This is a genomic window from Streptomyces sp. NPDC014733, from assembly GCF_043083385.1.
In the GTDB taxonomy this organism is placed as follows: Bacteria; Actinomycetota; Actinomycetes; order Streptomycetales; family Streptomycetaceae; genus Streptomyces.
This window is the reverse complement of the sequence record NZ_JBIBYO010000008.1, coordinates 230,687-285,908: the sequence shown is the minus strand read 5'-3', so window position 1 is coordinate 285,908 and position 55,222 is coordinate 230,687. Positions and strand designations below refer to the sequence as shown.

54 protein-coding genes and 3 tRNA genes (1 of these 57 only partly in view) are annotated in these 55,222 nt (G+C 74.9%); 29 read left to right on the top strand and 28 right to left on the bottom strand.

What is annotated here, in order from left to right; all coding sequences use genetic code 11:
- Positions 1–179: 179 nt before the first annotated feature.
- The gene (locus ACF1BH_RS20525) at positions 180–644 is read left to right on the top strand and encodes a hypothetical protein (protein WP_391644051.1); all 465 of its coding nucleotides are present in this window, start codon (positions 180–182) and stop codon (positions 642–644) included.
- A 39-nt stretch (positions 645–683) separates the two neighbouring features.
- On the opposite strand, the gene ACF1BH_RS20520 is transcribed toward ACF1BH_RS20525, so the two are convergent.
- The 5 genes from ACF1BH_RS20520 to ACF1BH_RS20500 all read right to left on the bottom strand — a co-directional run bounded on the left by ACF1BH_RS20520 (position 684) and on the right by ACF1BH_RS20500 (position 4,637).
- Positions 684–1,199 carry a hypothetical protein gene (locus ACF1BH_RS20520; RefSeq protein ID WP_391644049.1) on the bottom strand — a complete coding sequence of 172 codons (516 nt, stop codon included), beginning with the start codon at positions 1,197–1,199 and terminating at the stop codon, positions 684–686.
- A gap of 74 nt (positions 1,200–1,273) precedes the next feature.
- Entirely contained in the window at positions 1,274–1,504 is a 231-nt protein-coding gene (locus tag ACF1BH_RS20515; RefSeq protein WP_391644047.1) for a DUF397 domain-containing protein, read from the bottom strand.
- 80 nt (positions 1,505–1,584) lie between these two features.
- Entirely contained in the window at positions 1,585–2,442 is an 858-nt protein-coding gene (locus ACF1BH_RS20510) for a helix-turn-helix domain-containing protein (RefSeq protein WP_391644045.1), read from the bottom strand.
- Positions 2,426–2,938 carry a DUF6879 family protein gene (locus ACF1BH_RS20505; protein ID WP_391644080.1) on the bottom strand — a complete coding sequence of 171 codons (513 nt, stop codon included), beginning with the start codon at positions 2,936–2,938 and terminating at the stop codon, positions 2,426–2,428. The genes ACF1BH_RS20510 and ACF1BH_RS20505 overlap by 17 nt, the downstream gene beginning before the upstream one ends.
- A 388-nt stretch (positions 2,939–3,326) precedes the next feature.
- The gene (locus tag ACF1BH_RS20500; protein WP_391644043.1) at positions 3,327–4,637 is read right to left on the bottom strand and encodes an SGNH/GDSL hydrolase family protein; all 1,311 of its coding nucleotides are present in this window, start codon (positions 4,635–4,637) and stop codon (positions 3,327–3,329) included.
- A gap of 344 nt (positions 4,638–4,981) precedes the next feature.
- Between ACF1BH_RS20500 and ACF1BH_RS20495 the strand changes: the two genes are divergently transcribed.
- The 8 genes from ACF1BH_RS20495 to ACF1BH_RS20460 all read left to right on the top strand — a co-directional run bounded on the left by ACF1BH_RS20495 (position 4,982) and on the right by ACF1BH_RS20460 (position 13,659).
- Positions 4,982–6,295, top strand: a complete 1,314-nt coding sequence (locus tag ACF1BH_RS20495; protein WP_391644041.1) for a DUF445 domain-containing protein — start codon at positions 4,982–4,984, stop codon at positions 6,293–6,295.
- An 83-nt stretch (positions 6,296–6,378) separates the two neighbouring features.
- Positions 6,379–7,158, top strand: coding sequence for a class E sortase (locus ACF1BH_RS20490; RefSeq protein WP_391644039.1), 780 nt, complete (start codon positions 6,379–6,381; stop codon positions 7,156–7,158).
- A gap of 45 nt (positions 7,159–7,203) precedes the next feature.
- Complete coding sequence (locus tag ACF1BH_RS20485; protein WP_391644037.1) at positions 7,204–7,437, top strand: DUF3311 domain-containing protein; 234 nt, start codon at positions 7,204–7,206, stop codon at positions 7,435–7,437.
- Positions 7,434–9,008: a sodium:solute symporter gene (locus ACF1BH_RS20480; protein ID WP_391644035.1), complete on the top strand. Its 1,575-nt coding sequence runs from the start codon at positions 7,434–7,436 to the stop codon at positions 9,006–9,008. The genes ACF1BH_RS20485 and ACF1BH_RS20480 overlap by 4 nt, the downstream gene beginning before the upstream one ends.
- A gap of 156 nt (positions 9,009–9,164) precedes the next feature.
- Positions 9,165–9,479 (top strand): DUF6412 domain-containing protein, encoded by a 315-nt coding sequence (locus tag ACF1BH_RS20475; RefSeq protein ID WP_391644033.1) that lies wholly within the window; start codon positions 9,165–9,167, stop codon positions 9,477–9,479.
- Positions 9,480–9,770: 291 nt separating this feature from the next.
- Complete coding sequence (locus ACF1BH_RS20470; RefSeq protein ID WP_391644031.1) at positions 9,771–10,550, top strand: YidC/Oxa1 family membrane protein insertase; 780 nt, start codon at positions 9,771–9,773, stop codon at positions 10,548–10,550.
- 244 nt (positions 10,551–10,794) lie between these two features.
- Positions 10,795–11,652 carry a fumarylacetoacetate hydrolase family protein gene (locus ACF1BH_RS20465; protein ID WP_391644029.1) on the top strand — a complete coding sequence of 286 codons (858 nt, stop codon included), beginning with the start codon at positions 10,795–10,797 and terminating at the stop codon, positions 11,650–11,652.
- 240 nt (positions 11,653–11,892) lie between these two features.
- Positions 11,893–13,659: a choice-of-anchor A family protein gene (locus ACF1BH_RS20460; RefSeq protein ID WP_391644027.1), complete on the top strand. Its 1,767-nt coding sequence runs from the start codon at positions 11,893–11,895 to the stop codon at positions 13,657–13,659.
- 107 nt (positions 13,660–13,766) lie between these two features.
- Here ACF1BH_RS20460 and ACF1BH_RS20455 read toward each other — a convergent pair whose 3' ends face one another.
- Entirely contained in the window at positions 13,767–14,894 is a 1,128-nt protein-coding gene (locus ACF1BH_RS20455) for a Gfo/Idh/MocA family oxidoreductase (protein WP_391644025.1), read from the bottom strand.
- A gap of 309 nt (positions 14,895–15,203) precedes the next feature.
- Between ACF1BH_RS20455 and ACF1BH_RS20450 the strand changes: the two genes are divergently transcribed.
- The 5 genes from ACF1BH_RS20450 (at position 15,204) to ACF1BH_RS20430 (ending at position 18,003) form a co-directional block, all read left to right on the top strand.
- Complete coding sequence (locus ACF1BH_RS20450; protein ID WP_391644023.1) at positions 15,204–15,782, top strand: hypothetical protein; 579 nt, start codon at positions 15,204–15,206, stop codon at positions 15,780–15,782.
- A gap of 265 nt (positions 15,783–16,047) precedes the next feature.
- Positions 16,048–16,422 (top strand): hypothetical protein, encoded by a 375-nt coding sequence (locus tag ACF1BH_RS20445; protein WP_391644084.1) that lies wholly within the window; start codon positions 16,048–16,050, stop codon positions 16,420–16,422.
- Between the two features lie 114 nt (positions 16,423–16,536).
- Positions 16,537–17,316, top strand: coding sequence for an HAD-IIA family hydrolase (locus ACF1BH_RS20440; protein WP_391644021.1), 780 nt, complete (start codon positions 16,537–16,539; stop codon positions 17,314–17,316).
- Positions 17,317–17,432: 116 nt separating this feature from the next.
- Complete coding sequence (locus ACF1BH_RS20435; RefSeq protein WP_391644019.1) at positions 17,433–17,681, top strand: hypothetical protein; 249 nt, start codon at positions 17,433–17,435, stop codon at positions 17,679–17,681.
- Positions 17,671–18,003, top strand: a complete 333-nt coding sequence (locus ACF1BH_RS20430) for a hypothetical protein (protein ID WP_391644017.1) — start codon at positions 17,671–17,673, stop codon at positions 18,001–18,003. The genes ACF1BH_RS20435 and ACF1BH_RS20430 overlap by 11 nt, the downstream gene beginning before the upstream one ends.
- A 75-nt stretch (positions 18,004–18,078) precedes the next feature.
- On the opposite strand, the gene ACF1BH_RS20425 is transcribed toward ACF1BH_RS20430, so the two are convergent.
- Positions 18,079–18,152: transfer RNA gene (locus tag ACF1BH_RS20425), tRNA-Lys, on the bottom strand.
- Between the two features lie 573 nt (positions 18,153–18,725).
- Between ACF1BH_RS20425 and ACF1BH_RS20420 the strand changes: the two genes are divergently transcribed.
- The 3 genes from ACF1BH_RS20420 (at position 18,726) to ACF1BH_RS20410 (ending at position 21,384) form a co-directional block, all read left to right on the top strand.
- On the top strand, positions 18,726–19,145 hold the full coding sequence (locus ACF1BH_RS20420) for an SsgA family sporulation/cell division regulator (protein ID WP_391644015.1): 420 nt from the start codon (positions 18,726–18,728) through the stop codon (positions 19,143–19,145).
- 34 nt (positions 19,146–19,179) lie between these two features.
- A complete protein-coding gene (locus ACF1BH_RS20415; RefSeq protein ID WP_391644013.1) occupies positions 19,180–20,403 on the top strand; it encodes a hypothetical protein in 1,224 nt (407 codons plus the stop codon).
- Between the two features lie 387 nt (positions 20,404–20,790).
- A complete protein-coding gene (locus ACF1BH_RS20410) occupies positions 20,791–21,384 on the top strand; it encodes a lytic polysaccharide monooxygenase (protein ID WP_391644011.1) in 594 nt (197 codons plus the stop codon).
- Between the two features lie 342 nt (positions 21,385–21,726).
- Here ACF1BH_RS20410 and ACF1BH_RS20405 read toward each other — a convergent pair.
- The 6 genes from ACF1BH_RS20405 to ehuB all read right to left on the bottom strand — a co-directional run bounded on the left by ACF1BH_RS20405 (position 21,727) and on the right by ehuB (position 25,984).
- A tRNA-Lys gene (locus ACF1BH_RS20405) sits at positions 21,727–21,800 on the bottom strand.
- A gap of 84 nt (positions 21,801–21,884) precedes the next feature.
- Positions 21,885–22,643: an IclR family transcriptional regulator gene (locus ACF1BH_RS20400; protein ID WP_391644009.1), complete on the bottom strand. Its 759-nt coding sequence runs from the start codon at positions 22,641–22,643 to the stop codon at positions 21,885–21,887.
- A 285-nt stretch (positions 22,644–22,928) separates the two neighbouring features.
- On the bottom strand, positions 22,929–23,735 hold the full coding sequence (ehuA, locus tag ACF1BH_RS20395; protein ID WP_391644007.1) for an ectoine/hydroxyectoine ABC transporter ATP-binding protein EhuA: 807 nt from the start codon (positions 23,733–23,735) through the stop codon (positions 22,929–22,931).
- Positions 23,725–24,378: an ectoine/hydroxyectoine ABC transporter permease subunit EhuD gene (gene ehuD, locus ACF1BH_RS20390; protein ID WP_391644005.1), complete on the bottom strand. Its 654-nt coding sequence runs from the start codon at positions 24,376–24,378 to the stop codon at positions 23,725–23,727. The genes ehuA and ehuD overlap by 11 nt, the downstream gene beginning before the upstream one ends.
- Positions 24,375–25,103, bottom strand: coding sequence for an ectoine/hydroxyectoine ABC transporter permease subunit EhuC (gene ehuC, locus ACF1BH_RS20385; protein ID WP_391644003.1), 729 nt, complete (start codon positions 25,101–25,103; stop codon positions 24,375–24,377). The genes ehuD and ehuC overlap by 4 nt, the downstream gene beginning before the upstream one ends.
- Positions 25,100–25,984 (bottom strand): ectoine/hydroxyectoine ABC transporter substrate-binding protein EhuB, encoded by an 885-nt coding sequence (gene ehuB / locus ACF1BH_RS20380; protein ID WP_391644001.1) that lies wholly within the window; start codon positions 25,982–25,984, stop codon positions 25,100–25,102. The genes ehuC and ehuB overlap by 4 nt, the downstream gene beginning before the upstream one ends.
- A gap of 429 nt (positions 25,985–26,413) precedes the next feature.
- Here ehuB and ACF1BH_RS20375 point away from each other — a divergent pair, with 429 nt between their 5' ends.
- The gene (locus tag ACF1BH_RS20375) at positions 26,414–26,914 is read left to right on the top strand and encodes a DUF3830 family protein (protein WP_391643999.1); all 501 of its coding nucleotides are present in this window, start codon (positions 26,414–26,416) and stop codon (positions 26,912–26,914) included.
- Positions 26,915–26,990: 76 nt separating this feature from the next.
- On the opposite strand, the gene ACF1BH_RS20370 is transcribed toward ACF1BH_RS20375, so the two are convergent.
- Both ACF1BH_RS20370 and ACF1BH_RS20365 read right to left on the bottom strand, forming a co-directional pair.
- Positions 26,991–28,400, bottom strand: a complete 1,410-nt coding sequence (locus ACF1BH_RS20370; RefSeq protein ID WP_391643997.1) for an amidase — start codon at positions 28,398–28,400, stop codon at positions 26,991–26,993.
- Between the two features lie 98 nt (positions 28,401–28,498).
- On the bottom strand, positions 28,499–29,473 hold the full coding sequence (locus ACF1BH_RS20365) for a D-2-hydroxyacid dehydrogenase (protein ID WP_391643995.1): 975 nt from the start codon (positions 29,471–29,473) through the stop codon (positions 28,499–28,501).
- Between the two features lie 293 nt (positions 29,474–29,766).
- Between ACF1BH_RS20365 and ACF1BH_RS20360 the strand changes: the two genes are divergently transcribed.
- The 3 genes from ACF1BH_RS20360 (at position 29,767) to ACF1BH_RS20350 (ending at position 32,893) form a co-directional block, all read left to right on the top strand.
- Positions 29,767–30,744, top strand: coding sequence for a decarboxylase (locus tag ACF1BH_RS20360; RefSeq protein WP_391643993.1), 978 nt, complete (start codon positions 29,767–29,769; stop codon positions 30,742–30,744).
- 107 nt (positions 30,745–30,851) lie between these two features.
- On the top strand, positions 30,852–31,583 hold the full coding sequence (locus ACF1BH_RS20355; RefSeq protein WP_391643991.1) for a decarboxylase: 732 nt from the start codon (positions 30,852–30,854) through the stop codon (positions 31,581–31,583).
- A 200-nt stretch (positions 31,584–31,783) separates the two neighbouring features.
- Positions 31,784–32,893: an LLM class flavin-dependent oxidoreductase gene (locus tag ACF1BH_RS20350; RefSeq protein ID WP_391643989.1), complete on the top strand. Its 1,110-nt coding sequence runs from the start codon at positions 31,784–31,786 to the stop codon at positions 32,891–32,893.
- Between the two features lie 79 nt (positions 32,894–32,972).
- Here ACF1BH_RS20350 and ACF1BH_RS20345 read toward each other — a convergent pair whose 3' ends face one another.
- Positions 32,973–34,796 (bottom strand): putative bifunctional diguanylate cyclase/phosphodiesterase, encoded by a 1,824-nt coding sequence (locus ACF1BH_RS20345; protein WP_391643987.1) that lies wholly within the window; start codon positions 34,794–34,796, stop codon positions 32,973–32,975.
- Positions 34,797–35,166: 370 nt separating this feature from the next.
- Between ACF1BH_RS20345 and ACF1BH_RS20340 the strand changes: the two genes are divergently transcribed.
- Positions 35,167–36,408 carry a M6 family metalloprotease domain-containing protein gene (locus tag ACF1BH_RS20340; protein WP_391643985.1) on the top strand — a complete coding sequence of 414 codons (1,242 nt, stop codon included), beginning with the start codon at positions 35,167–35,169 and terminating at the stop codon, positions 36,406–36,408.
- 69 nt (positions 36,409–36,477) lie between these two features.
- On the opposite strand, the gene ACF1BH_RS20335 is transcribed toward ACF1BH_RS20340, so the two are convergent.
- From ACF1BH_RS20335 to ACF1BH_RS20305, 7 genes are all read right to left on the bottom strand, one after another.
- Positions 36,478–36,551, bottom strand: a tRNA-Lys gene (locus ACF1BH_RS20335).
- Between the two features lie 69 nt (positions 36,552–36,620).
- The gene (locus tag ACF1BH_RS20330) at positions 36,621–37,262 is read right to left on the bottom strand and encodes a bifunctional DNA primase/polymerase (protein WP_391643983.1); all 642 of its coding nucleotides are present in this window, start codon (positions 37,260–37,262) and stop codon (positions 36,621–36,623) included.
- Positions 37,263–37,530: 268 nt separating this feature from the next.
- Positions 37,531–37,908, bottom strand: coding sequence for a hypothetical protein (locus ACF1BH_RS20325; protein ID WP_391643981.1), 378 nt, complete (start codon positions 37,906–37,908; stop codon positions 37,531–37,533).
- Between the two features lie 115 nt (positions 37,909–38,023).
- Positions 38,024–39,403 carry an AAA domain-containing protein gene (locus ACF1BH_RS20320; RefSeq protein WP_391643979.1) on the bottom strand — a complete coding sequence of 460 codons (1,380 nt, stop codon included), beginning with the start codon at positions 39,401–39,403 and terminating at the stop codon, positions 38,024–38,026.
- Complete coding sequence (locus ACF1BH_RS20315) at positions 39,400–40,944, bottom strand: hypothetical protein (protein WP_391643977.1); 1,545 nt, start codon at positions 40,942–40,944, stop codon at positions 39,400–39,402. Before ACF1BH_RS20315 ends, ACF1BH_RS20320 begins: the two co-directional genes overlap by 4 nt.
- Positions 40,935–42,245: a hypothetical protein gene (locus tag ACF1BH_RS20310; protein WP_391643975.1), complete on the bottom strand. Its 1,311-nt coding sequence runs from the start codon at positions 42,243–42,245 to the stop codon at positions 40,935–40,937. The genes ACF1BH_RS20315 and ACF1BH_RS20310 overlap by 10 nt, the downstream gene beginning before the upstream one ends.
- Positions 42,154–43,152, bottom strand: coding sequence for a phosphatase PAP2 family protein (locus ACF1BH_RS20305; RefSeq protein WP_391643973.1), 999 nt, complete (start codon positions 43,150–43,152; stop codon positions 42,154–42,156). Before ACF1BH_RS20305 ends, ACF1BH_RS20310 begins: the two co-directional genes overlap by 92 nt.
- Positions 43,153–43,448: 296 nt before the next feature.
- On the opposite strand from ACF1BH_RS20305, the gene ACF1BH_RS20300 reads away from it, so the two are divergent.
- Positions 43,449–44,042 carry a histidine phosphatase family protein gene (locus ACF1BH_RS20300; RefSeq protein ID WP_391643971.1) on the top strand — a complete coding sequence of 198 codons (594 nt, stop codon included), beginning with the start codon at positions 43,449–43,451 and terminating at the stop codon, positions 44,040–44,042.
- 22 nt (positions 44,043–44,064) lie between these two features.
- Here the strand turns inward: ACF1BH_RS20300 and ACF1BH_RS20295 are convergent, their stop codons facing one another.
- Positions 44,065–45,465, bottom strand: coding sequence for a tetratricopeptide repeat protein (locus ACF1BH_RS20295; RefSeq protein WP_391643969.1), 1,401 nt, complete (start codon positions 45,463–45,465; stop codon positions 44,065–44,067).
- Positions 45,466–45,708: 243 nt separating this feature from the next.
- Between ACF1BH_RS20295 and ACF1BH_RS20290 the strand changes: the two genes are divergently transcribed.
- A complete protein-coding gene (locus tag ACF1BH_RS20290) occupies positions 45,709–46,128 on the top strand; it encodes a hypothetical protein (protein WP_391643967.1) in 420 nt (139 codons plus the stop codon).
- Between the two features lie 84 nt (positions 46,129–46,212).
- Here ACF1BH_RS20290 and ACF1BH_RS20285 read toward each other — a convergent pair whose 3' ends face one another.
- Complete coding sequence (locus tag ACF1BH_RS20285; protein ID WP_391643965.1) at positions 46,213–47,532, bottom strand: NAD(P)-binding domain-containing protein; 1,320 nt, start codon at positions 47,530–47,532, stop codon at positions 46,213–46,215.
- Positions 47,533–47,615: 83 nt separating this feature from the next.
- A complete protein-coding gene (locus tag ACF1BH_RS20280) occupies positions 47,616–48,794 on the bottom strand; it encodes a glycosyltransferase (protein WP_391643963.1) in 1,179 nt (392 codons plus the stop codon).
- A gap of 645 nt (positions 48,795–49,439) precedes the next feature.
- Here ACF1BH_RS20280 and ACF1BH_RS20275 point away from each other — a divergent pair.
- Both ACF1BH_RS20275 and ACF1BH_RS20270 read left to right on the top strand, forming a co-directional pair.
- Positions 49,440–49,709, top strand: a complete 270-nt coding sequence (locus ACF1BH_RS20275) for a chaplin (RefSeq protein WP_391643961.1) — start codon at positions 49,440–49,442, stop codon at positions 49,707–49,709.
- A 213-nt stretch (positions 49,710–49,922) separates the two neighbouring features.
- The gene (locus ACF1BH_RS20270) at positions 49,923–50,783 is read left to right on the top strand and encodes a spermidine synthase (protein WP_391643959.1); all 861 of its coding nucleotides are present in this window, start codon (positions 49,923–49,925) and stop codon (positions 50,781–50,783) included.
- Between the two features lie 30 nt (positions 50,784–50,813).
- Here the strand turns inward: ACF1BH_RS20270 and ACF1BH_RS20265 are convergent, their stop codons facing one another.
- Positions 50,814–51,395, bottom strand: a complete 582-nt coding sequence (locus ACF1BH_RS20265; protein WP_391644078.1) for a hypothetical protein — start codon at positions 51,393–51,395, stop codon at positions 50,814–50,816.
- A gap of 122 nt (positions 51,396–51,517) precedes the next feature.
- Here ACF1BH_RS20265 and ACF1BH_RS20260 point away from each other — a divergent pair, with 122 nt between their 5' ends.
- The 3 genes from ACF1BH_RS20260 to ACF1BH_RS20250 all read left to right on the top strand — a co-directional run bounded on the left by ACF1BH_RS20260 (position 51,518) and on the right by ACF1BH_RS20250 (position 54,941).
- The gene (locus ACF1BH_RS20260; RefSeq protein ID WP_391643957.1) at positions 51,518–52,207 is read left to right on the top strand and encodes a response regulator transcription factor; all 690 of its coding nucleotides are present in this window, start codon (positions 51,518–51,520) and stop codon (positions 52,205–52,207) included.
- Entirely contained in the window at positions 52,204–53,619 is a 1,416-nt protein-coding gene (locus ACF1BH_RS20255) for an ATP-binding protein (protein ID WP_391643955.1), read from the top strand. Before ACF1BH_RS20260 ends, ACF1BH_RS20255 begins: the two co-directional genes overlap by 4 nt.
- Before the next feature lie 203 nt (positions 53,620–53,822).
- On the top strand, positions 53,823–54,941 hold the full coding sequence (locus ACF1BH_RS20250; RefSeq protein WP_391643953.1) for a chitinase: 1,119 nt from the start codon (positions 53,823–53,825) through the stop codon (positions 54,939–54,941).
- Positions 54,942–54,959: 18 nt separating this feature from the next.
- Here ACF1BH_RS20250 and ACF1BH_RS20245 read toward each other — a convergent pair whose 3' ends face one another.
- A protein-coding gene (locus ACF1BH_RS20245) for a helix-turn-helix domain-containing protein (protein ID WP_391643951.1) crosses the window boundary here: on the bottom strand, positions 54,960–55,222 show its 3' portion. 643 nt of this gene lie beyond the right edge of the window; the window shows 263 of its 906 coding nt (coding positions 644–906); its start codon lies off the right edge, out of view — the gene reads right to left on this strand; it ends in the stop codon at positions 54,960–54,962.

The window sequence follows — 55,222 nt, the reverse complement described above, 5'->3', positions numbered from 1 at the left end:
GCGGTCCGATATCCGGAGATCCGGTGCCTGAAGGGCCGATACCTGGAGGTCCGGTGCCCGGGTATCCGGCGTCCGGAGATCCGAGGGGTGAATAGGGGTGGCGCGCCGCAACGCATCGCCGTGCAGCGGCATCTCACGGAGCGTCAGTAGACGTCAGCTCTTCGTACCAGAGGATGCTCATGAACCACCGCTATGTCTCCGGCGCCGCCGTCCTCGCCTCCGCCGCCGCCCTCGTCGCGACCGTGTCCGGCGCCGCCGTGGCCACCCCGCGCGCGGCGCCCGCCGCGCCCGCCTCCGTCCGGGCCACGGTCTGGAAGCCGTGCCACCTGCCCGCCGGCTACCAGCACTTCTTCAAGCTGAACTCCGCCCAGAACGCCCACGGCAAGCCTGTCGTGCGCGTCACCCCGGAGACCTGCAAGGTCAACACCGCCAACGACGAGGACGTCGTCTACACCCCGAGCGGGGCGGCCCGGACGCTCGGCTTCGCGCGGGGCGCCACCGTCACGGTCTTCCAGGGCAACACCCCGGTGAAGGTCACCCCGGAGTGGCTGACGAACCACAAGCTCACCAACACCCCGCACTTCGCCCTGCGCGCCGACACCCACGGCACGATCACCGCGCTCCAGGAGATCTACCACCCGTAGGCCCGTAGCGGCCTGCACCCGCCGTCCGGGCCGCGCCTGTCATGGGGCGCGGCCCGGACTGTGCGGGCCGGCCGGTGCGGGCAGGGAGGGCGAGAACGGGCACGGCAGCTCCGGCAGTGCGCGGTTCGGGGAGCAGCACACCAGGGCCAGGGAGAGGAACGCCGGGCGTTCGAGGTACAAGCCGTGGGACACGTCCCCGCCCCACCCGAGCCGTTCGGCAGCCCGGCGGGCCAGCGCCGCCGCCCGCGCCGGGACGCGGTCCGGCGCCGACGCGAAGCGGGGCGCGTACGCGGTGAGCCGGTCCCCGAGCCAGTCGGCCGCCTGCGCCGGCTCGTCCCAGGTGCCGCGCACCAGCGCATCCGGCTTGATCAGCCAGCGCGCCGTCTCCAGCGGTGGCAGATCCACGACGGGGAACTCCGCCGCCACCTCCCGGTACCGCTGGACCAGCTCCGGCCTGCCGTCCGCCGGCGGCGGCCCGGGCGGCGGTGGCCGCCGCAGCGCGTCGTCGTCGAAGCGCTGCTTGGCGCCGGTCCATACATAGCCGTGGAAGTGCAACGGATCGTCCTGTCCGGGGAGTTGGCGGCGGCCGCCGTTCCTCCGGGAGGGCGGCGGCCGCCGGGGAGCGCCGGTCAGGCCGGAACGGTGAAGCGGGCCGGGTCGATACCCGCCGCGGCCAACTCGGCGCTGGTGAACCGCAACGGCTCCGCCCCGGGCCGCTTGCTGTCGCCCAGCGCCCACGCCCCGGGCCCGATCTCCGCGAGCGTGGCGCAGGCTTCGCCGTCGGGGTGGGTGTTGCCACCGCAGGCTCTACGGAACGCGACTCCGTCGAGGGGCAGGGCGTAGAGGTCAGATGCGGGCATGGGGCGCCTCCCTTTTTCGATATCCGTGGCGTTTCTCGCCATGGATTCATCATCGGGATGCGGCTGTGGCGAATAAAGACCTAGTTACGTTGATGCCTGAAGCTCTGAGCGGTTTCCGTGAAGAATTCCGTCACGGCATCCCCGGTAAGAGAATGTGACCAGAAGAGGTCGAACAGGGGAAGGTGCTGGGATATGTCCCGGGGGTCACGCAGTACGACTTCCCCGGAGAAGAGTTCGACGGTGACGAGTCGGTCGTCGTAGATGACGAAAATGTTCATGGGTGTTCCGGGGATCTCGGCCGACTGCGGAATCACCCCCAGACGCACATTCGGCTTCTCGTTCACCTTCGCCATGTGGGCGCACTGTGCGGCCATGACCTCCGGGGCGGCACGACGCCACCGGACAGCCTGCTCGGTCATCAGGAAGAAGAACGATCGAGAGGAGTCGTCCAACACCTCCTGGCGCTCCATGCGGGCGTCAACTGCCCTGGTCACGTCACGGGCGGGAGCGCTTGCGACAGTGGGCGACAGGGTGGCGACCGCATAGTCCCGGACGTGCAGGAGACCGGTGGGGACGGCCGGGAGGAAATGCCTCATCTCCCGCGAAGAAGACTCCAGGGCCTTCAACTCTGCCTGTTTGCGGTAAAGCCCCATACGGGCGTAGGTCCGCCACGACGCATAATCGACGTTCGCCCGGCGGGCAAGCCGCAATATCTCGTCGGCCACCTCGGCAGGTACCGTCAGGGCTTTCAGGATGCGTTCGACATCCATGACGGTCGGCAGGGCCCGGCCGGTCTCGATGCGGCTGATTTTCGTCTGGCTCATGTTGCAGCGAACGGCCAGGCGTTCACCGCTCAAACCGGAAGCACGGCGGAGGCTCCGGAGAGCCCCCGCCAAGTCCTTACGCTCCCGTCCCTGCTCTTCAGGCTCGATGGACACTAAAAGGAACTGCGCTTTCGAGTGCCAGGTCCCGCCATGCGAGGTACTTGTCGATGTCCGGGTTCTGGATCAACTCCCGGTTGATCTGTGTGCCGTCGGCGCGGTAATTCAGATGCACCACGGTGGTTTCGTCGAAAAGCCAGAAATCCTGTTCGGGAAGTCCCGGGTTCGGAGTGTCCGTCAGATCAACGATCCGGTAGTCCTCCCCGGCCGCGACGTTTCCGGGAATACCCCACTCGAACAGATAGCGGCTGTAGTCGGTCAGCGGCCGCCGCACGATCTTTGCCCGTGTCATCGTGCGCCCGGCCGATGTGTGGCCCCGGATCAGGCCGTGCCACCGGGCGTTGAAACCGTCGGGTCGTGGCTCCCCGGCGAGGAACGCCCGCACCGTCTCCGCCTCGGCGGGCATCGTGTACGTCTGGTGGACCTCCATGCGGAACGCGGAACGCTTGAAGTCCCGGGAATACGCTCGCCATTCCTCGCCGTCCAGGAGGATCGGACTAGAGCCAGCCTCGGACACGGGCGGCCTCCTTCAGAATCTTCTCGGGGATCAGAACCACCGACTCGCCCTCGGGCGTCCGCCGGGCCACGTCGTATCCCTGAACTGCCAGCATCAAGGGATCCGCCGTCGTACACGGTCGGACAGTCGCCGTCACCGCACGTGTCATCGTCCCCACCGCTGCACGGCCCGCCCGCGATCATGCGTAGTACATCCACGGAACTCCCCCTCCGCTCTTGGTGATCAGCAAGGTACGGAGTGCCGCACCCCTGCCACAAGGGCGGCGGGCCGCCAGTCATGTACTCGCATAACCCGGGGGCTGCGAGGCGCGGTCACACAGGGGCTGACCTGGGACGAGGACGGCCCCCGCAACCCGCCGCCCCCCTCACAGCGAAGCCGGGGCCGCCCGCCGCAGATGGTCCAGGTTGATCGCGTCGGCCATCGCGCGGTAGCCCTCGTCGCTGGGGTGGAGGTGGTCGCCGGAGTCGTACGAGGGGCGGAGGCGTTCGGGGGACCAGGGGTCGCGGAGGGCCTTGTCGAAGTCGACGACCTCGTCGAAGACGGCGCCGGAGCGGATGGTCGCGTTCACCTCGCGGCGGACCTCGTCCAGCTTGGCGGTGTACCCGCGGTGGCCGCTGAACGGGGTGAGCGTGCCGCCGGTCACCCGCAGACCGCGGGCGTGCGCGTCGCGGACGATCTGCCGCATCCCGGCGAGGATCTTCTCCGGGTCGTACTGGCGGGGCGTCTTGAGCAGGTCGTTGATGCCGATCTCGACCACCACCGCCTTCACGCCGGTGCGCGAGAGGGCGTCGCGGTCGAGGCGGGACAGCGCGCTGGGACCGTTGTTGGGGGAGAAGCGGGAGCCGTTGACCAGCAGACGGTTGCCGCTGATGCCCTGGTTGAGGACGCCGTAGCGGGGCGCCCCCGGTTCGCTGCGCAGCCGGGTGGCGAGGAAGTCCGTCCAGCGGTGGTTGGCGCCCGCGGTGGAGGTGATGCCGTCGGTGATCGAGTCGCCGATGACCACCACCGCGCCGTGCGCCTCGGTGCTCCACACGTCGACGCCGGTCAGATACCGCCAGTACGGGCTCTGCTCGGTGTACGCCGCGCCCGTCGTGTCCTCCGTACGGTCGCCGCGCGCCAGGTACGACGTCTGGCGGGCGTACGGGTGGTACGTGGCCGGGCCGGACGGCGACGGGGAGTACGTGGTGACCAGCATGTCCGTGTCCTGCGGGACGGACAGCCGGACCGGGTCGCTGGTGACCGCGCCGCCCGCCGGGATGGTCACCGCCGCCCGGCCGCCGAACGCCAGACGGCGCATGGTGCCGGGCGCCGCCGTCGGATCGCTGGGCGCCGCGGCGAGCGCCAGGGAGGCGTGGCTGACCGGGAGCGGGCGGGTGCCGTAGAGGTTGGACAGCTGGATACGGGCGCTGGAGCCGCCGACGCTGGTGTGCACGACGTTCCGGATCGACATGCCCGCGTAGCCGTCCAGCGTGCCCGGCTCGGCGGCCGCGGCCGCCGCGGACCAGGTTCCGACCCACTGACCGGAGACGGCGGGCGCCGCCGGGTTGCGGGGCTGGTGCGCGGAGTTGTTGCCCCAGGACCCGCCGCCGCCGAAGCCGACGAAGATGGCGGTCGAGACGAGCACCACCACGGCCGCCAGACCGGCGAGCAGGGCGTAGCCCACACTTTTGTTCATGCGGGGCGGATCTCCTGGGACGGCGGAGCCGCGGGCTCCGGGCGGGCAGGGGCGGCCGGGGCGCCTCGGCTGCCGCCGCCTCCGCGGCTCGGAGGGCGGCGGACCTGGGCGTCCGGCGATCAGCGGCACCGTTGCGGTCCGATCGGTCCCGCCATGATCCCACGGCGGATCCGGGGGGCGCCCGGCGCCCTTTGCGCGCCCCCTCCTGGAGCGGACGCGTGGGACTCGTGGTTCGTTCCACCGGTGGGTCACAGTTGACCCACGCGGCCTCCCGCGGCCGGTACCCGGCGCGGCGCGGCCGGTCCGCGGTGCGCCGCACCGCGGGATTCGGGAACGGTGGAGTGATGGAACGCACGCAGACGACGTCGGCGCCGCACGCGGCCCTGCCGGGCGGCACCGGCCCGCAGGCCGCCGCCGACCGGGACAGACGCCGGGCCGTACGGCGGATGAAGACGATCGCCACCGGCCTGCTGCTGACGGTCGCGCTGATCTACGTCCTGGCCAAGTGGGCCGGGGCGTCCGGCGCCGGGGGCTGGGCCGGATATGTCGCCGCGGCGGCCGAGGCGGGCATGGTGGGCGCGCTGGCCGACTGGTTCGCGGTCACCGCGCTCTTCAAGCGGCCCATGGGGCTGCCCATCCCGCACACCGCCATCATCCCCACCAAGAAGGACCAACTGGGGCAGAGCCTCGGCGAGTTCGTCGGGGAGAACTTCCTCTCCGACGAGGTGGTCCGCCGCCGGCTGCGCTCCGTCGGCATCGGACGGCGGCTCGGAGGCTGGCTGGCGGAGCCCCGTAACGCCGACCGGGTGACCGCCGAGCTGTCCACGGCGCTGCGCGGCGCGCTGACGGTGCTGCGCGACGCCGACGTCCAGGCGGTCGTGGGAGAGGCGATCACCCGGCGGGCCGACGCGCAGGAGATCGCGCCGGGGCTCGGCTCGATGCTCGGCAAGATCGTCGCGGACGGCGGCCACCGGCGGGTGGTGGACCTGATCTGCGCCCGCGCCCACGACTGGCTGGTCACCCACGGCGACTCGGTGATGAGCGCGGTCTCCGGCGGGGCGCCCGGCTGGACACCCCGGTTCGTCGACCGGAAGGTGGGCGACCGGGTCTACAAGGAGCTGCTGCGCTTCGTCACCGAGATGCGCGACATGCCCGAGCACCCGGCGCGCGGCGCGCTGGACCGCTTCCTCACCGACTTCGCCACCGACCTGCGCACCGACCCCGACACCCGGGCCCGCGTCGAACGCCTCAAGTCCGAGGTGCTGGGCCGCGGCGAGGTACAGGACCTCATCGCCTCCGCCTGGAACGCGGTCCGCGCGATGATCGTGGCCGCGGCGGAGGACGAGCACAGCGAACTGCGGCAGCGGGCCCGCGCCGCCCTGCTCTCCCTGGGACGGCGCCTCGCCCACGACGAACGGCTCCAGGGCAAGGTCGACGGCTGGCTGGAGGGCGCCGCCGTCTACGTCGTGACGACGTATCAGCACGAGATCACCGCCCTCATCACCGACACCGTCGCCTCCTGGGACGCCGAACAGACCTCCCGGAAGATCGAGGCGCACATCGGGCGTGACCTGCAGTTCATCCGGATCAACGGCACGGTGGTCGGCGCGCTGGCCGGACTGGGCATCTACGCGGTCTCGCAGGCGTTCGGATGGTGAGGCCGCCCGGCCGCCCGGCCGCCGCCTGAGCCGGACCGGTCTCGCCCCTGGTGACCTCCACCCGCAGGGTCTACGGTGCCCGCGTGCAGGGGTCCTGGGAGCGGGCGGTTGCGGTGCGGGGGCGGCGGCGGGCGCCGGGCCGGGCGGTGCGGGCGCTCGCCGAGACGGCGGTCACCTGCGGCGCGGTCCTGCTGCTGCTCGTCGTCCACCAGCTGTGGTGGACCAACCGCCAGGCCCACGAAGCCGCACAGGACCGCGTCGGACAGCTGGAACGCCGGTGGGCCCGCCCGCAGCGCCCGCCCGCCGCACCGCCCGCGCCCGACGGCCCCGCGCCCTCCGGCCACGCGCCGACGACGGGCCCGGCCCCCCGCCCCCGCGCCCCGGCCGCCCGGCCCGCGCCGCCGCGCCCGGCCGCCGACGGGTACGCCGTCCTCCGCATCCCCCGCCTCGGGCTCGCCGTGCCGGTCGCCGAGGGCATCGGCCGGACCGCGGTCCTCGACAAGGGGTACGTGGGCCACTACCCGGGCACCGCGCAGCCCGGCGGCAGCGGGAACGCCGCGCTGGCCGGACACCGCAACACCCACGGCGAGCCGTTCCGCCACCTCGACCGGATGCGGGTCGGCGACACCGTCCGCGTCGACACCGCCGACGCCGTCCTCACCTACGTCGTCCGCGCCGTGCTGCCCCGCACCACCCCCGGCGACACCGGCGTCCTCGCGCCCGTCCCGCGCAGCACCGTCCACCCCGCGTACGGGTTCACCGCCCCGGGCGCGTATCTCACCCTGACGACCTGTACGCCGGAGTTCACCTCCACGTACCGGCTGATCGTCTGGGCGGAGCTGCGGAGCAGCGGTCCGCGCTGACCGGGGCCTGCCGCCGGGGCCTGCCAGCCCTTAAGCTCTCGCCCCGTGCGAAATCAGACACCCGGTGGCGCGCCCCCGGGCTCCCGCAAGCGCCCGGCGCTGCTGTGGCTGCTGCTGCCCTACGTCCTCTTCCTGGCCGTGTTGCCGCTGGTCAACCGGCTCACGCCGACCGTGTTCGGGCTGCCGTTCCTCTTCTTCTGGATGCTGCTGGCGACCGTGGCGACACCGGGCGCGGTGTGGCTGGCGCGCCGTGGCGACCTGCGGCAGGGGCAGCGATGAAGGCGACCGTCGCCACCTCCGTCTTCGCCGTCTTCATGGCGCTGACCCTCGCGCTGGGCCTGCTGGCGGTCCGCGCCCGGCGCGGCGGACGCCGTGAGCGCGGGCTCGCCGAGTGGTCGGTCGGCGGCCGCAGCCTGGGCACCGTCTTCATCTGGGTGCTGATGGCCGGCGAGAGCTACACCAGCTTCAGCTACCTCGGCGCCGCCGGCTGGGGCTACCGCTTCGGCGCCCCGGTCCTCTACGTCATCGCGTACATGTCCTGCGGCTACGCCCTGGGCTATGTCGTCGGCCCGATGCTCTGGGCGTACGCGCGCCGCCATGGGCTGGTCGGCATCACCGACATCGTCGCGCACCGCTACGGCCGCCCCTGGCTGGGCACCGCCGTCGCCCTCTTCGCCACCGTCTGCCTGCTGCCGTACATCCAGCTCCAGATCACCGGCATGGGCGTCGTCGTCTCGACGATCTCCTACGGCGCGATCAGCCTCAACTGGGCCTACTTCCTCGGCTTCGCCCTCACCACCACCTTCGTCGTGGTCAGCGGACTGCGCGGCAGCGCCTGGGTCTCCGTCCTCAAGGACGTCCTGGTCATCGCCACCCTCGGCTTCCTCGTCGTCTACGTGCCGCTGCACTACTTCGACGGCTACGGCGCCTTCCTCGACCGGGTGGTCGCCGAGAAGCCGCAGTGGCTGACGTTCCCCGGGCACGAGTCCGGCGGTCTGGGCCAGGGCTGGTTCATCTCCACCACCGTCGTCAACTCCCTGACCGTGGTGATCTTCCCGACGACCGTCGCCGGCTACCTCGGCGCCCGCAGCGCCGACACCCTGCGGCGCAACGCCGTCTACCTGCCCGCGTACAACGTGCTGCTGTTCGTGCCGGTGGCGCTCGGCATGGCGGCGCTGTTCGTGGTGCCGGGGCTGACCGGCACCCAGTCCGACCTGGCGCTCTTCAAACTGGTCACGGACTCCCTCCCGGCCTGGGCGGTCGGTGTGATCGGGGTGGCCGCGGCGCTCTCCTCGATCGTCCCGATGGCGGTGTTCATGCTGGTCATCGGCACGATGTGGGGCCGCAGCGTGTTCGGCGCACGGTCCGGCGGCGGGACGGGCCCGGAGACACCGGTGGACGGCCCGGCCGGGCAGCGGCAGAAGCGGTGGTCGCAGCTGGTCGTGGTCGCCGCCGGCACCCTCGCCCTGCTCCTGACCTACTTCGCCCCGCAGACCCTCGTCCGCCTCTCCCTCATCTCGTACGAGGGCATGGCGCAGCTGGTGCCGATGCTGCTGCTGGGGCTGGTCTGGCGGCGCTTCACCTGGCAGGCGGCGGTCGCCGGGGCGGCGTGCGGCATCGCCTTCGTCTGCACGGCGGTCTTCGGCGGCCACGACCCGCTGTGGGGCGTCAACGCGGGGCTGCTCGCGCTGGCGCTGAACCTCGCGGTCGCCCTCGCCGTCACCCGCTTCGGGCCGCGCGGGCGGGACGCGCGGCCGGACGGGGAGGTGCTGGCCGTGGACGACGAGTTCCCGCGCCTGACGGAGCCGGAGCGCGGCGTCACGGTGGGCGCGGCGGACGCCCGGAGCTGACCGGACCGGTGGGCGGACCAGGCGTTCCGCCCACCCGCTCCCCGAACCGCGCGCACCGTGGTTACCCTTGACGCCACGACAGGCCCCGCGCCGTACGGGCGCGGGCCGCGCCGGGTCCGCCCGGCGCACCGACCGACCGCCGTGAGGAGGCGCCCGATGTCGCGCATCGCCGAACTCTGGCGGCTCCACCCCTCGGCCCTGGCGCTCCTCCTCGTCGGCCTGCTGCTGGCGGAGAGCGGCCTGGCCACGGCGCTCACCGCCGCCGCGACCACCGGCGCCATGCTGCTGCTGTGCCGGGCGTTCCTGCTCGGGCTCCTCGCCGGGGCCGCCCGGCCGATGCCGCCGGGCCGGGTCCGCACCGCGATCCGGGACCGCGAGCGGCGCACCGCCTTCCTGCCGCAACGCGACCCCGACGCCGCCGGCCGCCCGCGGCCCCGGGCACCCGGCCGCGCCCTCCCGACGGCCGCGTAGACGCACCGCGGGCAGCCGCCCGCACCCGCCCGCCGGGCCCCGCATCCGGGAGCCCGCACCGGCGACGTACCCAGGGCCCGCCCTCCTCCGGGGAGCCCGGCCCGGCCCCGCACCGCGGGGTCCGGGCGTACGCCCACCCGTTCCGGCGCCGCCCCGACCGCACCGCCCGGCCCGTCCCCACGGGCTCCCGGGCGGCCGGTCCGGCGCTCAGGTCACGGCACCCGCGTCCCGCACGGCCCGTCACGCCGCTTCCTCATCCCGGCACGACGAGACCCCGTGGAGGGCTCACCCATGTCCGTTTTCGGTCCGCTCGGTGATCTGCTGGCGCACGGCGCGCAGACGATCGAACCGCTCTTCGGCGCCTCGGCCACGGCCGCCGCCATCGTCCTGTGCACACTGGCGGTCCGCGCCGCGCTGCACCCGCTGGCCCGCGCCGCCGCCCGCGGCGAGAAGGCCCGCGCCGCGCTCGCCCCGCAGCTCACCGCCCTCCAGCGCAAGCACAAGGGCGACCCGGAGAAGCTGCGCCGCGCCACCACCGAGCTGTACGCCACCACCGGCGCCTCCCCGCTCGCCGGCTGTCTGCCCTCGCTGCTCCAGCTGCCCGTCTTCTTCGTGATGTACCACCTCTTCTCCACCGGCGGCTCCGGGCTGCTCGGCCACACCCTCCTCGGCGCGCCGCTCGGCGGGCACTGGACGCAGGCGCTGGCCGACGGCGGCCCGTTCGGCCCGCACGGGCTGGTCTACCTGGGGCTGTTCGCGCTGGTCTGCGCCGTCGCCACCTGGAACCACCGGCGGGCGCGGGCCGCCGCGGCCCGGCGGCCGGACGGCGAGGCCCCCGCGCTGCCGGGCGGCGCGGGCCTGACCAAGGCGCTGCCGCTGCTCTCGTACGCCACGCTGATCACCGTCGCCGTGGTGCCGCTCGCCGCCGCGCTGTACGTCGTCACCACCACGGCGTGGACCGCCGCCGAACGCGCCCTGCTCCACCGCGACCGGCCCGCCGCGGCATCCGGGGCATCCGGCGCGGGCCGGGACGGCGCCGCACGGGCGGAGGCGGTACCGGTCCGGAGCTGAACCGCACGGCCGGAAGCCTCCGCCCCGGAGCCGCCGGAGCGGGGGATTTCGGCCCCCAGGGGGTGTCTTCCCGGCCTTCGCGGGGCCGCGACGCCCGGAAAGCGCCCCCTGGTCCCAGCCCGTGGACGGGGGTCTTGCGCAGTGGACGGGGTTCCTGCACGATCGCCCGACTGCCCGATGGCCGTCCCCATCGGCCGGCCCGGGAGGACCCTTCCGGGCCGACCTTCGACCACGGGAGTGACCGATGAAACTGCTGCGTGTCGGAACCACAGGGGCGGAACGCCCGGCGCTGCTCGACGCGGACGGAGCGCTGCGGGACCTGTCCGGGCTGGTGCCGGACATCGACGGAACGCTGCTCGCGGATGACGCGGCGCTCGCCCGCATCCGTACGGCCGCGGACGCGGACGAACTGCCCGTCCTCGACGCGGCGGGGCTGCGCACCGGCCCGCCCGTCGCCCGGATCGGCAAGGTCGTGTGCATCGGGCTGAACTACCACGACCACGCCCGGGAGACCGGCGCCGCCGTCCCCGAGGAACCGATCATCTTCCTCAAGGCGCCGGACACGGTCGTCGGGCCCGACGACACGGTGCTGGTGCCGCGGGGCGCCGAGAAGACGGACTGGGAGGTCGAACTCGCCGTCGTCATCGGCCGCACCGCCCGCTACCTGCCGGACGGCGAGGCGGCGCGCGCCGTCATCGCCGGGTACACGATCGCCCACGACGTCTCCGAGCGCGCCTTCCAGATCGAGCGGGGCGGCCAGTGGGACAAGGGCAAGAACTGCGAGACCTTCAACCCGCTGGGCCCCTGGCTGGTCACCGCCGACGAGGTGCCCGACCCGCAGGCGCTCGGGCTGCGGCTGTGGGTCAACGGCGAGCTGCGGCAGCGCGGCACCACCGCCGAGCAGATCTTCCCGGTGGCCGAGGTGGTCCGGTACGTCAGCCACTTCATGACGCTGTACCCGGGCGACGTCATCAACACCGGCACCCCGGCGGGCGTCGCGATGGGGCAGCCGGAGCCCAAGCCGTATCTGCGCCCGGGCGATGTGGTCGAGCTGGAGATCGACGGCCTGGGCCGCCAGCGCCAGCAGCTCAAGGACGCCTGACGATCCACCGGCTGACGTCGGATCACAGGGACGTGCGCCGGTTGACGGGGTGACACCTGCGGCCGGTGCCCGGGCGCGTCGCTACGGCAGATGGCTCTCCGAGGGCCCATCTACCGGTCGGTTTTCCGGCGGCGCGCCCGGGGGCTCCCGGGTGTGTGCAGGTGCCTTCCGCATAGTGTGCCCGGTATGCGAGGAAAGCAGAAAAGATGGTTTAGGGTGGCATTGGCCGCCTTGGTCGGTATGATGCTCGCCACTCTGGGGCTCGGTAGCGCCGTGGTGTTCGCCGATCCTCTGCCGGGCGGGCTCGGCCCGTGTCTGGGCAGCGACTGCCCCGGCTCCTTCGAGGACCCCAACAACGGCCCGATCGCGGGCCACGACGAGAACATCAACATCTACGTCGGCGGCAACTACCACGTCGGCGGTGCGGCGGCCGAGGCCGAGGGCAAGATCGTCACCCTCGGCGACTTCGCCATGAACAAGACCGGCGGATCGAGCGTCTACAACGTCGGGGTCGTCGGTGTCGGTTCGCGTGTCCCGCCGCCGAACGGCTCGGACTTCCTCACCGTCGGCAACGACGTCACCGTCGCCCCCGGTCAGCGTCTCCTCGCCGAGGAAGGCGCCACCTCCGGCGTGGTGAAGTACGGCGGGGCGCTCAGCGGCACGGTCCTGCCCTCGGCCGTCCACGACGCGGCCGCCGCCGACCCCTACCGCGGCCTGCGGGCCCAGCTGACCGAGTCCAGCTCCTGCTACGCCTACGTCGACGGGGCGTCGCGCCCCGCGACCGGCACCGCCGTCAACCAGGGCTACCAGACCCTCTTCCGCGGCGACGGCACCTCGCAACTCCAGGTCTTCAACGTCGACTTCGACATCGCGTCGGCGAACGGCGGGGACCAGGGCATCGCCTTCGAGAACATCCCCGACGGCGCGACCGTCCTGGTCAACATGCTCGGCACCAGCCGCACCATCAGCACCTACATCGGCCACGACCTCCAGCCCCGCGGGATCCGCGAGCGGCTGCTGTGGAACTTCCCGGACGCGACATCGGTCAACTTCCAGGGCAGTGCGCAGTTCCAGGGCGCCGTCCTGGTCGGCCGCCCGTCGAGCCTGACGACGGTCACCGTGCCCGGTATGAACGGCCGCTTCTTCACCGCGGGTTCCCTGGACCACCGCGGCACCAGCGGCTCGGAGTTCCACAACTACCCGTTCACCGGCGACCTGCCCAACTGTGCCGAGGTCCCGTCGCCGACCCCCTCGCCCACGGCGCCGACGCCCACGCCGACGGAGCCGACCCCGACACCCACGGAGCCGACGGTCACCCCGACCGTGCCGACCCCGACCCCGACGGTGCCGACCGCGACGCCCACGACGCCGACCGCGACGCCGACGCCGACGCCGACCCGGCCCACGGCGACCCCGACGCGCCCGACGCCGACGCCGACCCGGCCGACGGCAACGCCGACGGGCCCGACCGCGACGCCGACGGTGCCGACCCCGACGCCGACCCGGCCCACGGCAACGCCGACGCGCCCGACCGCGACGCCGACCCCGACGCCGACCCGGCCGACGGTCCGCCCCACGGAGCCGACGGGCCGTCCGACGTACCCCACCGGCCGTCCCACCGAGCCCACCGTCCATCCGACCGAGCCGACGGAGTGGCCGACCGAGCCCACCGGCGGCCCGACGGAGCCCACCTGGCACCCGACCGAGCCCACCGGCCACGCCACCGAGCCCACCTGGCACACCACGCACCACCCCACCGGACACCCGAGCGCCTCGTGGAGTGACGGGGGCTGGGGCGACGGCGGCTCCGACTGGGGCGGCCACGGCCACGGCCACGGCTCCGGCGGTGGTGACGGCGGCCACGGCCACGGGCACGGCCACGGTCATGACGAGGAACTGGCCGCCAGCGGCGCGCTCAGCAACCCCTGGCTGATCAGCTCCGCCATCGGTGCGCTGACCATCGGCGCGGCGCTCGTCCTGCTCCTCCGTAACCGCCGAACCGACTGACCCACCCGGCGGCCGGCACCCTGACGTCCGGCCGTCACCCCCCTCCGGGGCCCCGGTCACCACGGTGACCGGGGCCCCGTCCCGTCCGGGGCGCCGGGCCCGCTGTCTCAGACCTCCGGCTGCGCGATCCGGACCGTGCGGGACTCGGCCGCCGACCGCTTCGCGGCCTCCAGGACCCGCAGCGCCGCCGCGGCCTCCGCAGCCGTCACCGGCGGCCGGCCGCCCTCGCGCAGCGCCCGCGCCACCGCCGCGTAGTACGCCGGATAGTCACCGGGCAGCGTCGGCACCGGCGTACCGCCCCCGGTCAGCGGGGACTCCCCGGCGCCGAGGCGGCCCCAGGCGGACTCCGGCTCCACGCCCCACGCCGCGCCCTCCGCGCCGGGCCGCTCGCCCGCGCGCAGCGCCGCCTCCTGCGGGTCGAGGCCGTACTTCACATAACCGGCCGCGCTGCCCAGCACCCGGAATCGGGGGCCGAGTTGGGCGGCGGCGGCGCTCGCCCACAGGTGGGAGCGGACCCCGCTCGCGTGGGTGAGCGCGAAGAAGGTGTCGTCGTCGGCCTCCGCGCCCGGCCGCCGTACGTCCGACTCGGCGTAGACGGAGGTGACGGGGCCGAAGAGGGTCAGCGCCTGGTCGACGAGGTGGCTGCCGAGGTCGTAGAGGAGGCCGCCGATCTCCGCCGGGTCGCCGGACTCGCGCCAGCCGCCCTTCGGGAGCGGCCGCCACCGCTCGAAGCGCGACTCGAAGCGCCGGACCTCGCCGAACGCCCCCTCGTCCAGCAGTTGGCGCACGGTGCGGAAGTCGTTGTCCCAGCGGCGGTTCTGGAAGACGGAGAGCAGCAGACCGCGGTCGGCGGCGAGCTGGGCGAGGCGGTCGGCCTCGGCGGCGGTCGCGGCGAGCGGCTTGTCGACCACCACCGGCAGCCCTGCCTCCAACGCGGCGGTGGCCAGCGCCACATGCGTCTTGTTGGGCGTCGCCAGCACGATCAGATCCAGCTCACCGGCGCGCGCCAGGACCTCCTCGGGGCCCGCGACCGTGCGCACCCCGGGGTGCTCGGTACGGGCCTGCGCCTGCCGCTCGGCGTTGCGGGTCGCGACGGTGTCCAGCGCCAGGCCCGGGGTGGCGGCGATCAGCGGCGCGTGGAACACCGAGCCCGCCAGTCCGTAACCGATCAGTCCGACGCGGAGCGGGTCGCGGTCGAGGACCGGGGGAGCGGGGGTGCCGGGGAGAGTGCTCATGCGTCCACTTAAACAACAGCGGGGGCGGACGGGGCGGGCGGGGTGCGGTCGGCCCCGGGCGGCGGCCGGCCGGTGCCCGCCCGGGGGCCGGGGCCCGGCCCGCACACCCCCCTGAGCCCCCGGCGCCCGTCCGGGGCCGGGGCGCGGAAAGTCATCTGATCAGGCGGTATCCCGCGCCCGGTCGGGTGCACCCGTGCCCGGCCTCCCGGTGGGGGCGGTCGGCCGTGGCAGGGTCCGGCACGTGCGGTACGCGGTGGGCCGGGGGCCGCGTCGCCGCGCGCCCCGGCCAGCGAGCAGCAAAGGACCGCCATGGCGACGCACCCGCCCCACCCCCTGCCCACGGGGACGGCCCGGCCTCCCGCACCCGCCGGCGCCGCGGCCCGGCCGGTCGCTCCCGCGGGCCCGGCCGCACCCGGAGGCCCGGCCGCTCCCGCCGCCACGGCCCGCCCCGGGATCTCCCGGCTCCCCGGCGTCGCCACCGGCGCCGCCCGGTGGCCCCCCGGTCCCACCTTCCGCGTGGTCTTCGCCGGGTCCCTGCTGGCCTGCGCCTGCGTCGTCGGCCCGGGCGGCGCCACCGCGCAGGCGGCCGACGCTCCGCCCGACGGCGTACCGGCGCAGACGGCTCCGGCCGACCGGGCCCCGGCCGCCGACCACCCGGGGGAGAAGGACCCGCACACCACGTCCCGGGCCGCCGGGCACCCCGTACCGGCCGGTGCGTACCGGCCGGCCGCAGGTGCGCAGCCCGCGCCGCACCGGGCCCGGCCCGCCCGGTCGCGGGCGCTGGCCGACGCGGGTCAGGGGCCGATGCCGGCCCTCGCCACCGCCGCCGTGATCCTCCTGCTGGGCGGTGCCGGACTGCTGACGGCGGCCCGGCGGCTGCGCGGCTGAACCGCCGCCCGGCCCGGCCGCGTCCGGACGGGGAGCCGCTGCCCGCCGAGCGGGATCCGGCGCAGCGGTTCGAGGTGTCGCGGGAGACGCTGCGGCAGGCGCTGCGGGAACTGATCCTGGAGGGCCGGCTGCGGCGGCTGCGGCGCGGCACCGTCGTCGCCGGGCCCAAGCCGGCCCAGCCGCTCTTGCCGGCCAGCTACACCGAGGGCATACGCAACCAGGGGCGGCGCCCGGGGCGGCAGCTCATCGGGCCCGACCGCCTCCCGTGCCCGCCGGTGCTCGCAGCCGATCTCGGCTGGCCTCCGGGGACCGGTCCGGCACATGGAGCGGGTCTCCTCGCCGACGACGAGCGGGTCGGGCCGGAGAGCACGTACGTGGCGGTGTCCGGGTCCCGGACCCGGACACCGCGTTCGAGCCCGACCCGTCGTTCTACGCCTACCTCCACGAGCCGGCCCAGCGCGAGGTCTCCGCGGCCGGCGGCGGCTTCGCCGCCCGCCAGGACGTCAAGGCCACCGACGCCCACGCCACCGCACTGGCCGCCCTCATGAAGGGCGTCGACGTCTTCGGGCCCGGCTGGAAGGACATCGGCAAGAACCTCCCCGGCCACCTCGACGCCTGGCGCAAGGCCACCGGCAGCTGATCCCGGGCGGGACGGGGCCCGAGCCCCCGTCCCGCCCGCCCGTAGGCTGGGCGTACCGGCGCCGGCGGGATACCGTCGGCGCCCCAGGTCAACACGTACGGCAGGAGTCCGGCAGTGGCAGAGCGCAAGCCGATCGAGTCATGGCTCACCGACATGGACGGCGTCCTGATGCACGAGGGCATCCCCGTCCCGGGTGCGGACGCCTTCATCAAGAAGCTGCGCGAATCCGATCGCCCCTTCCTGGTCCTCACCAACAACTCGATCTACACGGCCCGGGACCTGCACGCACGCCTGAACCGCATCGGCCTGGACGTGCCGGAGGCGAACATCTGGACGTCCGCCCTCGCCACGGCGAAGTTCCTCGACGACCAGCATCCCGGCGGCTCTGCCTACGTCATCGGTGAAGCCGGCCTGACGACCGCCTTGCACGAGGTCGGCTACGTCCTCACCGACCACGAGCCCGACTTCGTGATCTTGGGTGAAACCCGGACTTATTCGTTCGAGGCCATGACGAAGGCGGTCCGGCTGATCAACAACGGCGCCCGCTTCATCGCCACCAACCCCGACGAGACCGGCCCGTCGGCGGAGGGGGCTCTTCCCGCCACCGGAGCCGTCGCAGCGCTGATCACCGCGGCCACCGGCAAGAAGCCCTACTTCATCGGCAAGCCGAATCCCTTGATGATGCGGACGGCCCTGAACACCATCGGCGCGCACTCGGAATCCAGCGCGATGATCGGCGACCGGATGGACACCGACATCCTCGCCGGCCTGGAGGCGGGCATGGAGACCTTCCTCGTCCTCACCGGCCTCACCCGCCCCGAAGACATCGAACGCCACCCCTTCCGCCCCTCCCGCGTCGTCGACTCCATCGCCGACCTCGTCGAACTGATCTGACGCACCGGGGCCCGGCCCGACCGCCGGCCCCGCTCACCTGAACGGGGCACCGGCGCCGCGCCCCGGATGCGGGCGCCCGCGCCCGGGCGGACCTTCGGAGTATGCGGAGGTTCACCATGCGCTCGCCACTGTTCACACTCTGTGCCCTGCTCGCGGTCCACGTGGCGGGCGGCGCCGCGCTGGCCCCGCCCGCCCGCGCCGCGGCCCCTGCCGCCGCGAGCGGCACCGCCGCCGAGATGAGCGGCGCCCAGGCGGTCGGGCTGGTCCTGGCCGGCGGCGCGATACTGATCATCGCCGGGCAGCTGCTCCGGCTCCGGCTCCGCATCCGCCGCGAGCGTCAGGGCGGCGGCACCGATGGCCACTGAGCTGCACCCCGTCCGGCCGCTCACCCGCCCCGCCGACCCGCCCCCGCACCCCGCACCCGGCGCCGGGCCCGCGCCCGGCCGCGGCCGCTGGTTCACCGGTGCCGCCTGGGCGGTGCTGCTGCTCGGCCTCTGGCTCTGGGACGGCGACGCCGCCCGCAGCGACGCCGTCGCCCAGCTCACCACCACCGGCGACATCGCCGCCGTCGGCCGCCCGCCCGGCCCGGCGGCACCCCGCGCCCGCCCGCCGCTGCCCGCCACCGCCGTGGCCCCGCGCGCCGCGCTGCTGCCGGGAGGCGTCCTCCCGCTCGCCGTGGGGCCGTGACGGCCCGCGCCGAGGCGGCCGGAGGCGGGCATACGACGAAGGCCCCCACCGAAGTGAGGGCCTTCCGCCTGTCTGTGCGCCGCCAGGGACTCGAACCCCGGACCCGCTGATTAAGAGTCAGCTGCTCTAACCAACTGAGCTAGCGGCGCCTGCTGACCTGAAGAACTTTACACGACCCTCCGGGGCGCCTTTGACCACCTGGGGCCGCCCCGGGCCTTTTCATGCCTCCTGGGCCGGTGAGGTGCGTCACAGGGGGTGCGGGGCCGGAGGGCGACGGCCCCGGCCGGGCCAAAGTCCCGCGATCTTGGGACCTTCGGCAGGTGGGGTGTCCGCCACGTTCTGTGAGGATCGCCAGTACGGCATTGCGCCATTGGCCGGACCGCCGAGGTGCGGCCCGGGGCGCCCCTTGCGAGGCTGGGACGGGAGCGGGGCGAGGCGCGAGCGGAGGAGGCGACAGCGGTGATGAGGTGTCAACGCACGCTGCGAACAGGCCCGATGAGGCCGCCGGCGCCCGCCGCGGCCCGGCACCGGGCCCGGCCGCCGTACCGCGCCGACAGCTCCGGACCGGCCGCCCGGACGGCCGCCGCCGGTCACCCGGCGCGATGGTCTCCGTCACTCGTCACCTGCATTTTGCAACCCCGCCACGCCCCCTCACGTCTGATTGGACGCGCACCCCACCCGGGTCCGCCGGGACCGTCCCTCCCTCGGAAAGGTTGATCGTCATGGTGTCGACAGCCAAGCGCACCCTCGACATGTCCCTGCTGCTCGGCCCGGACGACGAGGTGCCGGTGGCGGGCCGGTTCAGCTACCGCAGCGACCGTCCGTACGAGGTCGAGGTCGCCTTCATCAGCCGCGGCGTGACGGCCGCGACCTGGGTCTTCGCCCGGGAGCTGCTGCTGGGCGGGGTGCACGGCGAGGTGGGCGAGGGCGATGTCCGGGTGTGGCCGCAGACCGCGGCGAGTGGCCGGCGCCGGGTCCACATCGAGCTGTTCAGCGACGACAGCGTCTGCGAACTGTCGGTACGGGCCCCGGAACTGACCGCCTGGCTGGAGCAGACGGCGGCCATCGTGCCGCCCGGCGAAGAGGACCGGTACCTGGAGCTGGACACCCATCTGGCCCGGCTCCTGGCGGGGAAGTGCTGAGACGGCGATGACTGTGACGACGGTGAGGACGACGATGACGACCGGGACCACGACCGCCGAAGCCCCGGAGAAGGCCACCCCCGCGCGGCGCCGCCCGACCGTGCCGCCCGCGCAGCGCACCGGCCGGTCCGCGACCGTCCCCCGGCAGGGCGCGGGCCCCGAGCTGCGGCCGGCCGCCGGCGCCACGCCCGGCGACGCCGACACCCGCGGTGACGCACGCACCCACGACCCGCGGGTGCACGGCTTCCTGCCCGAGCGGCCGCCGGTCCGCAGCATGATCGGGACCTGGACGCTGCTGGACGCGCTGGCGCGGACGGCGGCGCTCGCGCCGGGCACCGCGGACGCCGTCGCCGCGGTCGAACGCGCCGGCCGCGCCGGGGAGCTGACCGCGCTGCGGCAGCGGGTCTCGCGGCTCTCCCCGCGCAACGCCGAGGCCGCCGCGATGCGGATCGCCGTGATCGCGGTGGCCTGCGGCTGGTCCGGGCTCGACCCGCAGGCCCCGGCCGCCCGCCGGTGCGCCGACGGCGGCTTCCTCGACCTGTGGTCCGCCATCGCGCACCGCATCGACCACGACCAGTTCGTCGCGCTGCCCGCGCTGTCGCTCCACAACTGGGCCCCGGAGCGCAAACCCCGCCGCCATCTGCCGATCGACCAACTCGCCCGCACCGAACAGCTCGTCCCGATCGTGCGCTGGGCCCCGGAGGACGAACCGCTCTGCCGCCTCGACCGGTTGATGCTCGCCGTGACCCGCCTGGAGGCGCACGGCATCTGGCTCTTCCGACTCGCCGAAACCCTCGCCGGCCGCGCGCCCGACGACTCCTCCACCCCGACGGCGCTGCGCCGCCTGGTCCGTATCCAGCACGCGCTCCGCGCCCAACTCTGCGAGGAGACAGCCGAGTTGCTGGACGCCCCGGTCACCGCCCGGCAGTCCGAGGTGATCGGTACGCTCGCCGGGCAGGGCGCCCTGGAGCCGCCCGTGCTCCAGGCGGCCGACGCGGTCCTCGGCATCGGCGGACGCCGCATGGGGGAGGGCGGCCGCCAGCTGCTCCGCCGTCATCTGCCGGCCCATCACCGCGCCTGGCTCAGCGCCATGGACCGGCACTGTGCCCCGGTCCGCACCCTCGCCCACCGCGGTGGCCCCGACGCCGCCGTCTACCGCGAGGCCCAGGAGTCCCTGATCGCCCTGCGCCGCACCTACACCGCTCTGATCCAGGCGGCCGCCGGCCCGGCCCCGGCCTTCACCGCCGCGGCGGCCTGACCGCCGCCACCCCGCGCCGTACGACGCCCCCACGGCCGTACGCCGCCCCGCTCAGGCCGCCCGCCCCGCTCCCGTACGGAATCCCGTGCGGGAGCGGCGGCCTTTCCGGCCGCCTGCCGCGCCCGCTCGCCGAGGTGGGCCGCAGGTCCGCACCGGGCCGTCTGCCCAGGTCGCACCGGGTTCCGCCGCCGTTCTCCGGCCGCGCCGCCCGCCTCTGCCGCGCCGTGCCGCTCCGGCCGTGTCCCGCCTGCCCGGCCACGGAACCAGGAATCCCGGTTGTTATTGGTCTGGACATGTCGAGCATCCGCTCGTAGCCTCGCGTTGGTCTAGACCGCACCGCACATTCCCCCTGTCGTCGGAACTCCCCACGTTCTCCAGGAGTGAACTATGCGCAAGAGGTTCAGTGCCGCCCTGATCGGCCTCGGCGTCGTCGGCGCCTCCCTGCTGTCCACCAGCAGCGCCTCCAGCCACGGCTACAGCGACGCCCCCGTCAGCCGTCAGGAGCTCTGTGCCCAGGGCACCGTCAAGGACTGCGGCGCCATCCAGTACGAGCCGCAGAGCGTCGAGGGCCCCAAGGGCTTCCCGGGCGCCGGTCCCGCCGACGGGAAGATCTGCTCCGGCGGCAAGGACGGCTTCGCCGAGCTGGACGACCCGCGCGGCGGCGCCTGGCCCGCCACCAAGCTCACCGGCGGCCAGGGCTACACGTTCCGGTGGAAGCTGACCGCACGTCACGCCACCACGGACTTCGAGTACTTCATCACCAAGGACGGCTACGACCCGAGCAAGCCGCTCACCCGCGCCGACCTGGAGCCCGAGCCGTTCATGACGGTCCCGATGGGCGGCAAGCAGCCGGACGCCACCTGGCAGCAGCAGGGCACCGTGCCCACCGGCAAGAAGGGCCACCACATCATCCTGGGCGTCTGGAACATCGCCGACACCGGCAACGCCTTCTACTCCTGCTCGGACGTCGACCTCTCCTGACCCCGTGACCGCCGTACGGCGGGCCCGTCGACGCAGGCGTCCCCACCGGCGGATGCCCGGGTGCCGTCCGCCCCGGCCGTCCGTCCGCCGCCCCGTCCGGCCCCGCCGTGCGGCCCCCGGCCCGGCTCGCGCGTCCCCGACCCGTACGTGATCCCGTACGGGTGGCGGGCCGGGCATCCATCGGAAGCCGGACGTCCGCCCGGGATGACCCCGGGCGCGCTCCCCGTACGCCCCCTGTACGCCGGGACGGAAGTGGCCACGGCGCACGTGCAGGGGCGCACGCCGGTGCCGGAACGCCGAAGTGGGCGCCTCCGGAAAAACCGGAGACGCCCACTTCACAGGTGCGCCGCCAGGGACTCGAACCCCGGACCCGCTGATTAAGAGTCAGCTGCTCTAACCAACTGAGCTAGCGGCGCGCGCTGACAAAAGAAATACTACCTGCTTCCGAGGGGTGCTTCCGACCACCCTGCCCGCCGGGCCCCGAGGTGCCCCGCCGCAGGTCAGATCGCGAGCGACAGCAGGACCGGGGTGGCCCGCCGGTTCAGCGCGTCGGCCGCCTGCCGCAGCCGGTGGGCGTTCTCCAGCGGCATCGACAGCGCCAGGCAGCCCACCGACGCACCCGCCGTGATCGGCACCGCGGCACAGACCGTGCCCACGGCGTACTCCTGGATGTCGAGCACCGGGACCGTCGGCGGCTGGCTGTCGAGCTTGTGCAGCAGGATCTTCTCGTTGGTGATCGTCCGCGAGGTGAGCCGGGCGGTCTTGTGCCGGGCCAGATGGTCCTTGCGTCCGTCGTGGTCCAGCTGCGCCAGCAGGCACTTGCCGACCGCGCTGGCGTGCGCGGTGCGGCGGAACTCCGCCCACTCGTTGACCTTGGGGGCGAGCGGGCCGTCCGCGTAGTGCAGGATCTTGACCTCGCCGTCGATGTACCGGCTGATGTAGACCGCCGCGCCCACCGAATCCCGCAGGTCGTCGAGGGTGATCTGAAGCTTGTCGCGGAGCGCCTGATCGCGGTCGCCGCCGGTGCCGAGCAGCAGCAGCGATTCGCCGACCACGTACGACCCGTCCGGCAGCTGCTCGACGTACCCCTCGCGCCGCAGCATCGTCAGCATCTGCGCGAGATGGGTGGCGGGCAGGTGGGTGTGGCGCGCGATCTCGACATCGGTCACGCCGCCGCTGTGCCGGGACACCGCTTCGAGCACGCGCAGGGCGTGCTGCACCGATGCGAACGGCGCGGTCGGATCGGGCTTCAGCGCCACGGTGGCCCCCTAGCAGGTCGGTACCGCTTGCGTCGTCTCCACCGCCGTCGGGCGCGAGCGGCGCGGCCCGCCGGCGGTTCCCGGGCGGCGGGCCGCCTATCACGATAGCCGCCAACGACCCCCGGTGGAGAGGGGCTTGACCGAAAACCACGCTCCGTGGACGACCCGTACGTACGTTCCGTGTGACGGCATATGCCATGGTCACGGGCGTGCGGCGGGCGCCGGACGGAGCGGAGCCCGGCCGCCGGGACGGGGCCGGGCTCCGCTGAGCGGGAACGATCGCGGTCACAGCACCGCGCTGAGGAACTCCCGGGTCCGCTCGTGCTCGGGGTCGGTGAAGATCTTCTCCGGCGGACCGGACTCGATGACCCGGCCCGCGTCGAACATCAGCACGTCATCGGAGATGTCCCGCGCGAAGGACATCTCGTGGGTCACGCAGAGCATGGTGATGTCCGTGGTGCGGGCGATGTCCCGGAGGACGTCGAGCACCCCGGCCACCAGCTCCGGGTCGAGCGCCGAGGTGACCTCGTCCAGCAGCAGCACCTGCGGCCGCATCGCCAGCGCGCGGGCGATGGCCACCCGCTGCTGCTGACCGCCGGAGAGCTGCGTCGGGTACTTGTCGAGGTGCGCGGTCAGCCCCACCAGGTCGAGCAGCCCGCGGGCGCGCTCCTCTGCCTCGTCCTTGCCCAGCCCCAGCACATGGACCGGCGCCTCGGTGATGTTGCGCAGCACCTTCATGTTGGGGAAGAGGTTGAACTGCTGGAACACCATGCCGATGTTCTTGCGGACCTCGCGGATGTGCTTCTCGCCGGCGGGTATCAGCCGCCCGCCCTTCTCCTCGTGGGTGAGATAGGTGTCGCCGACCTTGATGGTGCCCTCGTCCGGCGTCAGCAGCGTCATCAGCAGCCGCAGGATCGTCGTCTTGCCGGAGCCGGACGGGCCGATCAGCGTGACGTGCCTGCCCGCCGAGACCGTGAAGTCCAGCGCGTCCAGGACGGTGTGGGACCCGAACCGCTTGGTGACGCGGTCGAAGCGGATCAGCTCGGTGCCGCCGGCGGCGGCGTCCTTCGGGAGGTGCGTGTCAGCGGACAAGGCGGCGCTCCAGGGCTCGCAGGAGGAGGGAGGTCGGGTACGAGATCACGATGAACAGGACGCCGACGACGGTGATCGGCTCCATGTAGTCGAAGGTGGTCGCGCCGATGGTGTTCGCCTGGAAGAGCATGTCGCCCACGGTGATGGCGGCCAGCATCGGTGTGTCCTTGAACATCGCGATGACGTAGTTGCCGAGCGCGGGGACCACCCGGCGCAGCGCCTGCGGCAGGATCACCGCGGTCCAGGTGCGCCGGCGCGGCAGGTTCAGCGCGACGGCCGCCTCCCACTGGCCGGCGGGGACCCCGTCGATCCCGGCGCGGTAGACCTCGGCGGTGTACGTCGAGTAGTGCAGCCCGAGCCCGATCACGCCGGTGACCAGCGGGGAGAAGGTGAGCCCCCAGCTCGGCAGCACGAAGAAGAGGAAGAAGAGCTGCACCAGCAGCGGGGTGTTGCGGATGAACTCGACGACCGCGCCGACCGGCCACGTCACCCAGCGGCTCGGCGACCGCAGGGCGAGCGCCCAGACCAGGCCCAGCACGAACGAGACCAGCGACCCCAGCAGCGTCGCCTCGACGGTGACGCCGAGCCCCTTGAGCAGGTCGGGCAGGATGTCGCCCACGTACCCCCATGACCAGGTGTTCACGGCTTGCCACCTCCGGCGGCCGGTGCGGCGGTGCCCGCGACGGCGGGGGTGCGGGAGAACAGGCCGCCGGAGGGATCCGGGGCCTTCCCGACGGACGCCTTGGCCCGCCGCTCCACCAGCCGCATGATCCGGGTCACCACGAACGCGATGACGAAGTAGAGGACGAGGATGATCCCGTAGACCTGGGCGCTCTCACCGGTGGAGAGGCGGGCGAGCTTCGCCTCGAAGGTCAGCTCGCCGATGGAGAGCAGCGACGCCAGGGCGGTGCCCTTGAGCAGTTCGACCAGGAGGTTGGTGAAGGGCGGCATCATCTCGGGGAACGCCTGCGGGAGCAGGACCTTCCGCATCCGCTGCCAGGGCGTGAAGCTCAGCGCGACGGCGGCTTCCCGCTGGGCGGGCGCCACCGCGGCCAGTGCGCCGCGCACCACCTCGGAGCCGTACGCGCCGTAGGACAGGCCGAGGGCGAGGGTGCCGGCCCAGAGCCCGGCCAGCTGCCAGCCGAGCAGCGGCAGGGCGAAGAACAGCCAGAACATCAGGACCAGCGCCGAGGTGCCGCGGAAGATCTCCACGTAGGCACCGGACAGGAACCGCACCACGCGCAGCCGGGAGGTGCGGGCCATGCCGACGCCGAAGGCGACGGCGGCGGCCAGCGCGGCGCTGTAGACCATCAACTGGACGGTGATCCACACGCCTTTGAAGAAGAGTTCCCACAGTGCTCCGGTCACCGTTTGCACAGCTCCTTCGTCGTGAGATCGGTCATGAAGTCCTCGGTGAATCCGAACGGCCGCACCAGGCGCAGGAGTTCACCGCTCCGCTTCATTGCGTGCAGCTCGCGGTTGAACGCGTCGCGCAGCCGCGTCTCACCGATCCGGAAGCCGTAGCCGCCGCCGTCGCGCTGCGGGACGCCGCCCACCTCCGGGGTGAACGGTTCCGTCATCTCCACCCGCGGGTGGCGGCCGGTCTTCAGCGCCTCGATCATCGCGAGTGCGGTGCCCGCGAAGCAGTCGATGCGCCCCGCCTCCAGCGCCTCCATCCCGGCGATCGTGTCGCCGTACGTCTGCACGGTGTTCCTGCGCACGCCGTTGCCGACCGCGTAGTCCAGCTCCGCGTAGCCGACGCCGGTGCCCATCCGGAACCCGCCGCGGGCGATGTCCCGATAGGAGTGAATTTTCTTCGGATTCCCCTTCGGGACGAGAAATCCGTCCTTCGACTCGTAATCCGGATCGGAGAAGAGGACGGCCTGGCAGCGGGCCTTGTTGATGAACATTCCGGCGACGATCACGTCGAACTGGAAGGAATGCAGCCCCGGGACCAGTGCGCCGAATTCGACCGGTACGGGCTCGAAATTCCGGACACCCAGTTTCCTGAAGACGGTGCGGGCGACGGCGGGTGCCTCGCCCGTCAGCTCGCCGTTCCTGTCGATGTACGCATAGGGCGCCTCACCGGCGATCCCCATGCGTACCGTGTTGCGCTCCCGCAGATCATCGAGGAGATGCCCCCCGTCCGTGGCGCCGGTGACATCGACCCGGGCGCACCCGGTGGCCGCCGTCAACGCGCCTGCCGCACCGAAAGCCGCCGCTCCTGTCAACAGCGAGCGGCGGCTCATTCCTCTGACACTGATGCCTGAATCTTTCCCCTGTGGTGGCGCCATGGGCGCGCGGCTACCCGAACTGTTCGAATGTATGCCGATTGTTTCCGGCCCTGGACGGAACTGTCGCCCGGACGTGGCGTAATTCCCTTATCACCGCCTACGGTGAGAGTGCCGGATACGTCGTATCGAGAACTGTGCGGGTGATTGGCGGCCGTGTGCGGCGGTGTGGGCCGGTACGTCGCCGGGCCGGTCGGCGGGGGTTTTCCGCGGGCCGGGCGGAATTCACCGATTCGCCCGGCGCCGCCCTCCCGGATTCCGGGCGGTGCGGCGGATAGGCAGGCGGTAGGGCCTGCCGCGGGGCGCATCCGCGAGGCCCCGCGCGGCGAGCACCCCGCGCCGCCCCGCGGACCGCGCCCGGCATCTCACGGACCGAAGGAGGCCCTCATGGCCGACCGTTACCTCGACGTCTCGCTGGACAAGCGCGGCGTCCACTGCACCGCCCGGCTGCTCGACGACCGCGCGCCGCTCACCTGCGCCGCCGTCTGGGACGCGCTGCCGCTGGGCGGCGACGTGTACCACGCCAAGTACGCCCGCAACGAGATCTACACGCTCCTCGCGCCGTTCGCCGCGCAGGAACCCCCGCTGGAGAACCCCACGATCACCCCGATCCCCGGTGACCTGTGCTACTTCACCTTCAGCGGCACCGAGTTGGGCACCTCCTCGTACGGCTACGCCGCCGAGTCCGAGGCGCACGGCCGGCCCACCGTCGTCGATCTCGCGCTCTTCTACGAACGCAACAACCTGCTCATCAACGGTGACGCGGGCTGGGTCCCGGGCATCGTCTGGGGCACCGTCGTCGAGGGGCTCGACCGGATGGCCGACGCCTGCCAGGACCTGTGGCGGGCCGGTGCGGTGGGGGAGAGCCTGAGCTTCCGCCGGGCGTAGAGGCGGAACGGCGCGGGGCGGGCGAGCCGGGCGCGCGCAAGAGGTCCGCGCGCCCCGGTCCGCACGCCCCGCGCCCTCACCAGGCCGCCGGAATCTTCGCCACCCCCGCCTCGTACAGCGCATGTGCCGCGCGCAGCACCAGCGCGTCCTCGTGGCGGGCGGCGATCAGCTGGACGCCGATCGGCAGTCCGTCGCGGTCCACGCCGCAGGGGACCGACGCGGCGGGCTGCTGCGTCATGTTGAACGGATAGGTGAACGGCGTCCACCCCGTCCAGCGCTCCAGCCCGGAGCCGGGCGGCACCTCGGCGCCCGCCGCGAACGCCGTGATCGGCTCGGTCGGCGTCACCAGCAGGTCGTACGTGGTGTGGAAGCGGCCCATCGCGGTGCCGAGCGCCATCCGGGTGTCGACGGCGGCGAGGTAGTCCAGCGCGCCGTACCGGGCGCCGAGGGCGCAGATCTCCGCGAGCCCCGGGTCCAGCAGCTCCCGCCCGGCCGGGTCCAGATGCTCCACCACCCGCGCCGCCCCGCTGAACCACAGCACGTGGAACGCCTCCACCGGGTCCGCGATCGGCGGATCGGCCTCCTCGACGTGCGCCCCCAGCGACTCCAGCGTCTCCGCCGCCGAGCGCACCGCCGCCGCCACGTCCGGCGCGACCGGCACGTCCCAGCCGAGCGCCGGGCTGTACGCCACCCGCAGTCCGGCCACCGGCTCCGCCAGGGCCGCCTGGAACGAGCCGGCGGGCGGCCCCAGGTGCGACCAGTCGCGCGGATCGGGCGCGCTGATCACGTCCAGCATCAGCGCCGCGTCCGCCGCGTCCCGCGCCATCGGCCCGACGTGCGACAGCGTCCCGAACGGGCTCGCCGGGTACAGCGGCACCCGCCCGTACGTCCCCTTCAGTGCGAAGACGCCGCAGAACGACGCGGGGATACGGACCGAGCCGCCGCCGTCGGTGCCCAGGCTGAGCGGCCCGGCGCCCAGCGCGAGCGCCGCCGCGCTGCCGCCGCTGGAGCCGCCGCAGGTGCGCGAGGGGTCGTACGGATTGCCCGTCACGCCGCCCCGCGGGCTGTCGGTGACGCCCTTCCAGCCGAACTCCGGGGTGGCGGTCTTGCCGAGGAACACCGCGCCCGCCTCCCGCATCCGGGCCACCGACGGCGCGTCCTCGTCCCACGCCGCGCCGTCCGGGGAGAGCGTCAGCGAGCCCCGCAGGGTCGGGCTGCCCCGGGTGAGCAGCAGGTCCTTGACGGTCACGGGGACTCCGTCGACGGGCCCGGCCGGGCACCCGGCGCGCCAGCGTTCCTCGGCGGCGCGGGCCCCGGCGATGGCCCCCTCGGCGTCGATCAGGGCGAAGGCATTGGTCCGCTCCTGCGCGGCCCCAGCCCGCTCCAGCGTGGCGGTGACCGCCTCCACGGGCGAGAACGTACCGGCGGCGTACCCGTCGGTGAGCTGCCGGGCCGAGAGTGTGGCGAGCCGGTTCGGTGCGGTCATGGGGCGTCCTCCGGTCGGGCGGCCGCCCCGGTGGCGGGGCGGGGGCGGATGGCGACGGGCGCTCGGCGGGCCGGGCGCCGGGGGCGGACGGGCCCGGGTCAGCGCACCGGGACGTAGCCGAGCCGTTTGTCGACGACGTTCTCCAGTGGTTCACCGGCCGCCCAGCGGTCGAAGTTGTCCGCGAACTGCTCGGCCAGCGCCTCGCGCCAGCCCAGTGCGTCGCCGCTCATGTGCGGCGAGACGATCAGCCCCGGCGTCTCCCACAGCGGGCTGTCCGGCGGCAGCGGCTCCTGCTGGAAGACGTCGAGGGCGGCGCCGGCGAGATGCCCGGAGCGCAGCGCCGCGACGAGCGCGTCCTCGTCGACGAGGGGGCCTCGGCCGACGTTGACGAAGTGGCACCCGGGGCGCGTCGCGGCGAACGCCGCCGGGCCGAACAGGCCGCGGGTCGCGTCGGTCAGCGGCGCCGCGCAGACGACCCAGTCGGCGCCGCCCAGCAGCGGGTGCAGCGCCTCGGACGCCCGCACCGTGCCGAACTGCGGATCGCCGGTGCGCTCCCGGCGGCCCACCAGATCGACGGTGACGCCGAGCGCCTGGAGGGTGGTGCCGACGGCCCGGCCGATGGGGCCCGAGCCGACCACCACGGCGTGTGTCCCGGCGAGCCGCCGGGTGTCGCGGTGGCGCCAGCGCCGCTGCCGCTGGAGCTCCCAACTCCCGTAAAAATCCTTGGCCATGGCCAGGACGAGCCCGGCGACGTACTCCGCGATCGGCTGCTCGAAGACGCCGCGGGCGTTGGTCACCAGCGTGTCGTCGGCGACCAGCGCCGGGCACAGCAGCCGGTCCACCCCGGCGCTCGCGGTGTGCACCCACCGGGGCCGCGGCCCCTCGACCGGCCATGCCTCGCGGATCGCATCGGAGGTGAAGTCCCAGGCCAGCAGGACATCGGCGGTGCGCAGCCGGTCGGCGAGCGTGGCCGGGTCGGCCTGCACCACCCGGGCCCGGCCGGTGAGCCGGTCCAGCTTCGGCGGCGGGTCGGAACCCAGGACGAGAACGGTGCTTTCGGTGCTTTCGGACATGGGCCAGAACCGTTCTGAGACGTGTACCGGGCGGGGTCGGCGGGGCGGACGGGCCCCCACGGGCAGCGTACGGCGGCGAGCGGAGGCAGGCCGGTGGGAGGGCGGAGGCGGGCCGGGGGCGACGGAACGACAGGAGGCCGAGGAATGTCGGAGATGTGAGGATTGACCACGCTAAGAAGTCGTATCTACCGTGTCAACAACGGCACTGTTCCGACGTCCCGGCTCGTAACCGGCTGCTCCCTTCCTCTCTGGCCACCGTTTGGCCACTGCCCTTCGTTCTCCTAGGGGCTTACATGGACGTCTCCTTCCTCGGTGGCCCGCAGCCCCAGCTCGGCGTGGGCGTCGTCGCACCGTTCGACTTCGCCCTCGACCGTGAGCTGTGGCGCTGGGTACCGGACGACGTGTCCCTCCATCTCACCCGTACCCCGTTCGTCCCCGTCGAGGTGAGCCTCGACCTGGCCCGTATGGTCAGCGAACACGAAACGCTGCGCGCCGCCGTCGAGGCGCTGAGCGCGGTCTCCCCGCAGGTCATCGCCTATGCCTGTACGTCCGGAAGTTTCGTCGGCGGGCTCGCGGGCGAGCGGGCGATGACGGCGGCCATGGTCCAGGCGGGCGCGGTCCCCTCCCTCACCACCTCGGGCGCGCTCATCGAGGCGCTGCGGGAACTGGACGCCTGGCACGTCGCCGTGGTCACGCCGTACACGCGGTCGGTCACCGACTCCCTGGAGGAGTTCCTCGGCGAGGCGGGCATCACGGTCACCGGGCGCGCCTACCTCGGCCTGACCCGGCACATCTGGCAGGTTCCCTACCGCGACGTCGTCGCCATGGCCCGCACCGCGGTGGGCGAAGGCGCCGACGCCCTCTTCATCAGCTGCACCAACCTTCCGACGTACGACGCCATCCCCCAGTTGGAGGCGGAGCTGCGGATGCCGGTGGTCTCGGCCAACCAGGTCACGCTCTGGGCGGCGCTGCGGGCGATCGGCGTCCGGGCGGTCGGGTCGTACCAGGCGCTGCTGGACCCGGTGGCCCGCGCCGGCCCCGCCGGGATGACGCCGACGCCGCCCGCCCCGTCCGCACCGCCCGCCCCGGAGGTGCCCGGCACCCGGCCGGACACGCCGACGGAGACCGCCCCGGAGGTCCCGCCGGGGCCCGACCCCGCCGCCACGCCCGATGCCGCCCGTACGGCTCCGACCGGTGAGCCGCCGGGCGCCGGCCCCGCGGAGGGCCGCACGCGAAAAGCGCGGGCCCGACGGGGCGGCACCCGCCACTGAACCCTGAGCGGCCCCCGGGCGCGCGGACCACGGCCCGCGCGCCGTCCGGCCCCGCCCACGCGCCTGCCCCGCCCCCTGCCCCGAACCCCCAGCCAAGGGAGAACCGCATGACCACGGTCGGCTTCCTCTACCCCGGCCACTCCGCCGAGGACGACTACCCCCGCCTCGCCGCCCTCCTCGGTGAGGGCATCGCGCTGCCGCTGGTCCACACCGACATCGGCGAGGACGCCCACCGGGTGGACGCGCTGCTGGAGATGGGGTCGGCGGCGCGGCTCGCCGCCGGCGTCGACGAGCTGCGCGCCCTGGGCGCCGAGGCGGTCGTCTGGGCCTGTACGAGCGCCAGCTTCGTCTTCGGCTGGGAGGGCGCCCAGGAACAGGCCCGGGAGCTGTCCGCCACCGCCGGGCTGCCGGCGTCCAGCACCTCCTTCGCCTTCACCCGCGCGGTCCGGGCGCTCGGGCTGCGCCGCGTCGCGGTCGCCGCGACCTACCCCACCGATGTCGCGGAGCTGTTCCGGGCCTTCCTGAAGGCGTCCGGCACCGAGGTCGTCGCCACCCGGGGGAGCGGCATCGTCACCGCCGCCGAGGTCGGCACCTGGGGCCGCGACGAGGTGCTGGCGATGGCCCGGGCGGGCGACCATCCCGCCGCCGAGGCGGTCCTGCTGCCGGACACCGCCCTGCACACCGCGGCGTACCTCCAGGACCTCGAAACCGAGCTGGACAAGCCGGTCCTCACCGCCAATCAGGTGACGGTCTGGGAGGGCCTGCGCCTGCTGGGCCGCACCGTCGAACGCCCCGCCCTGGGCACGCTCTTCACCGCCGCCGCCCACTGGGAAGGCTGAGGCGGCGGGCGCCCACCGGGAGCGGTGCGCGGCGCCGCCGCCCGGTACGCCTCCGGTGCCCCCGGCCGCCCTCGGGCCGGGGGCACCGCCGCGTCCCCCAGGGGTGGATTCACGGGAACGGGGGAACCGGGTCCGGGAATAACCGGAGAATGCATCCGGTTGACGTGGCGGCAGACCGGCGAAGCGAGGAGGCCCCGCCCGTGAGCGGCGACAACGACCAGCAGCAGCCCGACGAGATCCGCGGCACCGCCCGAGGCGATGCGCCCGTCCCGCTGTCCGTACTCGACCTCGTGACGGTCGGCGCGGGCAGCTCCGCGACGGACGCCGTCCGCACCGCCGTCGACCTCGCCCGGCTCGCCGAGCGCCGCGGCTTCCACCGCTACTGGGTCGCCGAACACCACTCCATGCCCGGCGTCGCCTCGTCCTCCCCGGCCGTGCTGCTGGCCCATCTCGCCGCGCACACCGACCGCATCCGCCTCGGCTCCGGCGGCGTGATGCTGCCCAACCACGCGCCGCTGGTCATCGCCGAGCAGTTCGGCACCCTGGAGGCGATGGCCCCCGGCCGCGTCGACCTCGGCCTCGGCCGCGCCCCGGGCACCGACGGCGCCACCGCCGCGGCCCTGCGCCGCACGGAGCGGCTGCACGAGGGGGCGGATGAATTCCCGCAGCAGCTGTCCGAGCTGACCCGCTTCCTGGACGACACCTTCCCCGACGGCCACCCGTACGCCCGGATCCACGCGGTCCCCGGGCCCGTCCAGGCGACCTCGCCCGGCGGTGTGCAGTCCGCGCACCGGCCGCCGCTGTGGCTCCTCGGCTCCTCCGGCTTCAGCGCCCGGCTGGCCGGGACCCTGGGCCTGCCGTTCGCCTTCGCCCACCACTTCTCGGCCGCCAACACCGTGCCCGCCCTCGACCTCTACCGCGCCTCCTTCCGCCCCTCCGAGGTGCTCGCCGAGCCGTACGCGCTGATCGGCGTCGCGGCGCTCGCCGCCGAGGACGAGCGCGAGGCCCGCCGCCAGGTGATGACCGGCGCGCTCTCCATGCTCCGGCTGCGCACCGGCGCCCCCGGCCTGGTGCCGAGCCCCGAGGAGGCCGCGGCGTATCCGTACAACTCCCATGAGCGCGACTTCGTCGACAACTGGCTCGCCACCATCGTCCACGGCACCCCCGACGCCGTCCGTCAGGGCCTCGACGACCTCGCCAAGCGCACCGGCGCCGACGAGCTGATGCTCACCGCCAACGCCCACGGCGGCGCCACCCGGCTGCGCTCCTACGAGCTGATCGCCGACGCGTACGGGCTGCCGCGCGGCTGACGCGGCGCCATGGGCGTACCGCCGCCCGGCGCCCGCCCGCGTCCCCGTGGCCCCGCACACAGCCGGTACGGGGCCGCGGTCAGAGGTCGTCGGTGCGGCCGTCCGCGTCGAGCAGGGCGGTGATCCGCTCCGGGGCCAGCGGCCGGGCGTAGAGCCAGCCCTGGCCGGTGTCGCAGCCGATCCGCCGCAGCCGCGCCGCCTGCTCGGCGCTCTCCACGCACTCCGCGGTGACCGTCAGCCCGAGCCGGTGCGCCAGCGCGACCAGCGCCTCCACGATCGTTTCATCGGCCGGATTCGGATGCTCCTGTGACCGGAAACCGCTGACGAACGAGCCGTCGAGCTTCAGGACGGAGACCGGCAGCCGGCTGAGGTAGGCGAGGTTGGAGTAGCCGGTGCCGAAGTCGTCGATGGCGATCCGGACGCCCATGTCGCTCAGCGCCTGCAGCGCCTGGAGCGGCCGGCCGGCCGAACCCATCACCGCCGACTCCGTCAGCTCCAGCTGCAACAGCTCCGGCGGCAGCTCGGTCGCCGCGAGGATCCCGGCCACGTCCGCGACGAGGTCGGAGTCCCAGACCTGCCGTACGGCCACATTGACGCTGACGAAGAGCGGCCGGGCGGCGGGCCGCTCCAGCTGCCAGGCGCGGGCCTGACGGCAGGCGGTCTCCAGCACCCAGCGGCCCAGTTCGACGATGGAACCGTTCTCCTCGGCCAGGGCGATGAACCGATTCGGCGCCAGCGTGCCGAACTGCGGATGCCGCCAGCGCACCAGCGCCTCCACGCCCTCCGCCCGCCCGTCGCCCAGCCCCACCAGCGGCTGGTACTCCAACGTGAACTCGCCGCGGTCCACGGCCGGACGCAGCGTGCTGGACAGCGCCTGACGGGTCATCCGGTGCGCATTGCGCTCGGGGTCGAAGAGCGTCCAGCGCGCCTTGCCGTCCTCCTTGGCCCAGTACAGCGTGGTGTCCGCCGCCTGCATCAGACCGGTGGCCGTCGTGCCCGCCGCGGTCCGCTCGACCACGCCGATGCTGGCCGACACCGACAGCCGCTGCCCGGCCAGGTCGAACGGCTGCTGAAGGGCGTCCAGCGCGCACTGCGCCAGCTCCGCCACCTGGTCGGTGCCGGTGGAGTTCTCCACCAGCAGCGCGAACTCGTCACCGCCGAGCCGGGCCACCAGATGGCCGCGCGAGGGATCGTCGCCCCGGGCGCCGGCCCGCTCCGCGCACCGGCTCAGCCGCTGCGCCACCGCGCTCAGCAGCCGGTCGCCGACGCGGTGCCCGAGAGTGTCGTTGACGGCCTTGAAACCGTCGAGGTCGAGGTAGCACAGGCCGATACGGCCGGTCCCCGACGGCTCGAACGACGCGGCCTCCAGCGCCGATGACAGCCGCTCGAAGAAGAGCGCGCGGTTGGGCAGCCGGGTCACCGGATCGTGCATCTGCAGATGCCGCACCCGGGCCAGCAGATCGTGCCGGTCGCTGCTGTCGGCGACGGTCAGCAGGAACCGTTCGCCGTCCGGCAGCGGCTCCACGCCGACCTCCACCCAGAGGGTCTGGCCCGCCGGGTGCTTGAGGCGGCGGGTGCAGCGCAGCCGGTCGCTGCGGCCGCACAGCACCTCGCGGTAGGCGGTCCACAGCCGCGGGTCGGAGCCGAGGTCGGTGAGGTCCGCGGCGGCGGCCGAGGCGAGCCGCGCGGGGTCGGTGCCGAGCAGTTCGCCGAAGGCGGGGTTGGCCGCGATGACCAGGCCGTCGCCGTCCAGCAGGGCCATCGGCAGCCGGGCGGTGTGGAACGCGGCGCGGTAGTCGCCGAATGCCGTGGCCGGGCCCTCGTGGGCCAGCGCAGGGAGACGGCCCGTGGTGCGCTCGGCCCGTACGCCGGATTCGTTGGTCGTACCCTTACGCTCCGTCACGGAGGGAAGCGTCACTCCGGGCGTGCGGCCCGGCCTGTCGGGGTGTCCGCTCACTGCTCGCTCCCGCATGGCGCTGGTCTCGTGACGGAGGGGGAATCCGCGCTGGAAAGTGTGGCGATCATAGAGGCTGCTGCGGCGGGCGAGCCAGCGACAGCGCCGTGATCATCGGCACGGGTGACGGAAGTTCAGCCATTTCTGCCCGGCTGTGTTCGCCGGAGTCCACCGGAATCACCGCGAGGGGCGCGTGTGACGTTCCGTGACGGAGCAGCGGTGGGGCGCCGCTCACTCCTCTGGCCGCGGAAACAGGACGAACAGCTTTAAAGCATCACAGGGTGGGAGGGGTGTCCGAATCCCGCCCCCGGAGGTCGATGTGGTGCGCCCCCAGACGCCCGACAGGGCCGAACCGCGTCGGCTGCGCCGCCTCGTCGCGGTCGCGACCTCGCTGACCGCACTCATAGCGACCTCCATCGTCGCCGGTCCCGCGACCGCCTCGGAGGCCACGCTCTCCTGCGCCCTCGGCCGCACCGACGCCCATCACTCCGAGGGCCTTGACACCTGGAACTCCGCCTACCCCCGCCCGCGCGGCACCCTCGACGCGGTGATGATCTTCCTCTCGTTCCCCGACTCCACCCCCGTCGCCGGAGCGGGCGAACTCGCCCGGAACTACTTCCCGGCCACCTCCCGCTTCTTCGACCGCGCCTCGTACGGCAAGTTCCGGCTCCGCCCGCACCTCCATCGGAAGTGGGTACGGATGCCGCACCGCTCCACCGACTACGGGATACGGCGCGACTGGGCGGCCGGCAGCCGGGCGGCCTACCTCCGCGACGCGGTCGCCGCCGCCGACCCCACGATCGACTACAGCCGCTACGACATCGTCTACTTCGTCGCCGACCCGGACGCCCCCGGCGTCGACTCCGACGCCACCAAGGTCGTCAACCTCGACCAGCCGATGCACGCCGACCACACCGACCTGCGGCGCTTCGTCACGGTCTTCGAGCAGAACCCGCCCGACCGCAACGTCCTCGCCCACGAGACCAGCCACGTCTTCGACCTGCCGGACCTCTACCACCGCCCCGAGCGCGGCAAGGGCGACTGGGACACCTACGTCGGGGACTGGGACCTCATGGGCAGCCAGTTCGGACTGGCCCCCGACCCGTTCGGCTGGCACCGGTGGAAGCTCGGCTGGCTGACCGACAACCAGGTCGACTGCGCCGGACTCACCGGCGCAGGCTGGCACACCCTGCGCCCGCTGTCCGCCCCCATGGAGCCCGGCGACGAACGCCGCTCCCGGCTCCTGGTGGTCCGCACCGGGCGGGACACCGCCCTCGCCGTCGAGGCGCGCGACGCGAGCGGCAACGACCGGACGCTCTGCCGCGAGGGCGTCCTCGTCTACCGCGTCCGCTCCACCGTCGCCTCCGGCTCCGGCCCCGTCCAGGTCCTCGACGGCCACCCGGCCACCTCCGCCTGCGCCGGCACCTCCGTCCACCCGCCGCTCGCCGACGCCCCGCTCGGCGTGGGCGAGAGCCTGCGCGACGCCGCCGACGGCGTACGGGTGGAGGTCGAGGGACGCACGCCCTCGGGCGACTGGACGGTCCGGGTCACCCGCGCCTGAGCCGCCCCCGCAGGCGCGCCCCGCACGCACGACGAAGGCCCCCACCGAAGTGAGGGCCTTGTCTGTCTGTGCGCCGCCAGGGACTCGAACCCCGGACCCGCTGATTAAGAGTCAGCTGCTCTAACCAACTGAGCTAGCGGCGCCTGCTGACGTGGAAGACCTTAGCACCCGGAAGAGGGAGCGCAAAAATCGGCGGCCCGGCGGCCGGACGCTCAGCGGGAGGTCAGCGCGGTGGCGGCCCGCTCCGGGGCCCGGCCGGCGGCCGCCCGGACCGGGTAATCGGGGACCGTGGCGTACCCGGCGCCGGTCTCCGCGCGGGCGGCGCGCACACAGGCCCACAGCAGGACGTCGGGCCCCGGCAGCCAGGGGGAGCGGACGTCGGGGGCGACCAGCCACCGGGTGGCGGGCGGTGCGGCGCCGTCCGCCGGGTCGGCGCCCGGGTGCAGCGGCGGGACGGTCACCGCGTCCCCGCTGCCGTGGCACAGCAGCGGCGGCACGGCGGCCGCCCACTCCTCCCACTCCAGCAGTGCGGGCAGCCGCTGCGCGGTGCCGGGGGCGGCGAAGAGCAGGATCCGGCCCTGGTGGGCGGCGACGGGGCCGGAGCCGGGGCCGTCCGACCAGAGCCGGTCGACCATCCGGCGGCCGAAGAGCGCGGGCGCGTTGATCACGTCGAAGGCGGTGCCGCACGGCAGCACGCTCGGCGCGGCGGGCCGCTGCGCCCACAGCGTGCGCACGGCCCCCGGACGCGTGCTGGCGGAGGCCAGCCAGTCGGCGCCGGCCAGGGTGACGTACGAGGCGGTGGGGAAACCCGGGGACGCCGGGGCGGAGGAGGTGTCGGACTGCCAGTCGCTCATGGGGACAGGTCTACCGACGCGCGGGGGTCTTGGCGGTGGATTTCCGAAACCGGGACACTACGGGTCGGTAGGGAGTATCTTCCCCTCGCGCATATGCCGTGGGCTCATGGTGAGCCCCCGCCGGACGGGTCCCGCGGGGCGTTCCCGGAGCCTTGCGGGTGGCCCGTACGGGGCGGTCGCCCCCGGCCCGGCCTCGGTCCCGCCCCGGTCCCCGCCGGCCGGGCCCGGCACCGGTCCGCCCGGTGCGCCCGGCCCGCGGCCGCGCCGGTCAGTCCCCGCCGTCGGGGCGGGCGGCGCCGTCGCGCATCAGGCTCCGGCCGAACTCGACCATCTTGCGGGCGTAGTCCTCCGTCCACTCCGCGCGCTCGGCGAGCGCCGCCGGCGACAGGCGGTCGAAGCGCTTGGGGTCGGCGAGCTGCGCGGCGGCCAGCGCCTGGAACTCCGTCGCCCGGTCGGCGGCGGCGCGGAAGGCGAGCGCCAGCTCCGTGGAGCGGCCCAGCAGCTCGTGCGGATCCGCTATCGACTCCAGGTCGAAGAAGTGCTCGGGGTCCGCCGTGGCCTCGGGCGGTTCGAAGAGCAGCGGCGCGGGCCGCATGCGCCGGGGCGCCGCGCCGCGCGGGTCGGGAGCCGGTCGCGGCTCGGACATGGACATACCTCCAGGGTTCGAGTGCCGCATTCCATTCTCCCGCGCCGCGCAAGGGGGCGGGACCACCGCACACGGCGCCCGCCCGCCTCCGGACCGCCCGCCGCCCGCGGCGCCGTCACGGCCGCCACCCCACCCGGTGCTCCGCGAGCCGGGCGAGCACGGCGTGGTGCGCCTCCCCGCCGTCCGGGAACTTCACCGTGACGCCGAGCTGCACCGGATCCGTCGACGGGTGCGCGTCCAGCAGCTCGGCGACGCCCGCCCGGCAGACCACGACGCAGGCGTGGCGGTGGCGGGAGGCGAGGACGCACAGGCGGCCGGTCTCCAGGTGGAAGGCGGTGGCGTCGGGGCGTCCGGAGAGCGGGTGGAGCACCACCGTGACGTCGTACTCGCGGCCCTGGAGGCGGTTGGCGGTGTCGACCACGACGCCGCCCACCCCCAGTTCGGCCAGGGCCGCGCGGACCGCGGCGGCCTGGTCGCGGTGGGCGGTGCCGACCGCGATCCGGGCGGCCGTCACCGGCTCCGGATCCGGGCCGCGCTCGCTGGTGGCCACCGTGCCGCGGTCCAGCAGCCGCCGCACCACCAGCGCCACCGCCCGTACCGCCTCCGGATCCGTGCGCGGGGTGTGCCGGGCGGGCAGCTCCAGGAGGCCCCAGCCGGACGCGGCGGCCTCGTCCAGGACGCGGTCGACGCCCGAGCCGTCACCCGCCGTCCCGAACGCCAGGCTCCGGTCGCCGGGGCCGGTGCCGCTGCGGAAGCGGGTGAACGGGTAGAACGCGTCGGAGACCAGCGGCGCCGCCGACGCGGGCAGCCGCCAGGAGACCGGCAGCCGGTGCTGCGGCAGGTCCGGGTTGTGGGCCAGGAGCGTGGCGACGGCGCTGGACGACGGGTCGTACGCGAGACCGGCCCACTGCTCGGCGCCGACCACGCTGAACGGGTCCAGCTGCCCCGGGTCGCCGACGAACAGCGCCCGTTCGAAGAGCCCGGCGACGGCCAGCAGCGCGTCCGAGCGCATCTGGTACGCCTCGTCGACGATCGCGTGCCGCCAGCCCTCCTCGACCTTGGTGTGGGCCCACTTCGCGGCGGTGGAGACGACGACGTCCATCCCGGCGAGGTCGCCGATCTTCGCGGAGGCGCGGACCTCGGGCAGCGCGGCGAGCGCCGGGTCGACGGTGCCCGGCTCGCTGCCGTGCAGCCGCCCGACCGGCAGCTGCGGGTCCTTCTCGGCGAGGCGCAGCACCAGGTCGTCCACCTGGGCGTTGGTCTGCGCGACGATCATCAGCGGGCGCCCGGCCGCGGCCAGCTCCCGGGCCGCGCGGACCACCAGGGTGGACTTGCCGGCGCCCGGCGGGGAGTCGACGACCACGCCGGGGCGGGTGCTGTGCAGGGTGTCGTGGAGGATCGCGTCCGTCGCGGCGGTGGCCGCCGCGCCCGGGTCGAACGGCTCGGGGCCACCCGGCCCGGGGGCCGCGCGCGCCGTCCACGGGGCGCCGGTCACAGGAAGTCCTCCGGGGTCATCGGGTCGGGGGCGTCCCCCTCGGGTGCGGTGGCGGGCGGGCCGCCGTGCGTCCACGGGGTGTCCTCGGGCTCCGGCAGCTGCGGGCCGCCGCGCGGGGCGTGCTCGAACAGCGTCCAGCACACCGTCTCACCGGGCTCGGGCACCGAACCGGGCGCGGGCACCTTGCCGCGCCCCATGCCGCCGGTGAGCCGCACGGTCAGGCTGCCCGCCGCCCCGTCCGCGTACGCCACGAACACCGCGCTCTGCGCCTTGCCGCCGGGCAGCGGGCGGTGCAGCCGGGCGCCGTCGGTGAGCAGCGGGGTGTCGGTGGTGCGCAGCGTCACCAGGGGGCGCGGCATCGGGCGCGGGCCCTCGGAGAACGCCTCCTCGACGGCGGTGACCTCCCCGGCGAACGCCTCCCCGGCCAGCCGCCGCCCGGCCATCACCAGCGGGTCGTCCAGCGCCTCCTGGGCGTCCAGCTGGGCCTGGGCGGTCTCCCGGGAAGCGAGCTTGCGGGCGGCGGTGACCGCGTCGTCCCGCTTGGGCTGCGGCGGCTCGCCCGCGCGCACCCGGTCGCGGTGGGCGGTGTACGACCAGCGGTCGCGCTTCCAGCGGTCGGTGACGTGGTCGCCGGGCGGCAGGGCACGCAGCAGGTCCAAGCCGCGCCAGACCGCGTCCCAGGTGGGCCGCAGCTGACCGCCGATCAGTTCGCGCAGCTCCTCGGCGGCGCCGGGCGTGCCCGTGTCGTACCGGGCCATCGCGGGCGCCAGCAGGGTGTTGTCGAAGGCCGGGTCGGTGGCGGGGCCGGCGGGCGGGCAGTGCAGGATGCCGTCCGGGCCGCGCGCCGACTCCGCGCGCTCGGCGGCGGCCCGGCCGGAGTGGCCGGCGGGCGGGTCGATCCAGGCGAGCAGCGCGCCCAGGTGCTGGTCCTCCAGGGCGCTCTGGCCCGTCGCCCAGTGACGGGACAGCAGCTCCGTCATGGAGAGCAGCAGGCAGGAACCGGGCACCCGGGCGCGCTCGCCGAGGTGGGTCAGCCAGCGGCCCAGCAGCGGCACCCGGGGCGGCGCGGGGTACGGCGCCTCGGGGTCCTGCTCGGCCGTCCGCCGGAACCGCGTCGAACGGCCCAGCAGCCGCATGTACGCGGCGCCCGCGGCGGACGGCACGAGCAGCTGCGGGGCGTCGGCGCACAGTTCGACCTGGACGGTGACCTTCCTGCCGGTCTCCGGGTCGGTCTCCTTGCGCTCCTCGTGGCCGACGGCGTCGGCGAAGCCGTCCAGATACGGCAGGACCGCGTCGGCCAGCTCGGCGAGGAAGGCGAACCGCAGATCGCGGTCGCGGGGCTGTGCCACCGTCAGCAGGAGCGGCCGCTCGCGGTCCGTGCCGACCAGGGCGCCCAGCGGCGCGCCGGCCTCGCCCGCCGTCGTCAGCGGGACGCACACCAGGGGGCGGTCGGAGAGATGGCGGTGGCGGACGGTGGTGAGGGGGCGGGCCGCACCGGCGGCCGCCGCCTCCATCCGGGCCAGGGTCTCGATCAGCGGCATACCGGATCCTCCGCTCCGGGGGCGGTACGGGGGACGGGCACGGGCGGCGCGGCGGCGGCCAGCGCCTCGGCGCGCAACCGGGCGGCGCGGCGCAGCGCGGCGAGGGCCGGGTCGGCGTCGCCGGGGCCCTCGCCCCGCGGCCCGGGCTCCGGGGCGGCGCCGCATCCGGGGCCGTCCGCCGCGGGCGCACCGGCGGCGGCCAGCACCTCCTCGATGGTGCGCAGCGCTCCCAGCTCGCCGCGGACGCCGCGGCCCAGGGTCTCCACGGCGCCCTGCTCGCGGGAGCGGCCGCGGCAGTGGAACGCCAGCTCGCAGGCGGCCAGGCACTCGGGCGCGTACGCCGCGTCGACCGTTTCGACGGCGTCGGCCAGCTCGTCCGCGGGGCGGGTCGCCGTCCGGCCGTCGTCGGCGAGGCGCAGGTCGAAGGTGGTGTCCGGGGGCAGCGCGGCGGCGATCTCCTCGACCCGGGTGAGGCGGGCCAGCTGCCGCCGGGTGGTGGCGAGCTGCTTGCGGATGTCGACGGCGGCGGCCGTGGGGAGGTTGGAGAAGTCCTGCGGGCAGACCAGCAGCGCCCGTTCACCTACCCGGGCCGGACGCTCCCCGTGGGCGGTGACCTGCGCGGCGACGCCCTCCAGGGCGTGGACGTAGACCGCCGCCTGCCGGGCCGCCGCGCCCACCTTGGCGGCGTCCGCCGCGCCGTCGATCATCGGGAAGGACTTGATCTCCACGACCGTCCAGACGCCGTCCGGGCGGACCACCACCGCATCCGGCTCCACATAGGCGGGCGAACCGGCGACGTCGACCGCGAGCAGCGGGTGGTCCAGCAGCGTCCAGCCGCCGGCCGCCGTGGCCTCCCGCAGCGCCAGCGCCGTACGGGCGGCCCGGCCCTCGGGACCGGCGGCGGACAGGTCCGGCGCGGCGACTTCGCCCTCCTCGGGCGCGGGGGTGCCGGACGGCAGCCGGGCGTGCAGCAGCCGCAGCAGCTCGGCGCCGCCGTCCGCCTTGACCCGGGCCTCGAAGCTGTTGCCCCGGGCGAGGGCGAACCGGGACTGGCCGTGGGCCGCGGGGGAGCCGAGGGCCTGGGCGAGCGCGGCCTTGTCGACGCCCGCGCCGTCCAGCAGCGCACGGCGGCGGCAGCCCGGGTTGGCGGCCAGCGCGGCGAGCGCCCGGGCGTCGAGCGCGCGGGGGCGTATGCCCGGACCGCGCAGCTCAGTGAGGCGCTGCCGCAGGCTCGGGGACGGCGTCGGCCGGGCGCTCGGGGAGGCGTCCGCCGCGGGTCGGCTGTCGCGGAAAACGTTCACCCGGCGAAGTCTCGCATCCGCCACCGACAACGTCCCCGGCCGTCCCGCTCCGCCCGGTGGCGCCACGCCGGGTCCGGCGCCGCCGGGCCGCCGCCGGGGCCTCCCGGGCGGGGCCGTCCGTTTCCGGTGCGCCGCCCGGACGCGTACCGCGGGCGCGCGCGGCGTCGACGAGCCGGAGCAGCGGGCCGGTGAGCCAGGCGCCCAGCCCCATGACGGCCACGCCCGCCAGCACGTCCAGCAGGTAGTGGTTGGCGGTGCCCATCACCACCAGGGCGATGGCCACCGGATAGGCCACGGCGAGCGCCCGCGCCGCCCGGGAGTCGGCCAGCCGCCACACGACCACCCCGCACCACAGCGCCCAGCCGACGTGGAGGCTCGGCATCGCCGCGTACTGGTTCGTCAGCCCGCCCAGACCGCGCGGCGCGCTCGCCTCGGCGCCCCACCAGCCGTAGCCGGCGTAGTGCGCCATGCCGTCCACGAAGCCCTGCCCGGCGTCGAGCAGCCGCGGCGGCGCGGTCGGGAAGAGGGTGAAACCGATCAGCCCTATGAGGGTGGCGGTCAGCAGCCGGCTGCGGGCCACCCGGTAGTGCGCGGGGCGCCGCCGCCACAGCCACACCAGGACCGCCGGGGTGACGACGTAGTGCAGCGCCGCGTAGGCGTACGCGGCGGGGACGCCGACCACCGGGGCCCCGGTGAAGAGCCGGTTCAGCGCCGGTTCCGGGGTGAGGTGGAGGGCCCGTTCGGCCCGCAGGAGGGCGGTGCCGTGCCCGGTGGCGGCGGAGACGTCGCCCCGGGCCAGCAGGCGGCCCGCGGAGTACGCGGCGTACACCGCTGCCAGGAGCGGGAGTTCGGTCCACCACCGGGGGCGGCCGGGCCGGGCCGCCGTGCGGGGCGTTGCGCTCACCATCGCGCACCTTCTTCGTCGTGCTTCTCGGGTGCGGTGGCCACCGCACTGCCCCGCCGGTGGATCCGGCGACCGTCCACCATACGCTGTATGGCTGACTGCTCCGCGCCGGTCCCGCCCGGGGCGGCCCGGCCCCGGCGGGCCCGGTACGCGATGATGGAATTCCGCGGGGCGCGCGGGCCCGGTGCCGTGCCCGCGCCCGCCCGTACGGCGACGCCGCCGCGCACCCCGCGGTGTCATCCGCACGACCCGCACCACCGCAACGAGCAGCCGAGAGATCGGCGAGAGGTACGGCCCCCATGGCAGCGCGCATCCTCCTGGCCCGGCACGGACAGACCGAGTGGTCCCTTTCCGGCAGGCACACCGGCCGCACCGACATCCCGCTCCTGGAAGAGGGGCGCACCGGCGCGAAGCTCCTGGGTGAGCGGCTGCACCGCGCGCCCTGGGACGGCCTGCCCGGCGTCGAGGTGCGCACCAGCCCGCTGCGGCGCGCCGAGGAGACCTGCGAGCTGGCCGGTTTCGGCGACCGCGCCGAGGAGTGGGACGCCCTCATGGAGGTCGACTACGGCGCGTACGAGGGGCTGACGCCCGCACAGATCAAGGAGCGGCAGCCCGGCTGGCTGCTGTGGCGCGACGGCGTCCCCGAGGGCGAGACGCTCGCCGAGGTCGCCGCGCGGGCCGACCGCGTCATCGACTGGGCGCGCGCCGCCGACCGCGATGTGCTGGTCTTCGCGCACGGCCACATCCTGCGCTCCCTGGGCGCCCGCTGGCTCGGCCTGGACGTCTCGTTCGCCGCCCGCATCCGCCTCGACCCGACCTCCCTGTCGGTCCTGGGGTGGGCCTACGGCGAGCCCGCCATCGAGCGCTGGAACGACACCGGGCACCTGGGCTGACGGTGCCCGGCCCCGTGGCGGGTCAGCGGATCTGACGGGGCGCCCGGAGCGCCGCGTGCCGTTCCAGGAAGGCGGCGACCTCCGGGAGGGAGCGGCGCGGCCGCAGCGTGCGGGCGGTGGAGTCGAGCATCGCGCGGATCCGTGACGACTTCACCTGACCGAGCAGCCGCAGCGCCCGGCTCCCGGCGGCGCCCGCCTCCTCGGGCGACCCGTCGGCCGCCAGATCGGCCGCCAGCTCCGCCGTGAACAGCGCGATGTTCCGGGTGAAGTGCGGCTTCTGGAGCGCCACCGCACGGCGTGCGTGCGTCGCCGCGCGCCCCCCGTCGCCCAGCGCCGCCCAGCACTGCGCCTCCAGGCCCTCCAACTCGGCCTCCCCGTAGAAGCTCATCCACTCCGGGTCGTGGTCGCCGGGCCCGCTCCCGAAGAACCGCCGGGCCCGGGAGAGCGCGCGCTCGCAGCCGGAGCGGTCGGCGAGCAGCGCCAGCCCGCCCGCCTCCCGCAGCGCCAGCAGCGACCGGAGCCGGGGCGAGGCGAGGTACCGCGCGGCCCGCTGAGCGGCCTGCGCCGCGCGGACCGCCTCGCGCGGGCGTCCGGCGTCCCGGGCGAGGAAGGCGGCGTTGCAGAACGCGTGCGCCTCCAGCGCGGCGTCGGCGCAGACCCGGGCGGTGGCCAGCGCCTCGGCGTAGTGCGAGCGGGCGTCCTCGAAGCGGCCCGAGTCGTGCGCCAGCCAGCCGACGGACAGCGCCAGTTCCCCGGCGCCGCGGTGCAGCCGGTCGGCGACCGCGCTCCGCTCCGCGCCCGCGTCCAGCAGTGCGTAGGCGGAGTGCAGCGGCACCGTCGCGCGGTGGTAGATCTCGTCCGCGCCGTGCCGGTCGTCGAGCAGCCGGATCCGCCGGACCGCGTCCTCCAGGGCGGTGGCCTCGGCGGCGCCGGGACGGCCGCCGGGGGACGGCCGGGGCGCGGGGACGGCGAAGGCGGGTGGGGCGGCGATGCCCAGGGCGGCCGCCGGGCCGCCGGTGATGAACGCGCGACGCAGCACGTCGCTCTCCTCGCAGCTCTGGATACAGGTATCGCGGTGGTCGGGTTCGGGTGCCAGGGGCGCGGCGCTCACCGCCGCCGTACGCGCCCCCCGTCCGCGTACCGCCTCGCGCGCCGCGAAGCCCATGTCGGACAGCGACAGCCCGGGGAACATGTGCCGGAACACGCGCTCGTACGCGTAGTTCGGGCAGCGGATCTCCCCGGACTCGACGCGGCCCACGTAGCGGGCGTCGCACGAGACCTGCTCGCCGATTTCACGGGCGGACCGTCGGACCGCCGCCGCGAACTCGCCCGGCGACAGCTTGCCGCGCAGCTGCCGGAAGGCGGTGTTCGGACGGGCGGGGACGGTGCGGGACGACGCTGAATGCGCTGCTGGCGACGCCATGGCGGACCTCTCCGTGCCCTCTCCGTGCCATCTCTGTGGCGAGGCCGCTTCCTGGCGGAGCGGCGGGACGACCGTACCGACTGTGACGGAACCGATACGGACGGTATGGCTACAAACCGGATATCTCACCCACGATCCGCCATGAACTGCCATCCTTTGCGGCGGTCCGGCGCCGTAGCTGTTGACGGGGCGCACCGTTGGACACGGTGTCGATACCCAGCAGTTCAGGAGGAGGGGTTTTCCGTGCGGAAGTCCGGTGTGGGCGAGGGCGGCACGAGGTGCGCCGGGGCGGGGGCGCCGCCCGATCACGCCCCGTTCTGCGACCTCGTCACGGTGCCCGCCCGGCAGGGACTCGAGGCCGTCGACATCCTGCGGCTGCGCGACGGCGTCGGCCCGGTCCTGCACGACGGCCCCTGCCACACCCTCGGCTTCCTGGTGCCCGCCGGGACCGCCGAACGCTGGGACCTGCCCGGCAGCGCCTGCACCCGGACGTCCGGCCGCGGGTCCGCCGCCGGACGCGGCGCGCCGGAGCCGCCGGTGACCGGGAGCGGCTGGCTGGTGCCGCCCGGGGGCGCGTACGGCGACGCCACCGACCCGGTCGTGCTGCGCGCCGCCCTGGGCGAGGCGGCCCGCACCATCGAGGCCGTCGACCGGTGCCGCTGACACCGGGGCGGAACACCGGAAACGCCCCGGCGCCGCCCGGCGTACGGGGGCGGCACCAGGGCGCGCAGAATCGGTCGTGCGCCGTCAGCCGGCGGGCTGCGCCGCCTCGTCGGCGTACGCCGCGCCGCACGGCGTCCGCTCCCGGGGCGGTGCGGCGGGCGCGGCACGGCCCGGCGCCGGACGCGGGATCGCCAGACTGCCCGGCCCCCGGCCCAGCCGCCGCCGCACCCCGCGCAGCAGCCGCCCCGCGGTGAACGCCGTGCCGTAGACGGAGCGCATCGCCGGGCCGAACGACGCCGCGGCCAGCGGACCCGCGAAGAACAGCCCCGGCCAGGACGATTCGAAGAGCCCGCTCAGCTCGGGCGCCCGGCCGGGCCGCACGGTCCGCAGCCCCTCGCGCACCCGCGGATCGAGCAGCCGCAGCCGCCGCAGATCGGGGACGAACCCGGTCGCCGCGATCACATGCTCGGTCTCCACCACCGTGGACCGGCCGTCGGCGGCGGCCAGTTCGATCCGGACGGCGCCGTCCCCGGGGACCGCGGCGCGCACCCGGTGGCCGGTCAGCACCGGGACGGCGGTCTCGAACCGGTCCCGCAGCCACCAGGCCCCGGCCGGCCGCGGCGGCTGCGCCGCCCCCGGGCCCCGGGCCGCCGCCGGCAGCCACCGCACCGCCCAGGGCAGCTCGGCCCGCAGCCAGTGCGCCCAGCCTGCGCCCAGCCCGCTGTGCGGGGCGCGCAGCGCGGCCGGGAACGGACGGTCCAGGTGCGGCGGCGCGGCCTCCCAGCGGATCCGCCCGGCGCGCGCCACGACCCGGGCCCGCGCGCCCAGTTCGGCCAGCAGCACCGCCGTCTCCAGCGCCGACTGACCGCATCCCACGACGGTCACGTCCCGCCCGGCGAACCCGGACAGATCGCGGTGGTCGCTGCTGTGCGAGGCGAGCGCGGCGGGCAGCCCGTTCAGCGGCTCCGGGCGGCGCGCGAACGGCACCGCGCCCACCGCCAGCGCGACGGTACGGGCCCGGATCCGCTCCCCGTCCGCGCACTCCACCAGGAAGCCGCCGCCGTCCGGCCGCACCGCGGTGACCGCCCGCTCCTCCACCTCCGACGTCACCGCCCGCTCGCCGAACCACCGGCCGTACGCGGTGAACACGGTGCCCGGCAGCGGCACCCCCTCCCGCACCGGGATGCCCGCCTGTGCGCAGTACGCCGCCAGGGTGTGCGTGCCCGCCGGGTCGGACAGGTCCGACGACCAGGGCGCGGAGGTGAGGTACATGCCGCCGGGCATGTGGTCCCGCCACGCGGCCATCGGCCGGCCCAGGACCCGTGGGCGCAGCCCGGCCGCCGCCGCGTGCGCGGCGATCGAGAGTCCGTAGGGGCCGGCGCCCACCACCACGAGGTCGTCCATGGAAGATCCTGCTCCTTCTCGTCGTGCGGTTCTCGTCGGTGCGGCGCCGTACGGGCCGCGGTGCCGGGGTGGTGCCCGGTGCGTCAGCCCGTCAGCGACGGGTCCGACGCGGCCGTCTCCGGGGGCGCGGCGGGCTGCGGCACCCCGCCGCCCGCCGCCGGCGGCCGGTACCCGGCGGCCCGCTCGTGGAGCGCGGCCAGCGCCAGCGCGGCGCGGTCCGCCCCGTGGCGCGCCACCACGGGCGGCGGGGCCAGCCGCCGCGGCGCCACGAGCCGCTCCTCGCGCAGCACGGCGGCCAGCTGATGCGACCGCGCACCGGTGAGCCGGGCCCCGGGCGCCAGCTCCCCGGACAGTCCGTCGAGGGCCGGGCAGCCGGTGTGCACCACCGGCAGCCCCGCGGCCAGCGCCTCCACCGCCGCCGTCCCGAACGCCTGCGCGGGCGCCGGTGCGACGAGGACGTCGAGCGCCGAGAAGAGCGCGGGCAGCCCCGGGTCGCAGTCCGGACCGCCGCCCCCGTGCCAGGCGCCCGGCAGCAGGACGCGGTTGCCCACCCCGAACTGATCGGCGGCCCGCCGCAGCGCCGCCCGCTCCGGCCCGTCCCCGGCCAGCACCAGCCGGGCGCCGGGCACCTGTGACACCGCGCGGATCAGTACGTCGAAGCGTTTGCCGGGCACCAGCCGCCCGGCGCCCCCGACCACGAACGCGTCGTCCGCAAGGCCCAGCCGGGCGCGGACCGCCGCGCGGGCGGCCGGGTCGTACCGGAAGGCGTCCGCATCCACCCCCGGGGTGAGCGTCTCGATGCGCTCCCCGGGGACGCCCAGACGGCGCAGCCGGTCGGCGACGGGCTCCGAGACGGCCACCGTCGCCGTGCCCAGCCGCTCGGTGCGCCGGTAGCGGGCGCGGGCACGGCGGGTCAGCGGACGGCCGTCGATCTCCGTCGCGCCCAGGGTGTGGGCGGTGGCGACGACACCGCGGACACCGGCCAGCCGGGCGGCGATCCGGCCCGTGACGCAGGCGCGGTAGCGGTGGGTGTGGACCACGTCGTAGCGGCCGCGCCGGATCAGCCGGACGAGCCGGGGCAGACCGGGCGGCCCGTCCAGGGTGAGGACGGACCCGCCGTCGGCGCGGATGCCGTCGCCGACCGGTCCGTCGCCGCTCAGGCTGACGACGTCGCAGCGGTACGGCAGCCGGCGCAGCATCAGCCGCAGCTGCTGCTCGGCGCCGCCCACCTCCAGTCCGGTGACGAGGTGCAGGACTTTCACCGGTTACCTCCTTACGGGCCCGGGGGCCTCTGGGCGGGTCTCATGGGGCGGTGGGCGGTGACCACGGCGCACCGTGCTTTTCCGGTGCGCCGGCCGGGGTGCTGCTTTTCCCTTTCCCGGCATTTCCCTCGGGCCGTTCCGAGGGAATCCGGAGCCATTCGGCGGCGGGTGGCGGACCGTGCCGCCGAATGGCTCCGGCCGTGCGCTTTCCGTGTGGCGGCAGCGGTGGAAAGCGCACCGTCTCCGGGGTGACGGAAAGGGCGCGGGACGCCGGAATCACCGGAGACGCATCCGGCGCCGCGAGGGGTCCGGCGGGCGGAATTCCGGGGAATCGCGGTGTGTACGCCGCCGCACGGTCTCCCCGGAATTCCCGGGCCCCGCGGATCGGACTGCGGGGCATGACGTCCTCCTGACCGGCAGCTGCCGAACAGGAATGCACTCTGACAGAGAGTCCCCTGCCGCACCGGGCGGCACGCCGGACGGCGAGCGGGGATACGGCACCGGGGCGATCCCCGCAACCGCGGCCACCGGGGCTGTCTTCCATAAGGATGAACGTTTCTCCCTGACGGTGGAATGCCCGCATCTCCGCGCGATCCCGGTCGTTGGATGCGTTGTCCCATTCGCCACAAGGAAAGGAAACGGGCGATGAAGCGGATCGTCACGTCGGCTGTTCTGGCCACCGCCAGCTGCGCACTCGTGATCGGCGGCGCGGGGATTTCCTCCGCCACCGACGGCGGTCACGAAGGCGGCCACGACGGCGCGACCGCCGTCGGCGTTGCCACGCACTCGCCGGGCGTGCTGAGCGGAGACAACATCCTGATTCCGGTTGATGTCCCGGTGCTCGTCTGCGGTGACAGCATCAATCTGGTGGGGCTGCTCAACCCGGCTTTCGGGAACAAGTGCGCCGTCAAGTGACCCGGCTGCCGGCCGTGGAGCTTTCCCGGTCGGGACCGCGCGGGTGAGAGCGGGCCGCCGCGACTTCGGTCGTGGCGGCCCGCCCACGGTGCGGGGCCGTGCCGGCGGCCGGGCCGTGGCGCCCCCCACGCGCCCGTCCCGCCCCGCCCTGACCTGCGCGGATGCCGCGCCCCGGCCGTGATGCCCCGGTGGACCGGCCGCCATACTGGGAGCATGGCGAAGAGCAGACGCGGGCGCGGCGGCGCGGAATCCGTGGTGGAGACGGTGGACGGCGGTACCGCCGAGCTGCGGCCCGACCGCGACCGGCCACGGGCCCGGACCCTGCTGATCGACGGCGCCCCGCAGTCCTTCGTCGACCTCGACGCCCCCGACCACCTCGACTTCTCCTACCAGCGGCGCCTGGGCCACGCCGCCGACCTGGTGGCGCCCCCGGGCAAGCCGCTGCACGCCGTCCACCTCGGCGGCGGCGCCCTCACGCTCGCCCGTTACGTCGCGGCGACCCGGCCCCGCTCCACCCAGCAGGTCGTGGAGATCGATGCGCCGCTGGTCCAACTGGTGCGCCGGGAGCTGCCGTTGGAGAGCGGCTGGCGCATCCGGGTGCGCGGCGGCGACGCCCGGGAACAACTGGCCAAGGTCCCCGACGGCTGGGCCGACCTGATCATCGCCGACGTCTTCCGCGGCGCCCGTACGCCCGCCCATCTGACCAGCACCGAGTTCGTCACCGAGGTCCGGCGGGCGCTGGCGGACGGCGGCTGGTACGCGGCGAACATCGCCGACGGGCCGCCGCTGCGGTTCCTGCGCGGTCAGATCGCCACCGCGGGCGCCGTCTTCCCGGAGCTGGCGCTCACCGCCGACCCGGCCGTCCTGCGCGGCAAGCGGTTCGGCAACGCCGTCCTGCTCGCCGCCGCACACCCGCTGCCGGTCGCCGAGCTGACCCGGCGCGCGGCGAGCGACCCGCAGACCGGACGCGTCGAACACGGCCGCGCCCTGCGGGACTTCACCGGCGGCGCGGCCCCCGTCACCGACGCCACGGCCGTCGCCTCCCCGCAGCCGCCGCCGGACGCGTTCGTCTGAGAGGAACGGCGGCGGGCGCCGGGTGGCCCCTCACTCCACCCGGCTGCTGCGCCGCCGGCTGCTCTCGCTGATCTGCACCACCGGCGGATGACCGTCCCAGGTGCACCGGACCGTGGCGTGCCGGTCGCCCCCGCCGCCGGTGAACTCCACCCGGATCAGGGCGTCCTGCTTCCACACCTGCATCTCCCAGCCCGCCTCCGGCGTCGCCGACACCAGCTGCGCCGAGTCGGGCCGCAGATCCAGCACCACCCGGCCGCCGGACGTCGTGAAGCTCTTGACGGTGCCGCCGCTGTCCACCGGTACGGACGTCTGCGGCGGCGAAGGCCGGTCGCTGGTGGCCGCGTTCCCGGTGGGGGCGGGTGGCGCGGCGTGCGTCGGCGTCGGCGACGGCGAGGCGGTGGTCGCCGTGGGGGAGGGCTTGGGGCGGTGCGTGGAGGACGACTGCGGGGCGGCCGTCTCCGCCGAGGGCGCGGCCGCCGCCGAGAGCGGGACCGCACGCGGCGGGTCGTACGCCGAACCGGAGAGCACGGCGTGCACCCCGAACCAGGAGAGCGCGACCGCGCCGCCGGTCGCCAGCGTCCATGCCCCCGTGTGCATCAGCCCGCGCCGCATCCGGCTCATCCCCGCACCACCACCCGCCCCGCGCCCGCTCTCGTCCACCCGGCCCGCGGCGCCACCGGGCAGGCGTCAACTTCGCGCCGGACGATACCCCCGGATGGCGTACGGTGCCGCCCATGGCAAGTGTGCTCGTCGTCGAGGACGACCCGTTCGTCCGCTCGGCCCTCATCCGGCATCTGACCGAGGCGTCCCACACCGTACGGAGCGTGGGCACCGCCCTGGAGGCGCTGCGGGAGGTGGCCCACATCGGTTTCGACGTGGTCGTCCTCGATCTCGGACTGCCCGATCTGGACGGCGCCGAGGCCCTGAAGATGCTGCGCGGCGTCACCGACGTCCCCGTGATCATCGCCACCGCCCGGGACGACGAGGCCGAGATCGTCCGGCTGCTGAACGACGGCGCCGACGACTACCTGACGAAACCCTTCTCGGTCGAGCACCTCTCGGCCCGGATGGCGGCCGTGCTGCGCCGCTCGCGCGCGGGCGGCACGGCGGAGGCACCGTCACGGCAGGTGCGGGTCGGCGGCCTCGCCATCGACCCGCTGCGCCGCGAGGCCACGCTCGACGGCGCCGTACTCGACCTGACCCGCCGCGAGTTCGACCTGCTGGCCTTCCTGGCCGAACGCCCCGGCGTCGTCGCCTCGCGCAAGGAACTCCTCGCCGAGGTCTGGCAGCAGTCCTACGGTGACGACCAGACCATCGACGTCCATCTCTCCTGGCTGCGGCGGAAGCTGGGGGAGACCGCCGCCCGGCCCCGCTATCTGCACACCCTGCGCGGGGTGGGCGTGAAGCTGGAGCCGCCGCGGTGAGATGGGCCCTGGTGAAGGTGGCGCTGGCGGTCACCGCGATGGTGGTGGTCGCCTTCGCCGTGCCGCTGGGCCTGGTCGTCAAGGAGATGGCACGCGACCGGGCGTTCTCCAACGCCGAACGGCAGGCAGCCACCATCGGCCCCGTCCTCGCCATCACCACCGACCGCACCCAGCTCGAACGCGCCCTCGCCAGCGCCGAGACCGGCCCCGGCGGCCGGATCGGCGTCCACGTCCCCGGCGACGGCAAGGGCGCCCGGCCGGTCGGCATCGGCTTCCGCCGCGCCTCGGACCGCGACGTCGCCTCCGTCGTCGCCCTCGGCCGCGCCTCCATCGCCCCCGTCCGCGGCGGCTCCTCGCTGCTCCAGCCGACGGCGGTGGCGACCGGCGTCGCCGTCGTCGAGGTGTACGTCCCGGACGCCGCGCTCGGCAACGGCGTCGCCACGTCCTGGCTGGTTCTCTCCGGCGTCGGCCTGGCGCTGATCATCGGCTCGGTCGCGGTCGCCGACCGGCTCGGCACCCGGATGGTGCGCGCCGCGAAACGGCTGGCCGGGGCCGCGCACCGGCTGGGCACCGGCGAACTCGGGGTCCGCGTACCGGAGGAGGGCCCCAAGGAGCTGCGGTCGGCCGCCACCGCCTTCAACTCCATGGCCGACCAGGTCGTCCAGCTCCTCGCCAACGAACGCGAGCTGGCCGCCGACCTCTCCCACCGGCTGCGCACCCCGCTCACCGTCCTCCGGCTGAACGCCGCCTCGCTCGGCGACGGCCCGGCCGCCGAGCACACCCGGGCCGCCGTCGAACAGCTGGAGCGCGAGGTCGACCAGATCATCCGCACCGCCCGGGAGCAGAAGTCGCACTCCCAGAAGGCGGCGGCCACCGCCGGGTGCGACGCCGCCGAGGTGATCCGCGAGCGGATGGCGTTCTGGTCGGCGCTGGCCGAGGACGAGGGCCGCACCGTCCGGGTGGCGGGCGCCCACCGCCCGCTGCGCGTCCCGGTGGCCCGCCCCGATCTGGCCGCCGCGCTGGACGCGATGCTCGGCAACGTCTTCCGGCACACCCCCGAGGGCACCGCCTTCGCCGTCGACGTACACCACGCCGGGCCGGCCGGGAACGCCGTCATCGTGCTGGTCTCGGATGCCGGCCCCGGCATCGACGACCCGGACGCCGCGCTGCGCCGCGGCCACTCCGGCGGCGGCGACGGCTCCACCGGCCTGGGCCTGGACATCGTCCGCCGGCTCGCCGAGTCGACCGGCGGCGACATCCGCATCGGCCGCTCCGTCCTGGGCGGCACCGAGATCCGCGTCTGGCTCGCCCTCGACGGCCACGGCCCGCCCGGCGCCCCCCACCACATCGGTACGCACCGCCTCCGCCGCCGCCTCCCGCTCCGGGGACGCCGTAAGGGGAAGACGGGCTGAGGGGCGGCTCAAGGGGGCGCATCCGCCGTGCGCCGGGGAGCGTCCCGCGTCGACTCCCCCGCCCCCCTCAACCACCCTTTCCCCGCCCGCGCACCGGGCATGACCCCTTCAACTCCCGTACCGTTCCCCTCGTTTGCCCGGTCCGCCCCGACGCCTCGCACCCCACCACCGTCCCCGCCCGCGACGACAGGCAGGTGTACGCCATGAGCTCCCCGGTCCCACGCCGCCGTACGAGCCGCTCGGCCAAGCTGTTCTCGGCCGGTGCGGCCGTCGCGGCCACCGCCGGTGCCGCGTTCGCCGCCGTCGTCCCCGCCCCGCCCGGCCACGCCCCGCACCACGCCACGCCCAGGGCCCGCGGGCCCGAGGCGACCGGGACGGCCGGCGCCCCCACGGCGCCCCCCACGCCCGGGAGACCCGCCCGCCGGACCACCGCCGCCTTCTCCCCGTACGTCGACACCTCGCTCACCCCGGTCCCCGACCTCCTCGGTACGGCGCGCCGGACCGGCGTCGACCACTTCACCCTCGCCTTCCTCACCTCCGACGGCGGCTGCGACCCGGCCTGGGGCGGCGACGGCGCCCTGGACGAGGACCCCGTCGCGCGGCAGATCGACGGTCTGCGGGCGGCCGGCGGCGACGTCCGGGTCTCCTTCGGCGGCGCCGACGGCTCCGAACTCGCCCGGGTCTGCGACTCGTCCGACGCCCTCGCCGCGGCCTACGCCAAGGCCGTCGACCGCTACCGGCTCACCGCCGTCGACCTCGACATCGAAGGCGGCGCCCTGGCCGACACCGCGGCCACCACCCGCCGCGCCCGCGCCCTCGCCCGCCTCCAGCGCGGCCACCCCGGTCTGGACGTCTCCCTCACCCTGCCGGCCACGCCCGACGGCCTCACCGAGGACGGCGTACGCCTCGTCGCGAACGCGCGGCGCCACGGCGTCACCGTCTCCACCGTCAACGTCATGGCGATGGACTACGGCGCCTCCTACGGCGGCGACATGGGCCGCTACGCGATCCGCGCGGCCACCGCCACCCAGGCCCAGCTGAAGGACGCCCTCGGGCTCGACGACGCGGCCGCCTGGCGGGCCGTCGCCGTCACCCCGATGATCGGTGTCAACGACGTCCGGACCGAGACCTTCACCCCCGACGACGCCGCCGAACTCGTGGCCTTCGCCCGCCGCAGACACCTGGGCGGCCTGTCCCTGTGGTCCGCCGGCCGCGACCGCCCCTGCCCCGGCGGCCCCCGCCGTTCCGCGTCGCCCACCTGTAGCTCCGTCGACCAGCGCCCACTCGACTTCACCAGGGCGTTCGCCGGGTACACCGGCTGACCGCACCGGCCCGGCGCGCTACCCGGTGACCGCCGCGCCGCTCCGTACCGCCTCCCGGAACGCGGCCGGGGTGGTGCCGGCGTGCCGCTGGAAGAACTTGGTGAAGTTGGCGGCGTCGGCGAAGCCCAGCCGGCCGGCGATGGCGGCGGCCGAGCCGTCGCCGTGCGCCAGCAGCCGCTTCGCCTCCAGGACCACCCGCCGGTCGATGAACTCCTTCGCGCCGATCCCGGCCGTCGCCTCCGTCGCCCGCGACAGCGTCCGCGGCGCGTACCCGAGCGCCC

Excerpts from the sequence above, each read along its gene's own strand:
- ACF1BH_RS20525 (WP_391644051.1), top strand. The coding sequence starts at position 180 with ATGAACCACCGCTATGTCTCCGGCGCCGCCGTCCTCGCCTCCGCCGCC.
- ACF1BH_RS20515 (WP_391644047.1), bottom strand. The coding sequence starts at position 1,504 with ATGCCCGCATCTGACCTCTACGCCCTGCCCCTCGACGGAGTCGCGTTC.
- ACF1BH_RS20500 (WP_391644043.1), bottom strand. The coding sequence starts at position 4,637 with ATGAACAAAAGTGTGGGCTACGCCCTGCTCGCCGGTCTGGCGGCCGTG.
- ACF1BH_RS20495 (WP_391644041.1), top strand. The coding sequence starts at position 4,982 with ATGGAACGCACGCAGACGACGTCGGCGCCGCACGCGGCCCTGCCGGGC.
- ACF1BH_RS20480 (WP_391644035.1), top strand. The coding sequence starts at position 7,434 with ATGAAGGCGACCGTCGCCACCTCCGTCTTCGCCGTCTTCATGGCGCTG.
- ACF1BH_RS20475 (WP_391644033.1), top strand. The coding sequence starts at position 9,165 with ATGTCGCGCATCGCCGAACTCTGGCGGCTCCACCCCTCGGCCCTGGCG.
- ACF1BH_RS20470 (WP_391644031.1), top strand. The coding sequence starts at position 9,771 with ATGTCCGTTTTCGGTCCGCTCGGTGATCTGCTGGCGCACGGCGCGCAG.
- ACF1BH_RS20465 (WP_391644029.1), top strand. The coding sequence starts at position 10,795 with ATGAAACTGCTGCGTGTCGGAACCACAGGGGCGGAACGCCCGGCGCTG.
- ACF1BH_RS20460 (WP_391644027.1), top strand. The coding sequence starts at position 11,893 with ATGATGCTCGCCACTCTGGGGCTCGGTAGCGCCGTGGTGTTCGCCGAT.
- ACF1BH_RS20455 (WP_391644025.1), bottom strand. The coding sequence starts at position 14,894 with ATGAGCACTCTCCCCGGCACCCCCGCTCCCCCGGTCCTCGACCGCGAC.
- ACF1BH_RS20450 (WP_391644023.1), top strand. The coding sequence starts at position 15,204 with ATGGCGACGCACCCGCCCCACCCCCTGCCCACGGGGACGGCCCGGCCT.
- ACF1BH_RS20435 (WP_391644019.1), top strand. The coding sequence starts at position 17,433 with ATGCGCTCGCCACTGTTCACACTCTGTGCCCTGCTCGCGGTCCACGTG.
- ACF1BH_RS20430 (WP_391644017.1), top strand. The coding sequence starts at position 17,671 with ATGGCCACTGAGCTGCACCCCGTCCGGCCGCTCACCCGCCCCGCCGAC.
- ACF1BH_RS20420 (WP_391644015.1), top strand. The coding sequence starts at position 18,726 with ATGGTGTCGACAGCCAAGCGCACCCTCGACATGTCCCTGCTGCTCGGC.
- ACF1BH_RS20415 (WP_391644013.1), top strand. The coding sequence starts at position 19,180 with ATGACGACCGGGACCACGACCGCCGAAGCCCCGGAGAAGGCCACCCCC.
- ACF1BH_RS20410 (WP_391644011.1), top strand. The coding sequence starts at position 20,791 with ATGCGCAAGAGGTTCAGTGCCGCCCTGATCGGCCTCGGCGTCGTCGGC.
- ehuB (WP_391644001.1), bottom strand. The coding sequence starts at position 25,984 with ATGAGCCGCCGCTCGCTGTTGACAGGAGCGGCGGCTTTCGGTGCGGCA.
- ACF1BH_RS20375 (WP_391643999.1), top strand. The coding sequence starts at position 26,414 with ATGGCCGACCGTTACCTCGACGTCTCGCTGGACAAGCGCGGCGTCCAC.
- ACF1BH_RS20370 (WP_391643997.1), bottom strand. The coding sequence starts at position 28,400 with ATGACCGCACCGAACCGGCTCGCCACACTCTCGGCCCGGCAGCTCACC.
- ACF1BH_RS20365 (WP_391643995.1), bottom strand. The coding sequence starts at position 29,473 with ATGTCCGAAAGCACCGAAAGCACCGTTCTCGTCCTGGGTTCCGACCCG.
- ACF1BH_RS20360 (WP_391643993.1), top strand. The coding sequence starts at position 29,767 with ATGGACGTCTCCTTCCTCGGTGGCCCGCAGCCCCAGCTCGGCGTGGGC.
- ACF1BH_RS20355 (WP_391643991.1), top strand. The coding sequence starts at position 30,852 with ATGACCACGGTCGGCTTCCTCTACCCCGGCCACTCCGCCGAGGACGAC.
- ACF1BH_RS20330 (WP_391643983.1), bottom strand. The coding sequence starts at position 37,262 with ATGAGCGACTGGCAGTCCGACACCTCCTCCGCCCCGGCGTCCCCGGGT.
- ACF1BH_RS20325 (WP_391643981.1), bottom strand. The coding sequence starts at position 37,908 with ATGTCCGAGCCGCGACCGGCTCCCGACCCGCGCGGCGCGGCGCCCCGG.
- ACF1BH_RS20315 (WP_391643977.1), bottom strand. The coding sequence starts at position 40,944 with ATGCCGCTGATCGAGACCCTGGCCCGGATGGAGGCGGCGGCCGCCGGT.
- ACF1BH_RS20305 (WP_391643973.1), bottom strand. The coding sequence starts at position 43,152 with ATGGTGAGCGCAACGCCCCGCACGGCGGCCCGGCCCGGCCGCCCCCGG.
- ACF1BH_RS20300 (WP_391643971.1), top strand. The coding sequence starts at position 43,449 with ATGGCAGCGCGCATCCTCCTGGCCCGGCACGGACAGACCGAGTGGTCC.
- ACF1BH_RS20295 (WP_391643969.1), bottom strand. The coding sequence starts at position 45,465 with ATGGCGTCGCCAGCAGCGCATTCAGCGTCGTCCCGCACCGTCCCCGCC.
- ACF1BH_RS20285 (WP_391643965.1), bottom strand. The coding sequence starts at position 47,532 with ATGGACGACCTCGTGGTGGTGGGCGCCGGCCCCTACGGACTCTCGATC.
- ACF1BH_RS20275 (WP_391643961.1), top strand. The coding sequence starts at position 49,440 with ATGAAGCGGATCGTCACGTCGGCTGTTCTGGCCACCGCCAGCTGCGCA.
- ACF1BH_RS20270 (WP_391643959.1), top strand. The coding sequence starts at position 49,923 with ATGGCGAAGAGCAGACGCGGGCGCGGCGGCGCGGAATCCGTGGTGGAG.
- ACF1BH_RS20265 (WP_391644078.1), bottom strand. The coding sequence starts at position 51,395 with ATGCGGCGCGGGCTGATGCACACGGGGGCATGGACGCTGGCGACCGGC.
- ACF1BH_RS20260 (WP_391643957.1), top strand. The coding sequence starts at position 51,518 with ATGGCAAGTGTGCTCGTCGTCGAGGACGACCCGTTCGTCCGCTCGGCC.
- ACF1BH_RS20250 (WP_391643953.1), top strand. The coding sequence starts at position 53,823 with ATGAGCTCCCCGGTCCCACGCCGCCGTACGAGCCGCTCGGCCAAGCTG.